The sequence below is a fragment of the Streptomyces sp. NPDC053542 genome (assembly GCF_044544685.1).
GTDB lineage: Bacteria > Actinomycetota > Actinomycetes > Streptomycetales > Streptomycetaceae > Streptomyces.
The window spans coordinates 267,271-316,923 of record NZ_JBITXL010000003.1 but is presented as its reverse complement, the minus strand read 5'-3'; the positions used below and the strand labels follow the sequence as shown (position 1 = coordinate 316,923).

Sequence of the window (49,653 nt, the reverse complement as noted above, 5' to 3'; positions counted from 1 at the left end):
CTAAAAACAACCTCACCCGTGGTGGGGTCTTGGTGGGGGGTGTAGGTGGGCGCCCCGGCCTCGGTGGGCCTGCGGGCGGGGGGGGGGGGCGCGTCGGGGGGGGGGGGGGGGGGCCCCGTGGGGGGCCCCCCCGCGGCACCGGCCCGGAAATCCGGCCGGTGCCCGGAACGTCGTGCCGGCTAAGCCACCGCGTCCTTCCGCAGCCGGAACCAGTAGAAGCCGTGACCCGCCAGCGTCAGCAGGTACGGCAGCTGGCCGATGGCCGGGAACCGCACGCCGCCGATCAGCTCGACCGGGTGCCGCCCGTCGAACGTCTGCAGGTCCAGCTCGGTGGGCTGGGCGAAGCGCGAGAAGTTGTGCACGCACAGGACGAGGTCGTCCTGGTACTCGCGCAGGAATGCCAGCACCGCCGGGTTCGACGAGGGCAGTTCGGTGTACGTGCCCAGGCCGAAGGCGGGGTTCTGCTTGCGGATCTCGATCATGCGCCGGGTCCAGTGCAGCAGGGACGACGGCGAGGACATCGCGGCCTCGACGTTGGTCACCTGGTAGCCGTAGACCGGGTCCATGATCGTGGGCAGGAAGAGCCGCCCCGGATCGCAGGAGGAGAAGCCGGCGTTGCGGTCCGGCGTCCACTGCATGGGGGTGCGCACCGCGTCCCGGTCGCCCAGCCAGATGTTGTCGCCCATGCCGATCTCGTCGCCGTAGTACAGGATCGGCGTGCCGGGCAGGGAGAGCAGCAGGGCGGTGAACAGCTCGATCTGGTTGCGGTCGTTGTCGAGCAGGGGCGCGAGGCGGCGGCGGATGCCGATGTTGGCGCGCATCCGCGGGTCCTTGGCGTACTCCGCGTACATGTAGTCGCGCTCTTCGTCCGTGACCATTTCGAGCGTCAGCTCGTCGTGGTTGCGCAGGAAGATGCCCCACTGGCAGCCGGACGGGATCGCCGGTGTCTTGGCGAGGATTTCCGAGACCGGGTAGCGGGACTCGCGGCGCACCGCCATGAAGATGCGCGGCATCACCGGGAAGTGGAACGCCATGTGGCACTCGTCGCCGCCGGTCGCCGGGTCGCCGAAGTAGTCGACCACGTCCTCCGGCCACTGGTTGGCCTCGGCCAGCAGCACCGTGTCCGGGTAGTTCGCGTCGATCACGGAACGGACCCGCTTGAGGAAGGCGTGCGACTGCGGGAGGTTCTCGCAGTTGGTGCCCTCCTCGGCGTAGAGGTAGGGCACGGCGTCCAGCCGGAAGCCGTCGATGCCCAGGTCCAGCCAGAAGCGCAGCGCGGAGATCATCTCCTCCTGGACCGCCGGGTTCTCGTAGTTGAGGTCCGGCTGGTGGGAGAAGAAGCGGTGCCAGTAGTACTGCTTGCGCACCGGGTCGAAGGTCCAGTTGGACGCCTCGGTGTCGACGAAGATGATCCGGGCGTCCTGGTACTGCTTGTCGTCGTCCGCCCAGACGTAGTAGTCGCCGTACGGCCCGTCGGGGTCGGTGCGGGACTCCTGGAACCACGGGTGCTGGTCGCTGGTGTGGTTCATCACCATGTCGATGATCACCCGCATGCCGCGCTGGTGCGCGGCGTCCACGAACTCCACGAAGTCGGCGAGGTCACCGAACTCCGGCAGCACCGAGGTGTAGTCGCTGACGTCGTAACCGCCGTCCCGCAGGGGGGACTTGAAGAACGGCGGCAGCCAGAGGCAGTCGACGCCCAGCCACTGCAGATGATCCAGCTTGGCCGTCAGGCCCTTCAGGTCACCGATGCCGTCCCCGTTGCTGTCCTGGAACGAACGCACCAGGACTTCGTAGAAGACGGCCCGTTTGAACCAGTCGGGATCGCGGTCCTTGGCCGGAGTGTCCTCGAACGTGTCGGGGACGGGCTCGTTGACGATCAATTGGGTGACCCTCCGATCGGTGAGGACGGTCGCAGGGAGAACACGTGCGCGGGCGCAATGCCACTGCCCGGCTCCAGGCGCACATAGTTGTCCCTGCCCCAGTGGTAGGTCTCGCCGGTGAGCTCGTCGCGCACCGGTACGGACTCGTGCCGGTCGAGGCCGAGCTCCGGCATGTCCAACGACACCGTTGCCTCGTGGGTGTGGTGCGGGTCGAGGTTCACGACCGTAAGGACCACGTCGGCACCCTCGCGCTTGGAGTAGGCGAGGACCGCGTCGTTGTCGACATGATGGAAGTGCAGGGCACGCAACTGCTGGAGTGCCGGATGACGGCGGCGCAGCCGGTTGAGTGCCGTGATGAGGGGAGCGATGCTACGGCCCTCGCGGCCCGCTGTCTGCCAATCCCGGGGACGCAGCTGATACTTCTCCGAATCCAGGTACTCCTCGCTCCCGTCTCGTACGGGAGTCCCCTCGCAGAGCTCGTATCCGGCGTACACACCCCACGTCGGGGACAGGGTCGCGGCGAGCACCGCGCGTACCTCGAAGGCCGCCCGGCCGCCGTGCTGGAGGTAGGCGTGCAGGATGTCCGGCGTGTTCACGAACAGGTTCGGCCGCATCCAGTCGGCCGATTCCCGCGACAGCTCGGTGAGGTACTCGGTCAGCTCCTGCTTGGAGTTGCGCCAGGTGAAGTACGTGTAGGACTGCTGGAAACCGATCTGCGCGAGGGTGCGCATCATGGCGGGGCGGGTGAACGCCTCGGCCAGGAAGATGACGTCCGGATCGGTGCGGTTGATGTCCGAGATCACCTTCTCCCAGAACACCACCGGCTTGGTGTGCGGATTGTCGACCCGGAAGATGCGCACCCCCTTCTCCATCCAGAAGCGCAGCAGCCGCTCCGTCTCCTTCACCAGGCCGCGGAAGTCCGCGTCGAAGGCGATGGGGTGGATGTCCTGGTACTTCTTCGGCGGGTTCTCCGCGTACGCGATGGTGCCGTCGGCGCGATGGTGGAACCACTCCGGATGCTTGTCCAGCCACGGATGGTCCGGCGAACACTGCAGCGCGAAGTCCAGCGCGATCTCCATGCGCAGGTCCCGCGCGGTGCGCACGAAGTGCGCGAAGTCCTCGAAGGTGCCCAGGTCCGGGTGGATGGCGTCGTGGCCGCCCTCGGCCGAGCCGATCGCCCACGGCGAGCCGACGTCGTGCGGGCCCGCGGAGAGCGCGTTGTTCGGGCCCTTGCGGTGGGTGGTGCCGATCGGGTGGATCGGCGGCAGGTACACCACGTCGAAGCCCATCGCGGCGACCTCCGGCAGCCGCTCGGCGGCGGTCCGGAAATTTCCGCTGACCAGGGTCCCGTCGGGTGCCTCGTACGCGCCCTCCGAGCGCGGGAACATCTCGTACCAGGAGCCGTACAGCGCCCGGCGCCGCTCGACCAGCAGCGGCATCGGCCGGGAGGCGCTGACCAGTTCGCGCAGCGGGTGCCGGCCGAGGGTGTCCAGGACCTCGGGGGTGAGCGCGGCGGCCAGCCGGGTGGCGGCCGGCAGGCTCTCGTCGCGCAGCGTGTCGGCCACCCGGAGAATCGATTCGCGCCCCGCGTTCTTCGGCACCTCCGCCGCCGCCCGCTCGTGCAGCGCCGCACCCTCGGCGAGCACCAGGCCGGTGTCCTGGCCGGCCGGGATCTTGACCTGTGCCGTGTGCCGCCAGGTCGTCACCGGGTCCGACCACGCCTCCACGGTGTACGTCCAGCGGCCCTCCGCGTCCGGGGTGACCAGCGCGCCCCAGCGGTCCGTGCCCGGCGCCAGCTCCCGCATCGGCGTCCACGGACCGCTCCGGCCGTTCGGGTCGCGCAGCACGACATTGGCGGCGACCGCGTCATGGCCTTCCCGGAAGACCGTGGCGGACACTTCGAAGGTTTCGCCGGTCACCGCCTTGGCCGGGCGGCGCCCGCAGTCGATCTGGGGACGGACGTCCAGGACGGGAATGCGACCGATCATGGGATCACCTGAGACTTGGGACACTTTGCGGGGTGTTGTCCTTTGTATCTCCGCGGCGGGCTTACGGGTTGCGGGCATGAACGGTCCTGTCGCCTTTCACTCGGTTGGAGGTGCGCTCGGTTGGAGGTGCGCAGGGCGGGACACGCGGGGGGAGGCACGCAACGTACGTATCCGCCAGAGCCTTCCCACGCCCCGTGGCCGGGCAATCCGGCCGCGGGTGAACTACTCGTACGTAACACCGCACCGCGATCAAGCCGGGCGAACCGGCCGCCGCGTGCCGCGCGGACAGCAGCGGACCGGCCCCGCCGACGGGCGGAGCCGGCCCTCACGGCCCTGTCCGGGGCGGTACTAGCCGACCCGGAGCAGCCGGTTCGGCGAGCCCAGCCCCTCGCTCTTGACCTGGCCCTCCGAAGCGCCGGCGGCCAGCGCCTTCCCGACCTCCGCCGGTGTCGCCTTCGGATGCCGCGCCAGGTACAGCGCGGCCGCGCCCGCGGCGTGCGGCGCGGCCATGGACGTACCGGAGAGCGCCTTCTCCGCCGTGTCGCCCGAATTCCACGCCGAGGTGATCCCCGCACCCGGCGCGAACAGGTCCACCCCGGGCCCCCAGTTGGAGAACTCGGCGCGGGAATCGTCGCTGTCCGTGGCGCCGACCGTGATGGCCTCCTCGACCCGGCCGGGCGAGTAGAGGGCGGCCGGCGCACTGTTGTTCCCGGCCGCGACGGTGAACGTCACCCCGGCCTTGATCGCGGTCTTCACCGCCTGGTCCAGCTGCGGCGACACCATGGTGCCCAGGCTCAGATTCGCCACCGCGGGCCCGTCGGTGTGCCGGGTCACCCAGTCGATGCCCGCGATGACGTTGTCGGTGGTGCCGGCGCCCTCGGCGTCCAGCACCCGCACCGAGACGATGTCGGCCTTCTTGGCGACGCCGTACTTCTCACCCGCAATGGTGGCGGCCACATGGGTGCCGTGGCCGTTCGCGTCGAGCGCGTTCTCGTCGTTGTCGACGAAGTCGTGCCCGCTTCTGACCCGCCCCCCGAAGTCCTTGTGAGTGGCCCGCACGCCCGTGTCCAGGACGTAGACGCTGACGCCCGCGCCGCCGCCGGGCGGCATGACGTAGGACTTGTTGAGCGGCAGGGTCTTCTGGTCGATCCGGTCCAGCCCCCAGGACGGCGGGTCCTTCTGGAGGGCCCCCGGCGCCCGCGTGGTGTCCGTCAGCCGTACCGTGCGGTTCTGGCTCACCGCCGCCACCGCGGGGTCCGCCGCGAGACGCCGGGCCTGGGTCGCGTTCGCCCGTATCGCGTAGCCGTTGATGGCCGTGCGGTACGTCCGGCGTATCGTCGCGCCGTACTTCGCCGCCAGCCGCTTCCCCGCCGCCGACCGCGCGTCGACCCCCCGCGCGCCCTTCTTGAAGGTGACGATGTAGCTGCTGTTCACCGCGCCGGACGCCCCCGCCCCCAGTACCCGGCCTTCGGGCGGCGCAGCGTGGGCCGGCAGCGTGGCGGCGCAGAGCAGGGCCGCCGACGCGGCGGCCGTACTCCCCGCGGCCAGCCGTCGCCGGGCTGTTCGTGTCCAGGCCATGTACGGAGTTCCCCTCTTCAACTCGACATGCGGGCAAGGGTGTTGCGGTCCGTGGCGCCGGCTGCCGCGCCGCGCTCCACCGACGCCATCCTGCAGCCTTCCGTGGGCCCGCAGTCCGTACAAGAGAGGACGACGGGGCGGAATCGGCCATATCGGGTGGGTGAGGCATGGCGAAGGTTGCGGCGATTTCTGGCCGGATCCCGCGCCCGGCCCGGCCGCGGCCGCCCGGCGGGGCGCACCCGGACGGGCCCACGGGCCCGCTCCGGCCCGGGCCCCTCCGCCAAGAGACGTACGGGCCGGTCGGCAAGGGGCGTACGGGAGTGCGGCTGGCGCGTGGGGCGGGCCTTTCGAGCGGTTGTCCGCTGCGCCGGGCGCGCGCTGTGGTTGCTGCGGGCCGCCCGCCGCTACGGTCGGAGCGTGAAGGCCATTCGTCGATTCACCGTGCGCCCTGTCCTTCCCCCGTCCCTACGACCGCTCAGCGAACTGGCGCGGAACCTGCGCTGGTCCTGGCACACCGAAACCCGCGAGCTCTTCCACGCACTGGACCCCGAGGGCCGGCAGCGGCCCGGCACCGACCCGGTCCAGCTCCTCGGCACCGTCACCGCCGAACGCCTGGCCGAGCTGGCCGCCGACCGCCGCTTCCTGCGCCGGCTCACCGCCTGCGCCGACGACCTGCAGGACTACCTCGCCGGCCGCCGCTGGTACCAGTCCGTCGACGGTGCCCTGCCCGAGGCCGTCGCCTACTTCTCACCCGAATTCGGCATCACCGCAGCCCTCCCGCAGTACTCCGGCGGCCTCGGCATCCTCGCCGGCGACCACCTCAAGGCCGCGTCCGACCTCGGCGTCCCGCTGATCGGCGTCGGCCTGCTCTACCGCCACGGCTACTTCCGCCAGACCCTCTCCCGCGAGGGCTGGCAGCAGGAGCACTACCCGGTCCTCGACCCCAACGAGCTGCCCCTCGAACTGCTCCGCGAGGACGACGGCAGCCCCGCGCAGGTCTCCCTCGCGCTCCCCGGCGGCCGCCGGCTGCGCTCGTACATCTGGCAGGCCCGCGTCGGCCGCGTGCCGCTCCTCCTCCTCGACTCCGACGTCGAGGAGAACGGCCCCGGCGAACGCCAGGTCACCGACCGCCTCTACGGCGGCGGCAGCGAACACCGCCTGCTCCAGGAAATGCTGCTGGGCATCGGCGGCGTCCGCGCCGTCCGTACGTACTGCCGGCTCACCGGCCACCCGGCCCCCGAGGTCTTCCACACCAACGAGGGCCACGCCGGCTTCCTCGGCCTGGAACGCATCCGCGAACTGTCCGAAGAGGACGCCGGCGGGCTGGACTTCGACAGCGCCCTGGAAGCCGTACGGGCCGGTACCGTCTTCACCACCCACACCCCCGTACCCGCCGGCATCGACCGCTTCGACCGCGAACTGGTCGCCCGGCACTTCGGCCCCGACGGCGAACTCCCCGGCATCGACGCGGCCCGCGTCCTCGGCCTCGGCATGGAAAGCTACCCGGGCGGTGAGCCCAACGTCTTCAACATGGCCGTGATGGGCCTGCGCCTGGCCCAGCGCGCCAACGGGGTCTCGACCCTGCACGGCGGCGTCAGCCGCGAAATGTTCGCCGGACTCTGGCCGGGCTTCGACCCCGACGAGGTACCGATCACCTCCGTCACCAACGGCGTGCACGCGCCCACCTGGGTCGCCCCCGAGGTCTTCCGCCTCGGCGCCCGCCAGATCGGCGCCCAGCGCACCGAGGACGCCTTCACCGTGGGCGGCTCCGAACGCTGGGACCGGGTCGCCGACATCGCCGACCCCGCCATCTGGGACCTCCGCCGCACCCTGCGCGAACAGCTCGTCACCGAAGTACGGATGCGGCTGCGCGCCTCCTGGCGGCAGCGCGGCGCCGCCACCGCCGAACTGGCCTGGATCGACGGCGTCCTCGACCCCGACGTCCTCACCATCGGTTTCGCCCGCCGGGTGCCGTCCTACAAACGCCTCACCCTCATGCTCCGCGACCGCGACCGCCTCATGGAACTGCTGCTCCACTCCGAGCGGCCGATCCAGATCGTGGTGGCCGGCAAGGCGCACCCCGCCGACGACAGCGGCAAGCGCCTCGTCCAGGAGCTGGTCCGCTTCGCCGACGACCCGCGGGTCCGCCACCGCATCGTCTTCCTGCCGGACTACGGCATGGCCATGGCGCAGAAGCTCTACCCCGGCTGCGACATCTGGCTGAACAACCCGCTGCGCCCGCTCGAAGCCTGCGGCACCTCCGGCATGAAGGCCGCCCTGAACGGCGCCCTGAACCTCTCCGTCCTCGACGGCTGGTGGGACGAGTGGTACGAGCCGGACTTCGGCTGGTCCATCCCCACCGCCGACGGCACCGCCACCGACGAGGAACGCCGCGACGACCTCGAAGCCGCGGCCCTGTACGAACTCCTCGAACAACGCGTCGCGCCGCGCTTCTACGAGCGCGACGAGGCGGGCGTACCGCACCGCTGGGTCGAGATGGTCCGCCGCACGCTGGTCACCCTCGGCCCGAAGGTGCTCGCCGGCCGGATGGTCCGCGAGTACGTCGAGCGGCTCTACGCCCCCGCGGCGCACGCGCACCGCGCCCTCACCCCGGATGCCGCGCGCGGCCTCGCGGAGTGGAAGACCAGGGTGCGGGCGGCGTGGCCGCGGGTCGCGGTGGACCACGTCGAGACCGGCAGCCCCGCCACGCCCGCCAACGGCCAGGCCGAACTGGGCGGCACCCTGGCGCTCCGCGTCCGGGTCACGCTGGACGAGCTGGCCCCCGAGGACGTCGAGGTACAGCTGGTCTCCGGCCGCGTCGACGAGTCCGACCGGATCGCCGACCCGCTGGCGGTCCCCCTGAAACCGGCCGGCGGCCCGGACCTGGAGGGCCGCTGGCTGTACGAGGGCCCCCTCGTCCTGGACCGCACCGGCCCCTTCGGCTACACGGTCCGCATCCTCCCCGCCCACCCCCTCCTCTCGACCCACGCCGAGATGGGCCTGATCGCCGTCCCGTCGGAGGCCACGGGCGAGGCGGCGGGGGTGCTGCTGCGGTGATACCGGGCGGCGCTGTGCACACGACCGTATGGGACGACGCGGGCGCCGGCGGGCCGCCCGCCGTCCTCGTCCACGGGATCCTCACCTGGGGCGACGACGACCAGTACGGCTTCGCGGCACAGCGCCCGCTGGCGGCCCGGCACCGGCTGCTCCTGATGGACCGCCGGGGCTACGGGCGGAGTCCGGACATCGACCACAGCGACTGGGCCGTCGACGCCGAGGACATCACCGGGCTGCTGGTGTCCTGCGGCGGCGCCCACCTGGTCGGGCACGCGTACGGCGGGGTCGGCGTCATGGCCGCCGCCGTACGCCGCCCGGGCCTGGTGCGCTCCCTCACCCTGATCCAGCCCGGCGCGCTGCGGCCCGCCGAGGCCGATCCGGTGGTGGCCGCGGCCCTGGCAAGGGCCCGGGCGGCCACCGCCGCCCGTCCCGCAGACCTCACGCCGGAGGAGTACCTGCGCGCCGCGACCGAGTCCGTCGGCATGGAGACCCCGGAGCCGACCCCGGCCCGGCTGCGCGCCGCGGCCACCACCATGGCCGAACGCCCCTGCTGGGAGGCGGACATCCCGCTCGCCCCACTGGCCGAGGCACCCTTCCCGAAGCTGATGATCTCCGGCGACTGGGCGGGTGCGCCCGAGGCGTACCGGAAGTACGCGGGCGAGCCGCTGATCGCCGCCGCCCGCCACATCGCCACCGCCGTGGGCGCCGCCCACCTGGTCGTTCCGGGCTACTACCCGCACACCCAGCAGCCGGAGCGGGTCAACGCGGCACTGGCCGACCTGTGGACGGCCGCCCGCACAGCATGAAGGGCGGTGTCCGGAGGGATATCGGGAGCCTCCGGACACCGCCCTGGCCATGACTGCCGCAGCCGGCCCGGCCCTGCGGCTCGGGGCAGCCGGTCCGGCCCTGCGGCTCGGGGCGGATCACCCTGTGGACAACGCCCACGCGGCTCCCCGCCCCTCTAAGCTCCCCGGACTGTAAGGGGGGCCTGGTGGCGAAGCGTTACTTCACGAGCCAACGCTTCGCGGGCGTTACTTCACCGCCACGCCCGTCCACGCCGCCTCGACGCCCTTGACCTCGGCGCCGTCCGCGCCGTACAGGTCGGTGGCGGCCTTGACGGTCGCCTCGCGTGCAGCCTTGTAGTCGGTCGTGGAGGTCATGTACTCGGTCAGCGCCTTGTACCAGATCTTCTCGGCCTTGTCCCGGCCGATGCCCTCGACCTTGGAGTCGTCGGCGGTCGGGCTGTCGTACTTCACGCCGTCGATCTCCTTCGGCCCGCTGCCCTCGGACAGCAGGTAGAAGAAGTGGTTGGCGATGCCGGAGGAGTAGTGCACGTCGACGTCGCCGGCGCCCTCCTTCCAGAAGTCCAGCGAGTTGCCGTCCTTGCTGGGCTTGTCCATGTACCGCAGCGGCGAGCCGTCACCGTTGATGTCGATCTTCTCGCCGATGAGGTAGTCGCCCGGGTCCTCGGCGTTCTTGGCGCTGAACTCCGCCGAGGTGCCGAAGATGTCGGAGGTGGCCTCGTTCAGGCCGCCGGACTCACCGCTGTACTCCAGGTTCGCGGTGGCCGAGGTGACGCCGTGCGACATCTCGTGCGCCGCCACGTCCAGCGCGGTCAGCGGGTGGGTGTTGCCCTCGCCGTCGCCGTACGTCATGCAGAAGCAGCTGTCGTCCCAGAACGCGTTGACGTAGTCCTTGCCGTAGTGCACGCGGGAGGTCGCGCCCTTGCCGTCGCCGTTGATGCCGCTGCGGCCGTGCACGTTCTTGTAGTAGTCCCAGGTGACCTGCGCGCCGTACGCCGCGTCGACGGCCGCGGTCTGCGGGTCGTCGCCCTTGCCGGTGCCCCAGGTGTCGTCGTCGTCCGTGAGCAGCTTGCCGTCGCCGCTCTCCTTGCCGCCCAGGTCGAACGTGGAGTGGCCGCCGCGGCTGTCGTCGGTCAGCTCGTAACCGCTGCCGCCCTTCTTGGTGGCCAGCTCGACCTTGCCGCTGTACATGCTGGTGCCGGCGCCGGTCTCGATGGCCTGGTGCTGGAACAGCTTCTTGCCGGTGCTCGCGTCGGTGATGACGTGCAGCTCGCTGGGGGTGCCGTCCTTCTGGACGCCCTTGACGACGGTCTCGTACGCGAGGACCGGCTTGCCGGAGGCGGCCCAGATCACCTTGTTCGGCGTCGCCGCGTCGGACTTCTTGATGCCCTCGGTCCTGCCGGACACCGACTCGGCGGACGTCGCGGCGGACTTCGGGGCGATCTTCGGGGTGGTGGAGGCGACCTTGATGGTGGCCTTCGTGGCCTTGGTGGTCGACTTGATGGCGCCGCCCTTGGCCTGGTGGACGACGAGGTCGCCGCCGAGCACGGGCAGGCCGTCGTAGGTGCGCTCGTAGCGGGTGTGCGTGGTGCCGTCCGCGTCCTTGATGACGTCCTTGACGACCAGCTTCTCCTTGGACCCGAGGCCCAGTTCCTCGGCGGTCTTCGCCTTCGTGGCCTGCGCGTCGCGCAGCAGCTCGGCGCGGTGCGAGGCGGTCATCTTGACCGGGGAGGCGGCCGCCTCGTGGGCGGTCGGGGCCGCGCCCGCCGTTCCGGTGGCGATGCCGGCCGCGAGCAGTGCGGCGGCGGCCACGGAGGCGCCGGCGATACGGGTGGTACGCGATATGTGGGGGGTCACGCGTGCTCCTTCAACTTTGCCTGTGGTGGGGGGTGCAAAGCGATGCGGGTGGTACGTGCGGGGTTAGCGTGCCACCCGAACGGGCGGCTGTCACCGGGTAATTGGCGCCGCTTCGCAATTTGTTCGCAAAGAGCGAGCCGACGTCCGCATAACGGAGGAGGGCCACCCCCGCCGCTCGGCGGGGGTGGCCCTCAGAAGGTCGTGCTCGGGTCAGAAGGTCAGCTTCCAGCTGTTCACGTAGCCCGTGTCACCGGAGTACACGTCCCGCACCCGCAGCTTCCAGGTGCCGGCCGCGTCCTCCGCCGAGGCGTTGACGGTGTACGTGGTGTTCACGTTCGCCGCCGAGTCATAGGCGCTGGAGTTCTTCAGGCGGTACGCGGTGCCGTCCGGCGCGACCAGGTCGATGACCAGGTCACCGCGGTAGGTGTGCACGATGTCCACGCCGACCTTGAGGGTGCTGGGCGCCTTGCCGGTCCGGTTGACGCTGATCGACGAGGTGACCGCGGAACCCGCGTCCGGGATGGCCACGTCGTTGGTGTTCTCGAAGACGTTGCCGCCCGGGTCGGGGTCGCCGCCGTCGCCGACGCGGCTGCCGACGTTCACCGCGGCCCAGGTGTTGGCGACCGTGTTGTACGTCGCGGTGTCCTTGCCGAAAAGGTCGGCGGCGGCCTGGAGGGTGGCGGTGCGGGCGCCCGCGTAGTTGGTGTTGGAGCTCATGTACTGGGTGAGCGCCTTGAACCAGACCTTCTCGGCGTTGGCCCGGCCGATGCCCGGGACGGGCAGGCCGTCGGAGGTCGGGCTGTCGTAGTGCACGCCGTTCACGTCCTTCGCGCCGCTGCCCTCGGACAGCAGGTAGAAGAAGTGGTTGGCGACGCCGGAGGAGTAGTGCACGTCGACGTTGCCGACGCCGGAGTACCAGTAGTCCTTGGACGCGCCGTCCTTGCTGGGCTTGTCCATGTAGCGCAGCGGGGTGCCGTCGCCGTTGATGTCGATCTTCTCGCCGACGAAGTAGTCGCCCGGGTCCTTGGCGTTGTTGGCGTTGAACTCCACGGCCGCCGCGAAGATGTCGGAGGTCGCCTCGTTCAGGCCGCCGGACTCGCCGCTGTAGGTGAGGTCGGCGGTCGCGGAGGTGACGCCGTGCGTCATCTCGTGCGCGGCCACGTCGATCGAGGTGAGCGGCGCCGCGTTGCCGGACCCGTCGCCGTAGGTCATGCAGAAGCAGCTGTCGTCCCAGAAGGCGTTGACGTAGTTGTTGCCGTAGTGCACGCGGCTGTACGCGCCGACGCCGTCGCCCTTGATGCCGCTGCGGCCGTGCACGTTCTTGTAGTAGTCCCAGGTGAGCTGGGCGCCGTACGCGGCGTCCACCCCCGCCGTCTGCACGTTCTGCGGGGTGCCGTCGCCCCACACGTCGTCCGGGTCGGAGAAGAGCGTGCCGGTGCCGGACGAGCCGTGGTTGAGGTTGTAGGTCTTGTGGTTGCCCCGCGTGGTGTCGGTCATCGTGTACGAGGGCGCCGTGCCGATCGTCACCTGGCCGCTGTACTGGCTGTTGCCGGTGCCCTGCTCGATGCCCTGGTACTGGAAGAGCTGCTTGCCGGTGGTGGCGTCGGTGATGACGTGCAGCTGGTTGGGCGTCTGGCCGTCGTCCTGCACGCCGCCGACGACGGTCTCGTACGCCAGGACCGGCTTGCCGTCCGCCGCCCAGACCACCTTGCGCGGCTCCTTGGCGTCGGACTTCTCCGCGCCCTCCGCCTTCGACGCCTTCACGGCCTTCGCCTCGGCGGTCGCGGGCGTCACGGCGGCCTTCGTACTGGCCACGGCTATCCGGGCCTTGACGCCCTTGGTGACCCGGTCGACCTTGCCGGTCCGGGTCTCGTGCACGACGAGGTCGCCGCCGAGGACGGGCAGCCCTTCGTAGGTGCGCTCGTACCGGGTGTGCGTCGTGCCGTCCCGGTCCTGCTGGACGTCCCGGACGACGAGCTTCTCCTTGGCGCCGAGCTGGAGCTTCTTCGCCGTCTGCGCGGTGGTGGCGGCGGCGTCCTTCAGCAGCTCCGCACGCTGCGAGGGGGAGAGCTTGGCGGGCAGGGCGCCCGCCCGGGGCTGTGCGTGTGTGCTGCCGGGGTTGGGCGCGGCGTTGCCCGCGCCGGTCTGCACGCCGACGGCGAGGAGGGCCGTCACGGCGACGAGCGTGCCGGTGGCCATCACACGTCTGCGGCCCGTCGCGGCACGTCCATGGGGGGTGCGTCTCACGCTGGCTCCTTCTGCGGGGCCGCGGCGGGTTGGGCCACGGCCGGGGGGACCGGACGACGGGGTGGCCGTCCGGGCAGAACAAGTGCGTGTGGGGGGAGTGGTGCGTACGTGACCGGCGCGGGCGGTGTTGCTGTGGGGACCCGCTCCGACTGCCGCGCAGCTTCCCACCCGCCGCGCCCGGTTGTCAGGATCCGTTCACCAACATGGCCGGAAACCGTCCGTTGAGCGGCGGTTGGCGTTCGTATAACGGTCAAGTAGTGTCGGCCGCGCCCTGTCAGCCGGCCGGCAGCCGTGGTGCCGCCGAAGGCAGTTCGGTCTGCTCCTGGCACTGAGCCGCCCGCTGGGAGTAGCGAGCCGCCTGAACAGCGAAGTCGGACAGCTGCTGGCGAAGCTCATTGCCGGAGACGCGGCTGTCGCCGGCAACAGTCGCCTCGACGTCCAGCGCGAATGCCGTCTCGGCTTCCTTGCTCTTCTTTCCCGGTGGTGTGCACGGCAGATAAATCGTCGTCTTGTTCGGCCCTGAAAGGAGGTGCAACTTCCCGGGCGGTTCGACATAACTGTCGCCCAGCTCATTTCGCCAGTATTTTCGCCATGCCGCGACGCTCGCATCATGCTGCTTCACGATGGCAGAGATCATCGAATCACTCGTATCGAGCGAGCAGGAAAAGTAGAAACTGTCTGTCGGTGACTCGTGCGACTCCATGTTCACTTCGTGTGCGGGGGGCAGGATATTTGCCGCAGTAGCTCGTTGAACGGCACCTCCACATGGTCGCTCAGGAAGTTCTTCGATTCCTTGCAGGAAAATTTCCCGGTAGCCGAATATTGCACCGGTGAGCACCACCGCACAGCCGACCCCGCCGATGAGCCAGTTACGCCTCAGTTTTTGCTTCACTGTATTTTCCTTCAGAGGGTTCTCAAGAAGTGGCGCTCTTGCTGACTTCCTTCAGTCGGGTGTGACTCTCCAGCCAGCCGGCCCTGACGGATTCGCGGATCATATTGTCCAAGGCGTCCTGGCTGGGGCCGGAGTCGTAGGACTCCCGCGCTTCGCGGCCCGCTCCGATGACGGTGCCAAGAGTGTCATCCTCGGAGATGTAGAGGCGACGGCCGCTTTGGTACATCGCCTTGTCCATGCCATCGAGCTCCCTGCCGTCCATAATGCGGTCAACGCCCATCGTCGCGGCGCCCGCGAAGAATGCGCCCCCTGCGCCGACGGCCGCCTCGGCTGCTGCGCCTACCGGAGCGAGAGCCACCGCACCGACCGCGAAACCGGTGGACAGCATCGTCTTGAAGAACTCTCCTTGGCGCTTGATCGCCTCGTTCTCCTCCTTCTCTCCTTCCTGTTGGTTTCCGACCTCCATATCCTGCCGGGAGTGCGCCAGAATCCCTTCGATCAGCCCGGAGTTGTGGGAAATCGCCGTGATCGCGGCATTGGTGCTTCCACCGAAAAGGTGTGGATCTGCGATGTGAGCTTCCATCGTGCTGCTCGTGTAGATGCTGCGCCCGTAGACAACGGCAGCACTGGCATCGTCGTCCCTGCCCAAGGCGCTCAGGAACCTGTAGGTGTCGGCCCGGTCGAGGCCGCCGGGGGCATCGCTGTTCGTCAGGAAGATGTGTTCTGCGCCCTGTCCGGCGATGGTCCGGTTGATCTCAGGCATGTAGGCCGCGGCCATGTGGCCCAGGCTGGCTCCCGTTTTCTTGTCGACCAGGTCGGCTCCGCCCTCCGGGTTCGCCACCGCGTGCATGACGTTGCTCATGATCTCGACCTGGGTCCGGTTGTGCGGGACGGGGGCGGACGGTTTGGTGTCGCCATGTGCGACGCCTGTGACGGCGGCTTCGAGTGCGTGGCCCACGGAGGTGCCGCGGTCGGTGTTCTTCGTGCTCTCCAGGAGGTGATTCAGGTCGGATTTCCCGGCGAAGGTGTGCTCGGCGGACTCCGGGTTGTGGGAGAGCGCGTTCATGAAGCCGATCACCGGGTCGTGTCCGTCCTGCCTGCCGAATACCAGGTCGACCCCGTCGGTGTTCTCCCAGATCTCTTCCGTGTGGGTCGCTCCCATGGCGTGGCTCTTGTCCTTGCGGAGGAGGGCGCTGCCGTAAGAGTCCAGGAATTCCGTGTCGTACCGGCCGTGGCCCATCAGGCTGCTCATGACCTGGAAGCCGAGCGCGCTGTTGGAGCTCCGCACCGGATCCGGCTGGAAGCTCGTGTTGCCCGCCTTGATGATCGACTTTTCCCATTCCTGCATCGCGGGGCTATCGGAGTGGGTCGCGGTGGCCAGTGTCATGCTGAGGTTCGTCTGCAGGTCCTTCAGCATGGCCGCATGCTCCCGGTCCCCCTGGTGCGCGCCCGCTGTTCTCGTCCAGAACTCCAGCGTCCCCTCGGCGCCGAGTGTGGTGGCGAAGGTCTCGGCGAAGAGGTCGTCGTTGCGGTATTTCCGCAAATCCCGGTTGAACGCGGCGAGCTGGTCCGGCGACATGGCCTTCGGATTCCTTGCCGCCCTGGCCAATTCCGCTGCCCGTCGCAGCGCCCGGGCTGCGGAGTCACGGTCCTTGTACGAGGCGTGCGAAAACCCGTACTTGCTCTGATCCGCCAGTGCGCGCAGCGCCTTCGCCGCACTGGTGTCGGATTCCGTGGCTTTTCCGAGGATCTCCGCGATCTCGTCCCTGACGGCGTTGAGTTCGGCCTCGGTGGGCTCGTCCTCTTCCGTTGTGCACAGGGAGCTGACGATGAACTTGCCGCCGCCGGTGGGCACCACGCTGATCTTCTTGTCCCGCGCGCGGCTCAGTGCGTCATTGAGTGTCTCGCGGTAGCTGATGAGCTCGCCGCGGGTGTCCCGGAGGATGTTGCGGATGGAAGTGGCCTGAGTGACCGCGTCACCGAACTCCGCTGCCGTCTTCGTAACGAATTCCCGGGTGACGGTGGCGTTGAGCCCGGCCCAGTCCGCCTTCTTGGCCTTGGAGTCGAGCTCTCGCTCCGCCCGTTCCCGGAGTCTGTTGAGCTTGTCCACCATGTCCGACCAGTCCGTGACCGCCTCGCCGAGCTTGGCGAAGTTGCCGTGCTGCAGAGCTTCCAGGTCCATCAGTGTCCGTCCCGCCCGTCGAACGCCTTGTCGAGGTCGGAAATGCGACTGAAGACGGTGGCGAGATAGGTCTCCTGACCCCGGTGCGCCTTCTTGGTGTAGTCGAGGTGGTTCGAGATGTGAGCGCACGCGTCGAGAAGGGACCACTGTTGCTCGGTCCACCTGCTCGTGACGTGCTCCAGTGCGCTCCCCAGCGCGAAGTCCGCCTTGAGGGAGGAAGCGGCCTCGAAACTGCTCAAGCGTGCGTGGTTGCCGTCGCGGCTGAGGTCCTCGTGAAGTCTGAAGGCGGCGTCGCCGATGGCAGCCAGGTCCCGTTGGCTGACCCTTAGATCCCCCTGCGGGTTGCCACCGCCTCCGCCTTCCGGGGCCAGCTGGTTGAGGCGTACATGGGTCTGCCGGGCATCGGACGAGTCCGTCTTGAGCTGCTTCCACTCGGCTTCGAAGGACATGTGTCCGTTTCCTTGGCGTGGTCCGACGCGGTGAAGTGGTGCGAGGGCTGATCCCCTGTATGTGAGGGCAAGGGAGGTCTGGCGCGGCTGAGCACAATGTGCTCAGCGCGCCGTGTGGGGCAGTGGAGATTTTACGGAAGTGGCGTCGGTCTGGCAGCACTTGGCAGTGTTCAGTAGTTGGTCGTATCGCCGGAAGCGCCGCGTCGGCGCCTCACTGCACCAGGCTGTCCCGCCACGCCTCGTGGAGGGAGGCGAACTCCCCCTTGTCGCTGATGAGTTCGGCCGGCGTGCCGTCCTCGATGATGCGGCCGTGGGACATCACCAGGACCCGGTCGGCGATTTCCACCGTGGAGAGGCGGTGGGCGATGACGACGGCGGTGCGGTTGCGCAGGACGGTGTGCATGGCGCGCTGGACGGCGCGTTCGCCGGGGATGTCGAGGGAGGACGTCGCCTCGTCGAGGATCAGTACCGCGGGGTCGGCGAGGAGGGCGCGGGCGAAGGCGACGAGCTGGCGCTGGCCTGCGGAGATGCGGCCGCCGCGCTTGCGGACGTCGGTGTCGTAGCCGTCGGGGAGCGCGGCGATGAAGTCGTGGGCGCCGATGGCACGCGCGGCCCGCTCGATCTCCGTGCGAGGGGCCTCCGGGCGGCCGATGGCGATGTTCTCCGCGACCGTGCCGGAGAAGAGGAACGCCTCCTGGGTGACCATGACGACCCCGCGCCGCAGTTCGGTCGTGGACAGGTCGCGCAGGTCGACGCCGTCCAGCAGCACCCGGCCGCCCGTGGGGTCGTAGAAGCGGGCGAGCAGCTTGGCGAGGGTGGACTTGCCCGCGCCCGTGCTGCCGACCACCGCGACCGTGCTCCCCGCGGCCAGCGTGAGGTCGAAGCGGGGGAGCACCTCGCCGCCGGTGCGGTACGCGAAGTGGACGCCCGAGAAGGTCACTTCGCGGCCGGGGCGGCCGTCGGCGGGCGGCGGGAGGGGGACCGGCCTGGCCGGTTCCGGGACGGCGGGGCGCTGGGCGAGGAGGCCCGCGATCTTCTCCAGGGAGGCGGCCGCCGACTGGTAGGCGTTCAGGAACATGCCGAGGCGGTCGATCGGGTCGTAGAGGCGCCGCAGGTACAGGACGGCGGCGGCCAGCACGCCGAGGGCGAGGGAGCCGGTGGCGACGCGGGAGGCGCCCCACAGGACGATGGCGGCGACGGCGATGTTTGCGGCCGTGCGGGAGAGCAGGACGTAGCGGGCCATTTCCAGGGTGGCGCTGCCGTTGACCCGCTCGTGGACGCGGTTGAGGCGGGCGAACGCCGCGTCGTTGGGCCGCTCGCGGCGGAACGCCTGCACCGGGCGGATGCCGTTGAGCGTCTCGGCGAACTTCACGATGACCGCGGCGATCGCCGTCGAGCGGCGTGCGTAGACCTTCTTGGAGCGGCGCCGGTAGGAGCGGATGAAGAGCAGTAACGGTCCCGCGGAGAGCACGGCCGCCGTGCCCAGGCCCCAGTCCAGGTACAGCAGCATCGCCGTGACGTAGACGATGGACAGCACGACGCCGACCAGCTCCTGGAGGCCGTCGTTGAGCAGCTCGCGCAGCGATTCCACGTCGGTGGTCGAGCGGGAGATCAGCCGTCCCGAGGTGTAGCGCTCGTGGAAGTCCAGGCTGAGCGCCTGGGCGTGCCGGAAGATCCGGCCGCGCAGGTCGCGCAGTACGTCCTGGCTGACGCGGGCGCAGGAGCGGGTGAAGGCGTACTGCAGGACGCCGGCGGCCAGCGCGCACGTCAGGTATCCGGCGCCGACGGCGAGCAGCGGGCCGTGGTCGTGCGCCCGCAGCGCGGGGACGGCGTGGTCGATGGCGTACGCGACCAGCAGCGGCCCGGCCTGCACGGCGGCCTGCTGGAGGAGGAGCAGCACGACGGTGAGCCGGCCGCGGGCCGCGTACGGGCGCAGCAGCGAACGGAGCAGGGCGAGCGAGGCGCCCTTGGGGGTGGGCAGGACGTCCCGGTCGAAAGGGTCTCCGGGGGAGGCTGGGCCGGGCGGCGCGGCCGCGTCGGCGTCGCTGTCCTCGGGGGGCCGGTCGGCGGCGGTCGTGGTCGTGGTCATCGCTCCGTCTCCTCTGCGGTGCGGGCCGGTCGGGCGGGGCCCGGGGCGCGGGCCGGGTCCGGAGCGCCGGCCGGGTCCGCACTGGTCAAGCCCGCGCCGGCCGGGTCCGCGCCGGACATCAGATGGGCGTACTCCGCGCTCTCGCGCAGCAGCTGCTGGTGCGTGCCGACGGCGGTGACCCGGCCGCCGGAGAGCAGCGCGACCCGGTCGGCGAGCAGCACCGTGGAGGGGCGGTGCGCGACGATCAGCGCGGTCGTGGTCGCCAGTACCTCGCGCAGCGCGGCCTCCACCCGTGCCTCGGTGTGCACGTCCAGCGCGGAGAGCGGGTCGTCCAGGACGAGGAAGCGCGGGGAGCCGACCACCGCGCGGGCCAGCGCGAGCCGCTGCCGCTGCCCGCCGGACAGGCTCAGCCCCTGCTCGCCGACCTGGGTGTGCTCGGCCTCGGGCAGCGCGGCGACGAACTCGTGCGCCTGGGCGACCCGCAGGGCCCGCCGCACGCCGTCCGCGTCCGCGTGCTCGCCGCCCATCAGGACGTTCTCCGCCGCGGTCGCCGAGAAGAGCGTCGGCTCCTCGAAGGCCACCGCGACCAGGGAGCGCAGCTCGTCGCGCGGCAGGGTCATGATGTCCCGGCCGTCCAGGGTGATCCGGCCGCCGGTGACGTCGTACAGCCGCGGGACCAGCGCGGTGAGCGTGGTCTTGCCGCTGCCCGTGGCGCCCACCAGGGCCATCGTCTCGCCGGGCCGGACGTGCAGGTCGACGCCGCGCAGCGTGGGCGGTGCGCCGGCGGGCGCGTCGGGGTAGCGGAACTCCACGCCGGTGAGGGCGAGGCCGTCGGGCGCCGGTCCCCCCGAAGCGGCGGCGCGCACGGCCGCGTCGGCCGCGTCCGCCTCCGGTACGTCCATGACCTCGAAGTACCGGTCCGCCGCGGTCGCCGATTCGTTGCTGATCGCCAGCAGGAAGCCGATGGACTCCACCGGCCAGCGCAGCGCCAGCGCGGTGGACAGGAACGCCACGAGCGTGCCCGCCGACAGGTCACCGTCGGCGACCTGGACCGTACCGAGGACCAGCGCGGCCCCGATGGCGGTCTCCGGCAGCACCGTGATGACGCCCCAGATCGCGGCGAGCAGCCGTGCCTTGTGCAGCTCGGTGGCGCGCAGCTCGTGGGTGAGGGCGGTGTAGGCCCGGGCCTGGGCGCGGTGCCGGCCGAAGCCCTTGATGATGCGGATGCCCAGTACCGACTCCTCGACCAGCGTGGTCAGGTCGCCGACCTGGTCCTGCGAACGGCGCGCCGCGACGGAGTACTTCGCCTCGAACACCGAGCACAGCACCACCAGCGGCACGATCGGCGCGAGCAGGACCAGCCCCAGCGTCCAGCGCTGGGCGAGCAGGATGGCGCAGCCGGCGAGGATCGTGACGCCGTTGACGAACAGGAACGTCAGCGGGAACGCCAGGAACATCCGCAGCAGCTGCAGGTCGGTCGTGCCGCGGGAGAGCAGCTGCCCGGTGGGCCAGCGGTCGTGGAAGGCCACCGGGAGCCGCTGGAGGTGGCGGTAGAGCGCGGCGCGCATGGCCGCCTCGACGCCCGCCAGCGGCCGCGCGACCAGCCACCGGCGCAGCCCGAAGAGCCCGGCCTCGGCCAGCCCGAGGAGCAGCAGGAGCCCGCCGCCCAGCCAGATGCCGCCCGGGTCCCGCGCCGCGACCGGCCCGTCCACCAGCCACTTCAGTACGAGCGGGATCAGCAGGCCGGTGCCGGACGCCAGGACGGCGACGCCCGCGGCGCCGGCCAGCCGGGCCCGCACGGGGCGGACGTACGGCCACAGGCGCAGCAGCGAGCGGACGGGGGAGCGGGGAGTGGGGACGGCGGACTCGGGGCGGTGCGCGTCATCGCTCATCAGTAGCGAGCGTAGAAGTCACCACTGACAATCCTCACGCGGTTTTTTCCCGCCGCGGGCCGTCCGAGGCCAGCTGCGGGCCGTCGGAGACAGCGGTCAGCGCCCGGCCCGCAGCAGCCACACCGCCCGCCCCGGCATCTCCACCTCGGCCCCCGCCTCGTACGCCGTGCCCGGTGCCGCCTCCTGGTCCTCCCGCGCGGTGTCCACGAGGAGTTCATACGTACGGGCCCACGGCGCGCCCGGAAGGGTGAAGCGGCCCGGCGCCTCCCCGGCGTGCAGCACGACGAGGAAGCTGTCGTCGGTGACCGGCAGCCCGCGCTCGTCCCGTTGCGGGATGTCCGTGCCGGACAGGAACATGCCCAGGCCCGCGGCGTGCGCGTACCAGTCCGCGTCCGTCATCTCCGTCCCCGCGGGCGTGAACCACGCCAGGTCCCGCAGCCCGTTCGGCCCCTGCGGCCGCCCTGAGAAGAAGGCGCGGCGGCGCAGCACAGGGTGCGCCCGGCGCAGTGTGATCAGCCGGGCCACCAGCTCGGTCAGCGGCCGCCACTCCGGGGCGTCCGCCAGCGACCAGTCCAGCCAGCCCAGCTCGTTGTCCTGGCAGTAGGCGTTGTTGTTGCCGTGCTGGGTGCGGCCCAGCTCGTCGCCCGCGACCAGCATCGGCACGCCGGTGGAGAGCAGCAGCGTGGTGAGGAGGTTGCGCAGCTGGCGGCGGCGGAGCGCCTTGATGTCCGGGTCGTCCGTCTCGCCCTCGGCGCCGCAGTTCCACGAGCGGTTGTCGTCCGTGCCGTCGCGGTTGTCCTCGCCGTTGGCCTCGTTGTGCTTGTGCTCGTAGGAGACCAGGTCGCGCAGGGTGAAGCCGTCGTGCGCCGTGATGAAGTTGACCGACGCCTGCGGGCGGCGGCCGCCCCACGCGTACAGGTCGCTGGAGCCGGACAGCCGGTACCCCAGGTCGCGGACGTCCGGGTACGCGCCGCGCCAGAAGTCGCGCACGGCGTCGCGGTACCGGTCGTTCCACTCCGTCCACAGCGGCGGGAAGGCCCCGACCTGGTACCCGCCCATCCCCACGTCCCACGGCTCGGCGATCAGCTTCACCCGGCGCAGCACCGGGTCCTGCGCGATCACCGCGAGGAACGGCGAGAGCATGTCCACGTCGTGCATCGAGCGGGCGAGCGCCGCGGCCAGGTCGAAGCGGAAGCCGTCCACGCCCATCTCGGTGACCCAGTAGCGCAGCGAGTCGGTGATCAGACGCAGCACGTTGGGCTGGACGACGTGCAGGGTGTTGCCGCAGCCGGTGTAGTCGGCGTACCGGCGCGGGTCCTGCTGGAGGCGGTAGTAACCGCGGTTGTCTATGCCGCGCAGGGACAGCATCGGTCCCATCTCGTTCGCCTCGGCCGTGTGGTTGTAGACCACGTCGAGGATGACCTCGATGCCCGCGTCGTGCAGCGCGCGCACCATCCGGCGGAACTCGCCCACCTGCTGGCCGCGCGTCCCCGAGGCGGCGTACGCGGCGTGCGGCGCGAAGTACCCGATGGAGTTGTAACCCCAGTAGTTGCTCAGGCCCCGCCGCAGCAGATGGTCCTCGTGCGCGAACTGGTGCACGGGCAGCAGTTCCACGGCCGTGACGCCGAGCCGGGTCAGATGCCCGATCGCGGCCGGGTGCGCGAGCCCGGCGTACGTACCGCGCAGGTGCTCAGGGATGTCCGGATGGCTCTTGGTGAAGCCGCGCACGTGCAGCTCGTAGATCACCGAATCGGCCCACGGCGTCTTCGGGCGGCGGTCGTCCTCCCACTCGTCGCCGGGCGCGTCGTCGTGCACCACCACGCCCTTCGGGACGTGCGGCGCGGAGTCCCGGTCGTCGCGCACCGTGTCCGCTATGTGCTGCTCGGGCCAGTCCCGTACATGGCCGTACACCTCCGGCGGCAGCCGGAAGTCCCCGTCGACCGCGCGCGCGTACGGGTCGAGCAGCAGCTTCGCCGGATTCCAGCGCGCCCCGGTCCACGGGTCCCAGCGGCCGTGCACGCGGTAGCCGTACCGCGTCCCCGGCAGCACGCCGGGGACGAAGCCGTGCCAGATCTCGTGCGTCAGCTCGGTGAGGGCATACCGCGTCTCGGCACCCGCGGCGTCGAAGAGGCAGACCTCCACCGCCTCGGCACCCGCCGCCCACAGCGCGAAGTTCGTCCCCGCGACGCCGTCCGGACCGCTGCGGAAGCGCGCCCCGAGGGGCTGCGGGCTCCCGGGCCGCACCGTGACCGTGTCCGGGGCCGTTCTCGCCCGGCCGTCGTCCGGCAGTGCCTCCTGCTCCAGCGTGCTCGACACGTGGCAGCCTCCCGCCGCTCGGCGACTCGATCGGGCGGTGCCGCGCGCGGCGTCCCGGCCGCGCGCGTGGACGTGCCCTCCCGGCGATCCATCCCTGCCCCCTTCCTTCCCCGAACTGGGCAGGACCTCACGTTTCCCCACGAAGCGAACGCTCGTTGAGACCACCGTGAGCTACCGAACCCTCAGAAACCGAGCGGCCGGGCGGCCCTGGACGGCCGCCGTACCGCTGCTCACCGGCGCCGTCCTGCTCTCCGCCTGCCAGGGCCCCGGCGGGTGGACCTCCGACGCGCCGCGCCCCACGCACGAGGCCGTACGGGTGGTACCGGACGACGGCGCGCGCGGCGTGCGCGCGGGCAGCCGCATCGAGGTACGCGTACCGGACGGACGCCTGGAGCGGGTCGAGGTCACCCGGGCGGGGGACACCGGCAGCGCACCCGTGCCCGGCCGGCTCTCCCGCGACGGGCTCGGCTGGCGCTCGGCCGGCCCCCCGCTCGCGCTCGCCTCCCGCTACACCGTCGAGGCCGTCGCGCTGGACGGGCAGGGCCGGCGCACCGCCCGGCACACCTCCTTCTTCACCTACGTGCCCCGGCACCGCGTCGTCGGCTTCTTCCGGCCCGAGCACCGCTCCACCGTCGGCACCGGAATGATCGTCTCCTTCGACTTCAACCGCCCGGTGCGCGACCGCGCCGCCGTCGAGCGGGCCGTCTCCGTCACCGCGCGCCCCGCCGTGCGCGTCGCGCCCCACTGGTTCGGCGCGCGCCGGCTGGACTTCCGGCCCCGGGAGCGCTGGCGGCCGGGCACGGAGGTGACGATGGCGCTGCGGCTGCGGGACGTGCGTGCGGCGCCCGGGGTGTACGGGATCCAGCACAAGACCGTCCGTTTCCGGATCGGCCGGGATCAGACCAGCGTGGTTGACGCCGCCGCGCACACCATGACCGTACGGCGCGCGGGAGCGCCGCCGGTGACCCTGCCGGTCACCGCGGGCGACCAGGACAACCCGACGTACAACGGCCGGATGGTCATCCTGGAACGGCATCCGATGACCCGGATGGACGGCGGAACGGTCGGCTTCGGTGGCGAGTACGACATCCCCGATGTGCCGCACGCACTGCGCCTGACCACGTCGGGGACGTTCCTGCACGGGAATTACTGGGCGTCGCGGGGGACGTTCGGCGGCGCCAACACCAGCCATGGATGCGTCGGGCTCCGCGACGAGCAGGGCGGCAGCCCGGACACGCCGGCGGGCTGGTTCTACGGCAACTCGCTGATCGGCGACATCGTCGAGGTGATCCGCTCGCGGGATGCGACGGTGGCGCCGGACAACGGGCTCGGTGGCTGGAACATGCCGTGGGAGGAATGGCTGCGGGGCTCCGCGCTCCGCTGATCCCGGGGGCCGCGCGGGCACCGGCCGCACCGTTATCCGGCCGACTTGACCGCCCGCGCGGCCCTCTTGCGTACGTCCCGTACCACCCTTACCAGTTGGGACGAAACGGTGACATGTCCGGGGAGTCCGCCCTCGTCCCCGGTGTGGTTATCTGGCGGCAGGCGCGCGCGTGGCCCGTGCCGCGCGCCGCTGGATGCGGGCCGTGCGAGGGGAAAAGAGGCCAAGTCTTGGACGTGCAGCCGATATGGGGGGCGCCGCGAGGGCGGTTTCGGCGGCGGCAGGGGGGAAAGGTCCTGCTCGCTCCGGTCCTCGGGGCGCTGATGGTGCTGGTGGCCGCGTGCGGCGGCAGCGGGGAGGACAAGGACGGGAACAAGGACGCCGCGTCACAGGCCGCGGTGAAGATCTCGCCCAAGGACGGCGCCGAGGACGTCGCCACGAGCGGCGCCCTGAAGGTGACGGTGGACAAGGGCACGCTGAAGTCCGTGACGGTCAAGGACGCCAAGGGCAACACCGTCGACGGCCGGCTCTCCAAGGGCGGCAGCGTCTGGCAGCCGGTCGGGCACCTCGGCGCGTCGACGGAGTACTCGGTCGACGCGGTCGCGAAGGACTCCGAGGGCCGGGAGGCCGCCGAGCACGCCGACTTCACCACCCTGGTGCCCAAGAACACCTTCATCGGGCGCCACGTCCCGGAGAACGGGCAGACGGTCGGCGTGGGGATGCCGATCGACCTGCGCTTCACGCGCGGCATCACGCACCCGAAGGCCGTGGAGAACGCGATCAAGGTGACCGCCGAGCCGTCGGTGCCCATCGAGGGCCACTGGTTCGGCAACGACCGCCTGGAGTACCGCCCGGAGAAGTACTGGAAGCCGGGCACGAAGGTCACCTTCACCATGAACCTCAACGGCGTCGAGGGCCGCCCCGGGGTGTACGGGACGCAGAACAAGAAGGTCACCTTCACCATCGGCCGCAGCCAGATCAGCACGGTGGACGCGGCCTCGCACCAGATGACGGTCGTCCGCGACGGCAAGAAGATCAAGACGCTGCCGATCACCTCGGGCGCGCCGGGCACCGAGACGTACAACGGCAAGATGGTCATCAGCGAGAAGCACCCGGTGACGCGGATGAACGGCGACACCGTGGGCTTCGGCGGCGAGTACGACATCAAGGACGTGCCGCACGCGATGCGGCTCAGCGACTCCGGCACGTTCATCCACGGGAACTACTGGTCCGGGCAGTGGACCTTCGGCAACCGCAACGCCAGCCACGGCTGCGTGGGCCTCTTCGACTACCGCGGCGGCTCCACCTCCACGCCCGCCGGGTGGTTCTACCAGAACTCCATGATCGGCGACCTGGTCGTCGTCAAGAACTCCCACGACCGCACCATCCAGCCGGAGAACGGGCTGAACGTGTGGAACATGCCGTGGGAGGAGTGGAAGGCGCCGCAGTAAGCCCGTCGGCAGGGCGGTGACGGGGCGTCCGGTGCACTGTGACCAAGTGCACCGGCGCCGTTCCCGTGAACGGCTATTAACCTGCCCTCATGACTGTGAACTTCGAGGTGGCCGACGGCGTCGGCACCGTCCGCCTGGACCGTCCGCCCATGAACGCGCTGGACACCGCGACCCAGGACCGGCTGCGCGAGCTGGCCGAGGAGGCCACCCGCCGCGACGACGTCCGCGCCGTGGTGATCTGGGGCGGCGAGAAGGTGTTCGCGGCCGGCGCGGACATCAAGGAGATGCAGGTGATGGACCACGCGGCGATGGTCGCCCGGTCCAAGGCGCTGCAGGACTCCTTCACCGCCGTCGCCCGCATCCCCAAGCCCGTGGTGGCCGCGGTCACCGGGTACGCGCTCGGTGGCGGCTGCGAGCTCGCGCTCTGCGCCGACTTCCGCATCGCCGCGGAGAACGCCAAGCTCGGCCAGCCCGAGATCCTGCTCGGCCTGATCCCGGGCGCGGGCGGCACCCAGCGCCTCGCCCGCCTCATCGGCCCCTCCAAGGCCAAGGACCTGATCTTCACCGGCCGCCAGGTGAAGGCCGACGAGGCGCTCGCCCTCGGGCTGGTGGACCGGGTGGTTCCCGCCGAAGAGGTGTACGCGCAGGCGCACGCCTGGGCGGCCCGGCTCGCCGTGGGCCCGGCGATGGCACTGCGCGCCGCGAAGGAGTCGGTGGACGCCGGTCTGGAGACCGACATCGACACCGGACTGACGATCGAACGGAACTGGTTCGCAGGCTTGTTCGCCACCGAGGACCGCGCGACGGGCATGCGCAGCTTCGTCGAGGAGGGCCCCGGCAAGGCCAAGTTCCGCTGACGCGAGCGGTGTTGGTGGTACGGAAGGGGGCGGGCGTTGATGGCCCGTGCTCCTTGCGGGCGAATGCTGCCCGGCCCGGGGGAAGCCTCGCGCAGTCCTCGCGGAACGGCCCCGTCAACCACCTGCGGGCGGATTGCGTCGCAGGTCAGGAGGGCTGTACGGGGGTGTTGACTGCCCATGGCATATGTCGGCAGGGGGCAGTGGAGCCGCGGATTCCGGGCGACCGATTCCAGCGGTTCCGCCCCCGTACCGGGCCCGATGCGTCCATGATGGTGGCATGGCGGGCCTCGAAGGTACGGAGCAGCCGCGGCCGGGTACCGGCACGGCTGCCGCGCGATGGGTGCTGCCCGCCCAGGACGCGGAGGGGGAGAGGGCCAGGGTGACGGCTGCCGCTCAGGGCGACGGAGCATCCCGGACGCTCGATCTCATCGGCGACCCCGCCCACGAAGAGGTACGGCTGCCCTCGCGCCCCGAATCGGCCGCCACGGCCCGGAGATTGACGCAGTCCGTCCTGCTGAAACAGTGGTCGCTGACGCCCCAGCTCGCCGAGCACGCCGTCCTGCTCGTCTCGGAGCTGGTCGGCAACGCCGTCCGGCACACCGGCGCCCGCACGTTCGGCCTGCGGATGCTGCGCCGCCGCGGCTGGATCCGCGTCGAGGTGCGCGACCCGTCCCGCGGGCTGCCCTGTCTGATGCCGGTCCATGAGCTGGACGTGAGCGGCCGCGGGCTCTTCCTCGTGGACAAGCTCTCCGACCGCTGGGGCGTCGACCTGCTGCCGCGCGGCAAGACGACGTGGTTCGAGATGCGGGTCACGGACCGCGCGTGAAACGTGACTGGGGCCCTTCCCGCGTAGTCGCGGAACGGGCCCCAGTAGTCGCGCGCCGAGGGCGGAAGGGGTGTGCCCGCGGCGCCGGTACGACCTGGCCCGGGTCAATGGGGGGTCGTTGCCCCGACTATCGCAGGCGGGGCAGGCGGCGGCCAAAGAGACATAACGGTCAGTGTTGGATGTATGGGGAGTAAGTCGCGGTTGATCGAAGGTGAGTTGTGCCACCGACCTTGTAATTACCGATCCCGGTCGGGGATCGCTGACTAATTACCGGAATTCGCCGAGGGGGACACGGGGCGCCGGACCGGCGCCCCGGCGGTCCGTAGGATGGGCGCCGAGCCGCTCGCCCGTGGGCGGCCCGGACACCGGGGAGGGAGCGGCCGCATGGGAGCGACGGGACGTGCGCACCGCTCGGCGGCCTGGACGCTGCTCCTCCTTCTGACGGTGGTCTTCGCACCGCTGCTGTGCGGCACGTCCGGCGGACCGGCCGCGGCGGTGTCCGTATCGACGTCGGCCTTCGAAGCCGTGTCCGCGGTGGCGCCGGTCTCCGAGACCGCGCCCGTCCCCGTTGCCGCCTCCGCGCCCAAGAAGTGCGCGCCGCACGACGCGCCCGGGCAGGGCGAGACCGTGCCCGCGCCCGCGACGCACCGCGGCGAACCGCTCGCGGCGCCCGCGGCCACCCCGGTCCCGTACCTCTCGCACGATCCCGCGAGCTGCGCGCTCGCCCGGCCGCCCACCGGCCCGGCACCCGCCACCGATCCCTGCGCCCTCCTGCCCGTACTGCGGATATAGCGCCACCACGCGCGACTCGTCCCGCGCGCACGTGACCCTTTTTTCCGCATCCGTACGTCAGGAGCACACCCATGTCCGCAACCGCTTCACCGGGCCGCCGCCTCGCGGCCGTCGGCGCGATCCTCGCCCTGATCGTCGGCCTCGTCGCCCTCGGCGTCGCCGTCGGCACGGCCGTCGAGGACAGCGGCGGCAACAAGGCCGCCGAGCCGGAGCCCGCCGCCTCCGTCTCGGAGGGGGACACGGACGGCCGCCGGAAGATGTACGACGACCTCGCGAAGCAGACCTCCCGCCGGGAGAAGGGCGACGCGCTGGCCGTCGGCCGTGCCGACGCGCCGGTCGTGCTCGTCGAGTACGCCGACTACCAGTGCGGCTTCTGCGGCCGCTTCGCCCGCGAGACCCAGCCCGAACTGATCGAGAAGTACGTGGACAAGGGCGTCCTGCGCATCGAGTTCCGCAACTTCACCATCTACGGCGAGGACTCCGAGCGGGCCGCCCGCGCCTCGTGGGCCGCCGGTCAGCAGGGCAGGTTCTGGGAGCTGCACGACGCGCTCTACGCCAAGAACCGCAAGGGCCCCGCGCTCGCCGAGGACAAGCTCGTCGAGCTGGCGCGCGACAGCGGCGTCAAGGACATCGACCGCTTCCGGCGCGACATGAAGAGCGACGCGGCGGCGAAGGCGCTGGACCGGGACCAGCAGGAGGGGTATCAGCTCGGCGTGCAGTCCACGCCGTCCTTCCTGGTCAACGGGGAGCCGATCGCCGGGGCCCAGCCCACCGCCACCTTCGCGCAGGCCGTCGACGAGGCCGCCGGCCGGGCGCGGAAGAGCGGGGGCGGCAAGTGACCGACATCGGCTACCTCGCCGCCTTCCTGGGCGGCGCCCTCGCTCTGCTCAGCCCGTGCAGCGCGCTGCTGCTGCCGGCCTTCTTCGCGTACTCGCTCGCCACTCCCGGCCGGCTGCTGGCCCGTACCGGCGTGTTCTACCTGGGCCTGGCCACCACGCTCGTACCGCTCGGCGCCGCCAGCACCGCCGCGAGCCGGCTCTTCAACGGCCACCGCGACCTGCTCATCGCCGTCGGCGGCTGGGTGGTGATCGCGATGGGCGTGCTGCAGATCCTGGGGCTGGGCTTCGCGTCCCGCCGCGCCCAGTCCGCCGCCGCCCGGATCACCCCGCGCTCGGCCGTCTCCACCTTTCTGCTGGGCTGCGTCTACGGCCTCGCGGGCTTCTGCGCCGGGCCGATCCTGGGCGCGGTGCTGACGGTCACGGCGGTCAGCGGCTCGCCGGTGTACGGCGCGTCGATGCTCGCGGTGTACGCGCTGGGGATGGCGCTGCCGCTCTTCGTCCTGGCCCTGCTCTGGGACCGCTTCCAGCTGGGACGGCGCGGTTGGCTGCGCGGCCGGGAATTCGGCCTCGGGCCGCTGCGCCTGCACACCACGTCGCTCCTTTCCGGACTGTTCTTCATCGGCATCGGAATTCTTTTCCTGGTGTTCAACGGCACGAGTGCGCTGCCCGGGATTCTGGATACCGACTCGGAATTCCGGCTGGAGGAATGGGTGTCCGGTGTCGGCGCCGCCGTGCCGGATTCCGTACTGATCGCGGCGGCCGCGCTGGTGGTCGCCGCGGTGCTCGGCCGGGTCGCGCTGCGTCCGGAAAAGAAGACGAAGGACTGATCCCACCCATGGGGGACACGTAGGGCCATTCGGCTCATATCCGGGGTGGCGGCCGGTGACCTTCCGTGGCGTACGCGGTACGGCGCCGGTCGGCCACTACGTTGCCGTGGCATGGACGCCCTCCTCTTCGCCGGTCTCTTCGCCACGCTCCTGTGCATCGTGGGCCGGCGGAGCCGGGTGGTGGTGGTCGCGGTGTGGTCGGCGATGTTCGCCGCCGTCGTGTGGCTGATGGCGCATCACGTGCCGGGAATTCTCGCGCTCGGTCTCACGCGGTGAACCGCGCCGCGCCCCGTCGGCGTTTTCCCGCCGGCGGACCGGAAACGACTCGACCGGAGTTTTCTTTGTCATGAGTGCACTGCTGACCGGGCGGATGACGACGCCGATGAGTACGCCCGCGATTCCCGCACTGGAATCCGGGCCGCCGGGAATCATCGCCCGCGCGCAGTACTGGTTCGCCTGCCTCTTCGTGACCGGCTGGACCGGTGTCCTGTGCGCCGGGCTGTATCTCCAGTTCGCCGACGGGGAAGCACCGTGCCCGCTCTGCGTCGTGCAGCGGATGTTCATGGTGCTGGCGCTGCTGGGCGCCGCGCACATCGTCCGGGAGGGGTTGCGCGGCGCGGTGCCGCGCCGGGACTACCTCATGGGGTGGGGGCTCGCGCTCGTCGGCTGCACGGCCGGTTCGCTGGCGGCCGGGTGGCAGGCGCTGCCGTACCTCCTGCTCGGCGGCCGGGCGTCCGGCGGCGCGGCGTCCATCAGCGGTGCGTACGGCACCGGGGGGTACGGCACCGGGGCGTACGGACACCTGGTCCAGGGGCTGCCGGCCGGCGTCTGGGCGTGGCTGTTCTTCCAGGCGTCCGTGCTCGCGATCGGCGCCGTGCTGGTCACCTCGCACCTGACCACGGCGCGGCGGATTCCCACGCAGGGCCTGCACCGCGCGGCGGGCCAGGCCGCGCTGCTCCTCGCCGGAGCGGTCATCGGCGCGAGCGCCCTGGCCGTCTTCCTCCAGGCGGGGCTGCACGCCTTCCTGCCCGTGGCCCCCGGCCGCTACGAGCTGCTGTACGACCTGGGACTGTCTGACTGAGTCCATTGGGGAACGAGGCATCAGCCATCAATTGAGGAAGCCCTACGGCGAGCAATCGGGTCCGCGAAAGCGGCGGCGGTTTAGCCGCAAAGGCTGCCGAGCGTCGGCCCGGCGGCGGCGGTCGTTGCACAGCAGGCATTTGCCGTACCCCGGCGGCAGCGGGTCCTCGGGGTCGCCGTACAGCGGGTCGACCGCGCCGTGCGGATGCGCGGCGCAGCCGGTCGGGCTGCCGCCCGGCCCGGTCTCGGTGCCGAGCGATCCGGCGGCGGTCAGGGCGCGCCGCAGGACGTCGACCAGCTGGTCGGCGTCCTGCCGGCTGGGGGCCGTCTGCAGGCCCGAGGCGAGGTCGGCGGCGAGGGTCAGCGCGGTCTGGAGTTCGCGCAGGTCTGCGTGACTCATGCTCCGGAGCGTAGAGGCACCCACTGACAGTTGATCTTCCGATCGCACTTGGTGGCATCCCATGGCCCGATGCATGCCCGTGGGATGCCACGGATTCACGCCGTGTGGGGGAAGCCCCTCTTGCGGGGGGATGACGGCCCGGTGACCCCGGCGCTCAGGGCGCGATCGGCAGTTCGCGCTTGTGGGCCGTGAGGCGGTAGCGGCGCACGATCGTCTCGTACGTCTGCTCGCTGACCGGCTTGCCCTCCAGGAAGTCGTCGATGTTGTCGTACGTGACGCCGAGCGCGTCCTCGTCCGCCTTGCCCGGGTCCAGCGTCTCCAGGTCGGCGGTCGGGGTCTTCCAGACCAGCTCGGCGGGGGCGCCGAGGGCCTCGGCGACCGCGCGCACCCGGCGCTTGGTCAGGCCGGTCAGCGGCACCAGGTCGGCGGCGCCGTCACCGAACTTGGTGAAGAAGCCGGAGACCGCCTCGGCGGCGTGGTCGGTGCCCACGACCAGGCCCTCCTGCGCGCCGGCCACCGCATACTGCGCGATCATGCGCTGCCGGGCCTTGATGTTGCCCTGCACGAAGTCCTGGTGATGGGCGTCGCGGAAGGCCGCCCCGCCCGCCAGCACGGCCGCCAGCGCCGCGTCGCTGGCCGGCTTCACGTCCACGGTGAGCACCTGGTCGGCCTTGATGAAGGAGAGCGCGAGCTGCGCGTCGTGCTCGTCGGCCTGGACGCCGTAGGGCAGCCGCATCGCGTAGAACGTCGCGTCGTGCCCCGCCTCCCGGGCCCGCTCCACCGCGAGCTGGCAGAGCCGGCCCGCGGTGGTGGAGTCCACGCCGCCGCTGATGCCGAGCACCAGGGAGCGCAGCCCCGTGGAGGTCAGCCGTTCGGTGAGGAAGGCCACCCGGCGCTCGATCTCCTCGTGCGCGTCGAAGGACGCGGACACCTGGAGATCCCGGGCGATCTCCTGCTGCAGGCTCATGGACGCCGGGTCGGTCACGGTGGCTCCTCGTGGTCTCGCTGTGCCGCCGGGGCCCGCGGAGAGGCGCGCGGCACCGGTACACAGACGCGTACGTACGAGGAAACTCTATTCTTCGTTGGCCCACGCCTTGAGAGCGGCCTTGCTGGAGAACTGGCCGACGTTCTTGTCGATCGGGTCGTCGGTGTACTGGTGGAAGCGCCACTTGGCCTTGATCCGCGGGTGGCCCGCGGAGACGTAGTCCGCGATCCACAGGCCGTCGCCGGCGTAGGACGTGGTGTCGTGGTTGAGCCAGAAGTCGCGGTTGCAGTACAGGAGTACCTGGTGGCGGTGCGGCCGCAGGGCCTTCACCTCGCGGATGAACTGGTCCTTCTGCGCGTTGCTCGCGTACGTCCCGGCGCTGGTGCGCTCCCAGTCGACTATCAGGATGTCGCCCAGTCTCGACGCGCACTTGTCGACGAAGTACCGGGCCTGCGCCGCGATGTTTCCCGGCCACAGGAAGTGGTAGAAGCCGACCACGCACCCTGCCTCACGGGCCCGCGACGCCTGGGAGCTCTGGTGGGGATTGATGTACGAGCGGCCTTCAGTGGCCTTGATGAACACGAAGTCCAGCCCCTTGGTGGAGTACGTGGGCTGGTACGAGCTGACATCGACGCCGTGCAGCATTGCAATCCTCCCGCAACCGTGCGATTACCAAGCGTCACTGCGGTCCATCATGGACATGCCCGCTGACGCGAGGTCTCAAAGGTGGAGTCGCCCTCCGGCCGTGCTTCGTCGCTCCCCTCGACGTCCCCCGTGCACGACGGCTGTGCACGCTGTGTGAAAAGCGCCGTCGACAACCAAACGCCATCCGGCGTACGGGAGTTCCCCGTGTGTCATACGGATACGGGGTGTGGGCCCGGGGCGCAAGGGAAAAACGACAACGGGCCCGAACCGGGGGAGGTCCGGACCCGTCGCGGGGTGAAGAGGTCAGGCCGGGGGGCGGGGCGCGTAGCGCGCCACCAGCAGGCCCAGCGTTGCCAGGGCGATCAGCATCACGAGAATCACGAACGGGCGCCTGCCCCCAACCCCCAGGGGTATTCCGTGATCTGGATCACGTGCCGTCAGCACTCGATGATGTTGACCGCCAGCCCGCCGCGCGCGGTCTCCTTGTACTTCACGGACATGTCGGCGCCGGTGTCCTTCATGGTCTTGATGACCTTGTCGAGGGAGACGTGGTGCCGGCCGTCGCCGCGCAGCGCCATGCGCGCCGCGGTGACCGCCTTCGCCGAAGCCATGCCATTGCGCTCGATGCACGGGATCTGCACCAGGCCGCCGACCGGGTCGCAGGTCAGGCCGAGGTTGTGCTCCATGCCGATCTCGGCGGCGTTCTCCACCTGCTCCGGGGAGCCGCCCAGCACCTCCGCCAGGCCGCCGGCCGCCATCGAGCAGGCCGAGCCGACCTCGCCCTGGCAGCCGACCTCGGCGCCGGAGATGGAGGCGTTCTCCTTGAAGAGCATGCCGATCGCGCCCGCGGCCAGCAGGAAGCGGACCACGCCCTCCTCGTCCGCGCCGGGCACGAAGTTCATGTAGTAGTGCAGGACGGCGGGGATGATGCCGGCCGCGCCGTTGGTGGGCGCGGTCACGACCCGGCCGCCGGCCGCGTTCTCCTCGTTGACGGCCATCGCGTAGAGGGTCACCCACTCCATCGCGTGGGCCAGCGGGTCGCCCTCGGAGCGCAGCGCGCGGGCCGCGTTCGCCGCCCGGCGGCGCACCTTCAGGCCGCCCGGCAGGATGCCCTCGCGGGACAGGCCGCGGTTCACGCAGCCCTGCATGACCTGCCAGATCTCCAGCAGCCCGGCGCGGATCTCCTCCTCCGTGCGCCACGCCTTCTCGTTCTCCAGCATCAGCGCGGAGATCGACAGGCCGGTCTCCTGGGCGAGCCGCAGCAGCTCGTCGCCGGTGCGGAAGGGGTACTTCAGCACGGTGTCGTCGAGCACGATGCGGTCGGCGCCGACCGCGTCCTCGTCCACGACGAAGCCGCCGCCCACCGAGTAGTACGTCTTCTCCAGCAGCGGGGCGCCGTGCTCGTCGTACGCGAAGAGGGTCATGCCGTTGGCGTGGTACGGCAGCGAGCGGCGGCGGTGCAGGATCAGTTCGGTCGACTCGTCGAAGTCGATCTCGTGCACATCGCCTATTTCGGCGTCCAGCAGCCGCAGCCGCTTGGTGGTGCGGATGCGCTCGACCATCTCGTCGGCGTTCTCGACGTCGACGGTGCGCGGCGAGTGGCCCTCCAGACCCAGCAGGACGGCCTTGGGGGTGCCGTGGCCGTGGCCGGTGGCGCCGAGCGAGCCGAAGAGTTCGGCCCGTACGGAGGTGGTCTGCGCGAGGAGGCCGTCCTTCTTGAGGCGGCCCACGAACATCCGTGCCGCGCGCATCGGGCCGACCGTGTGGGAGGAGGACGGGCCGATGCCGATGGAGAAAAGGTCGAAGACGGAGATGGCCACGGTGGCGGACTCCTTTGTCTGCTCAGGGTGGGCGAGTGGGCGGGATGCGTGCCGGGCACGCTCCGCCGGAGCAGGCCGTGAACGGCGTAGGTGGGACGTTTCTTCGCCGACTGTCGAGCCTAACGCGACAGAAGGGGCCTACCGGGCGGTTACCGGACGTCCTGTGGGAAGGCGCACATGGCGCACACGTCACGGTGCGTATGAGGGCGCGCACGCCACGGGCCCGGGGACGGAATGCCCCGGGCCCGTGAAGCCCGTACGACCGCCGGGTGTCTTACTTGCCCAGCTCGGGGTAGAGCGGGTGCTTGTCGGCGAGCGCGGTGACGCGGGCCTTGAGGGAGGCCGCGTCGTACTCCGGCATGAGTGCCAGCGCGATGATGTCGGCGACCTCGCGGAAGTCCTCGGTGGTGAAGCCGCGGGTGGCGAGCGCCGGGGTGCCGATCCGCAGGCCCGAGGTGACCATCGGGGGCCGCGGGTCGTTCGGGACGGCGTTGCGGTTGACCGTGATGCCGACCTCGTGGAGGCGGTCCTCGGCCTGCTGGCCGTCCAGCTCGGAGTCGCGCAGGTCGACCAGGACCAGGTGCACGTCGGTGCCGCCGGAGAGCACGTTGACGCCCGACGCGCGCGCGTCGGGGGAGGTCAGACGCTCGGCGAGGAGCTTGGCGCCCTCGACGGTGCGCTGCTGGCGCTCCTTGAAGTCCTCCGAGGCGGCGACCTTGAAGGAGACCGCCTTGGCCGCGATCACGTGCTCCAGGGGGCCGCCCTGGAAGCCCGGGAAGACCGAGGAGTTCAGCTTCTTCGCGAAGTCCTTCTTGGCCAGGATGATGCCGCCGCGCGGACCGCCGAGCGTCTTGTGCGTGGTGGAGGTCACGATGTCGGCGTGCTCGACCGGGTTCGGGTGCAGACCCGCGGCGACCAGGCCGGCGAAGTGCGCCATGTCGACCCACAGGTACGCGCCGACCTCGTCGGCGATGCGCCGGAAGGCGGCGAAGTCGAGCTGGCGCGGGTACGCCGACCAGCCCGCGATGATCACCTTGGGGCGGTGCTCCTTGGCGAGCTGCTCGACCTCGGCCATGTCGACCAGGCCGTTGCCGTCGACGTGGTAGGGGACCACGTTGAACTGCTTGCCGGAGAAGTTCAGGCGCATGCCGTGGGTGAGGTGCCCGCCGTGCGCCAGGTCGAGGCCCAGGATCGTGTCGCCCGGCTTGGCCATGGCGAACAGCGCTGCCTGGTTCGCGGAGGCGCCGGAGTGCGGCTGCACGTTGGCGTACTCGGCGCCGAACAGCTCCTTGACCCGGTCGATCGCGATCTGCTCGGTGACGTCGACGTGCTCGCAGCCGCCGTAGTAGCGGCGGCCGGGGTAGCCCTCGGCGTACTTGTTGGTGAGGACCGAGCCCTGGGCCTCCATGACGGCGACCGGAGCGAAGTTCTCCGACGCGATCATCTCGAGGGTGGACTGCTGACGGTGGAGTTCGGCGTCGACAGCGGCGGCGACGTCGGGGTCGAGCTCATGGAGGGAGCTGTTGAGAAGCGACATGAGTCTTCCTGGGTGGGAGCCTCCGAGGGGCTTGTGGCCCCTCGGCACGGCGGGCGGGCGTAGGTCAGCCGGCGGTGAAAGCGGTGTACTCGTCGGCGGAGAGCAGGTCCTCCGGCTCGCCGCTCAGCTTCACCTTGAACAGCCAGCCGCCCTCGAAGGGGGCGGAATTCACCAGCGACGGGTCGTTCGCCACGTCCTCGTTGACCTCCGTGACCTCACCGTCGACCGGGGAGTAGAGATCGCTGACGGACTTGGTCGACTCCAGCTCGCCGCAGGACTCACCCGCGGTGACGGTGTCGCCGACCTCGGGGAGCTGGGCGTAGACGACATCGCCGAGCGCGTTGGCCGCGTGCTCGGTGATGCCGACCGTCGAGACGCCGTCCACGGCGGCCGACAGCCACTCGTGCTCCTTGCTGTACCGGAGCTGCTGGGGGTTGCTCATGGTTCGATTCTCCTGGATGCGCGGGAATGATCGTGCAGAGGGTCTTGACAGGTGAGACGCGAACGCGTCACTTCTACCGTCCGCAGGCACTTCTACCGTCCGTACGGAGCGGCCGTGGCGGGTTGCGCCACGCCGGGCGGCTACTTCTCCCGCTTGTAGAAGGGCAGCGCGACGACCTCGTACGGCTCGTGCTTGCCGCGGATGTCCACGGCGACGCCCTTCGTGCCCGGCTCGGCGTGCGCCGCGTCCACGTAAGCCATCGCGATGGGCTTGCCGAGGGTGGGGGAGGGGGCGCCGGAGGTGACGGTGCCGATGGCGGTGCCCTCGGCGTCCACGACCGGGTAGCCCGCGCGCGGCACGCGGCGGCCCTCGGCGATCAGCCCGACCAGCTTGCGCGGCGGGTTCTGCTCGGCGCGCTCGGCGGCCGCCGCCAGCGCGTCCCGGCCCACGAAGCGGCCCTCGTTCCCGGGCTTCTCGAACTTCACGACCCGGCCCAGGCCCGCGTCGAACGGCGTCAGGGAGGTGGACAGCTCGTTCCCGTACAGCGGCATGCCCGCCTCCAGGCGCAGCGTGTCGCGGCAGGACAGGCCGCAGGGGACCAGTCCGGCGTCCTTGCCCGCCTCGGTCAGCGCCTCCCAGAGGGCGACCGCGTCGGCGGGCCGGGCGAACAGCTCGAAGCCGTCCTCGCCGGTGTAGCCGGTCCGCGCGATCAGCGCCTCGACGCCCGCGACGGTGCCGGGCAGGCCCGCGTAGTACTTCAGGCCGTCCAGGTCGGCGTCGGTGAGACTCTTCAGGATGCCCGCGGACTCCGGGCCCTGGACGGCGAGCAGCGCGTACGCGTCGCGGTCGTCCCGCACGGCGGCGTCGAAGCCGGCCTGCCGGTCGCGCAGCGCGTCCAGCACGGTCTGCGCGTTGGAGGCGTTGGCCACGACCATGTACTCCTGGTCGGCCAGCCGGTAGACGATCAGGTCGTCCAGGATGCCGCCGTCCTCCTGGCAGATCATCGTGTACCGGGCGCGGCCCGGCTTGACCGAGCCGATGTTGCCGACCAGCGCGTAGTCGAGGAGGTCGGCCGCCTGCGGCCCGGTGACGGTGATCTCGCCCATGTGGGAGAGGTCGAAGAGGCCGGCGCGGGTGCGGACGGCGACGTGCTCGTCGCGCTCGCTGCCGTAGCGCAGCGGCATGTCCCAGCCGGCGAAGTCGGTCATGGTCGCGCCGAGCGCGCGATGCGTGGCATCGAGCGCGGTACGACGGGGTTCACTCATGGCAGCGGGCTCCCGGGGGATGGACGACAGGGACGTATCGGACGTCTCCCCATCTGTCATCGGAACCTGAGAGGTTCACCGACAGCCCCGATCGGGGCTTCGGCTTGCACCTTGGGTGGGGCCGCACCCGGGCGGCCCGCTTTTCAGATCTGCCTCGTCCGCGCAGTACAGGGGCCTGAGAGATTCAAGGGAGTACTTGCTCCTTCGGCGCCCCGCCGTGGCCTGGCGGGAACTCTCCCGCGCGGATTCAAGCGGCCGGTATGCAGTTGAGCGCCGGTGTGCGGTCGCGGTGCACGTGGCGCGCACATCATTGCACGGCGGCGCCGGATAGAGGAGTCCCGGCCCGCACACCCCGTGTGCCCCGCCCGACCTGACCCGCGCTTGAAGCTCATTACCTTTTCTTGACACTCTGCGGGTAGGGGGACATCCAGTGAACCAACGGGGAGGGCGATCACGGTGCAGAGGCAAGCCGTATGCGCGACGACAGCGGGGGTCGCGCCCGGCGCGGTGCCGCGCCGCGCCCGCGCGCCCAAGGCGGTGGCGCGTCCCGGCCGCGGCGCGCCGGTGATGGACCTGCGCGGCACGGAAGGCGAGGCGGCCGTGAGGGAGCTGGGCTTCCCCGCGGGCGGCCTGGTCGTCGTCTCGGGCCTGCCCGGCAGCGGCAAGAGCACGCTGATGCACCGCGTGGTGCCCGCGCTCGACCGGGCCGGCGTGCCCGTGCACCGCATCGACTCCCAGGACGTACGGGAGCGCTGGGAGTCGGGCCGGCTCGGCAGGCTGCCGTACGGCCTGGTCCGCCCGCTGGTGCGGGCCGCGCACTACCACGGCCTGCGGCAGGCGCTGCGCTCCGGCGGCAGCGTGGTCGTGCACGACTGCGGCACGCTCGCCTGGGTGCGCCGCTGGATCGCGCGCACCGCCCGGCGGGAGGGCCGTGAGCTGCATCTCGTCCTGCTCGACGTGCCGCCGGCGGTGGCGCTCTCCGGGCAGCGGGCCAGGGGCCGCGGGGTGTCCGGTTACGCCTTCGGGCGGCACCGCCGCGCGGTCCGGCGGCTGCTGGCCAGGGCCCGGTCGGCGCGGCTGCCGAAGGGGTTCACGGCGTCGGTGCTGCTGGACCGGCGGGCGGCGGACGCGCTGGAGCGGACGACGTTCGGCTGACATCCGGCTGACGGGACCGCGCGCTTCGGTTCCCGGGTGTGACGCGTGGTCTTGGTCCGGGTGTGAGACGGGCCATGAAGAACCGGCCGGTCGGACGCTAGGGTTTTCGACCAGGCAGCGCGGTACGAAGCGGGTGGGTGACCATGGACATTCCGGAGCAGAGCATCCCTGGGCAGGGCATTTCCGAGCAGGGCATTCCGCAGTTGGCCTGGCCGGCCAACGAGCTGGAAGAGGTGCTCGCCGCGTCCGTCGGCCACCCGCACGCCGGCGCCCGGATCGTCGAGGTGCTCGGCCGCAGTCGGATCTGGGTGCCGCTGCCCAAGGGCGGCGGCCCCGAGAGCGCGGGCCTCGGGCAACCGGGCCTGGACCTGCCCACGGTCGAGCTGCCCGACGGCATGGCGTACGTCCCCGTCTTCAGCTCCGAGCAGGAGTTCATGAAGGTCGTCGGGGAGCACATGTCGTTCACCGTCGCCCCGGCCCGCGAGTTCGCCCGCGGCCTGCCGCCGAAGATCGGCATCGCGGTGAACCCGGACGGCACCGTCGGCGCACCGCTGCCGCCGCCCGCCGTGGCCGAGCTGTGCCGCGGTGACATGCCGCGCGACGGCCTGCCCTCGGGCGGCCGGGTGCGGCTGTACGAGCCGGACTGGCAGGACGAGCCGGTGGACTTCCTCGCCGCGGCGGGGCTGGAGTTCTCCGGCGTGCCGTACGTCATGACCGCCCGCCGCTGCCTCGCGAACATCGAGGGCGACGCGCCCACGCTCTTCGTCGGCGTGCAGGTCGCCGACCCGGCGGCGGCGCTCCAGGACCAGGGGCAGCGGGACGGCGCGCTGGCCGCCCTGGGCCGGGCGCTCGGCGCCGTACCGGTGCCCTGGCCCGTCCAGCTGGTCATGCTGGACATCGCCCAGGACCCCGTCGTGGACTGGATGCGGGAGCGGGTCCGGCCCTTCTACGCGCAGGACCTGATGTAACGCGAACGCGGCCGCGAACCCGCCCGTACCGGGGCGGATCACTCGCGCCCGGCCCGCGCCCGGCCCCGGCCGCGCGCCGGACCCGCCCTTAAGCTGGTGCAATGACCGGGCGGGCGCCCTTGCGCGCCTGCCGAGAGAAGGGACGGGGACACGTGAGCGCGGGTGCGCATCAGGGAGCGGCGGCCGGCCAGGTCGAGCAGGTGCTGCAGCAGGTCTCGCCCGGCCGGTACGACGCCTATGAGGCGCTGCTGCAGGCGCTGGCCGGGGGCCAGGTGTGGATGCTGCTGTGGCAGGGCAGCGCCGGGGCCCCCGATGCGCAGTACGGCAACATGGAGGTCGACGGGCTCGGCTACGCGCCGTGCGTGACCTCCCCGGCGGAGCTCGCGGCCAGCGGCTGGACCCGCGCCCACGAAGTGGTCTCCGGGCCCGAGATCGCCGCCGCGCTCTACCCCGACCGCTGGGGCCTGTGGCTGAACCCGCACGCGCCGGGCGGCGGCGTCGGCGTCCCCTGGCTGGACCTGCGCCGGATCGCCGGCGGCCTGGACCGGCTGCCCGCGGGACCCTTGCGGATCACCGAACCGGCCGTGGAGATCCCGCAGTTCTACGCCCTCCTCGGGCAGAACGCGCACCGCACCCCGGCGGTGCGCTCGCTGCGCCGCGCCTGGGTGCAGCCCGCGCTCGGCGTCCCGTACCTGGCGATCGGTCTGGAGCTGTACGACACCGGTCCGGCCGCCGTGGAGTCGGTACGGCTGATGATGCAGCAGTCCATCGGCGCGGTTCCGGAGGGACTGCCTGTCTCGACGGTGGCGCTGGAGGACGAATACGACCCGGTGGGCATGTGGATGCGGGCCTACGCCCGCCCCTTCTTCGACCGCGGTGCGCAGGACCCGACCGCCGCCCCCACCGCCCCCCACGGCTACGGCTACCCCCGTCCCTACTGAGGTCACGCGCGCCCCCATCACGGCGTGAAAGTGTTGTCGCCCCGCACGCCGACGTGTGCCGAATTGCCCTCCTGTGTACCGTCGTTGAGGTCGCCGTCGGGCGGGGGTGCGAACCGCTGAGCCGTCCCGGATGTCCGTATAACGGAATGCCGTGGAGCACATCACAGTTGCGCATCCTTTCCCCGGCAGGGCTGGTGACTGATCGCGACTCGGATGAAGACTCCCGCAGCAGGGTCTGGACCCTGTGTGCGACGGGCAACTCGACCGCTGTCGCGCGGACATCCGAAAAACGCTGAGCTGCAAGACCTCCGGACGTCCGCCGGCGCGCACACCAGTGATGTGAACCGAGCCGCCGACGCGGCGGACATGGGCCGGCCAAGCGCGGCCGAGAGGGGTCTAAGGCACGTGACCGCACCGATCGAGACCACCGGGGCGGCTGCCGAGGCGCAGCCGGAAGCGGTGCTGGAAGGCGTGTCGAGCAAGCGGATCGAGGGCCGCTCGCTCGGTCAGATCGCCTGGCTGCGCTTCAAACGCGACAAGGTCGCGGTGGCCGGTGCCATCGTTGTCATCCTCCTCATCGTGATCGCGGCGCTCTCCCGGCCCCTGCAGTCACTCCTCGGCCTGGACCCGAACGAGCCGAACCAGTCGCTGATCGACCCCAACACCACCCTGCCGCTCGGCGACTTCGGCGGCATGAGCGCGGACCACCCGCTCGGCGTGGACCCCAAGTTCGGCCGCGACCTGCTCGCGCGGGTCCTGGAGGGCTCCTGGGTCTCGCTGATCGTGGCGTTCGGCGCGACGCTGCTGTCGGTGGCGATCGGCACGGTCCTCGGCGTGGTGGCGGGCTTCTACCGCGGCCGGGTGGACGCGGTGATCAGCCGGATGATGGACGTCTTCCTGGCGTTCCCGCTGCTGCTCTTCGCCATCGCCATCTCCGCCTCGCTGCAGGGCGGCGCCTTCGGCCTGGAGGGTCTGCCGCTGCACATCTCGGTCCTGATCTTCGTGATCGGCTTCTTCAACTGGCCGTACATGGGCCGCATCGTGCGGGCCCAGACGCTGTCGCTGCGGGAGCGCGAATTCGTCGACGCCGCCCGCGGGATGGGCGCCCGCGGACCGTTCATCCTCTTCCGGGAGCTGCTGCCGAACCTGGTGGGGCCCATCGTCGTGTACTCCACGCTGCTGATCCCCTCGAACATCCTCTTCGAGGCGGCGCTCAGCTTCCTCGGTGTCGGCATCCAGCCCCCGCAGTCCTCCTGGGGCGGAATGCTGAACCAGGCGGTCAAGTACTACGAGGTCGACCCCCAGTACATGCTCGTCCCCGGCCTCGCGATCTTCGTCACCGTACTCGCGTTCAACCTGCTCGGTGACGGCCTGCGGGACGCGCTGGACCCGCGCAGCCGCTGACGCCGTTCCGGCAGCGCCCGGGCGGTCCCGGCTAGTTCCACCGAAGTTTCCGACGAACGAAGGGGAAACCGAGCATCATGCGAAGGTCAGTTCCGGTCGCGGCGATCGCGGCCATATCCAGTGCGGGCCTTTTGCTGGCCGGCTGCAGTGGCGGCAAGGACGCGAACGGAGGCGAGTCCGCGGCGAACGCCGCGACGAAGGGCATCGTCAACGCCTCGGACGCGAAGGGCGGGACGGTCAACTACGCGATCAGCGACGCCCCCGAGTCCTTCGACCCGGGCAACACCTACTACGCCTTCATCTACAACTTCAGCCGTCTCTACGCGCGTCCGCTCACCACCTTCAAGCCGGCCCCCGGCGAGAAGGGCAACGAGCTGGTACCCGACCTCGCCGAGTCGATGGGCAAGCCCACCGACGGCGGCAGGACCTGGACGTACAAGCTCCGCAAGGGCGTGAAGTACGAGGACGGCAAGCCCGTCACCTCGCAGGACGTGAAGTACGCGGTGGAGCGCTCCAACTTCGCGCGCGACACCCTCTCGCTCGGCCCGAACTACTTCCAGCAGTTCCTGAAGGACGAGGACAAGTACAAGGGCCCGTACAAGGACAAGTCCAAGGCCGGGCTGAAGTCCATCGAGACGCCGGACGACCACACGATCGTCTTCCACCTGAAGAAGCCGTTCGCGGAGTTCGACTACCTGGTGTCCGCGCCGCAGACCGCGCCGGTCCCGCAGGCCAAGGACAAGGGCGCCGACTACACCAAGAGCGTCGTCTCCAGCGGCTCGTACAAGTTCCAGAGCTACCAGGAGGGCAAGCAGCTCACCCTGGTGCGCAACCCGCAGTGGTCCGCCAAGACCGACCCGCTGCGCAAGCAGCTCCCGGACAAGATCGTCCTGAAGATGAAGGTCGCCCAGTCGACCATCGACAAGGACCTGCAGTCCGGCAACACCCACATCGACCTCGCCGGGCGCGGCGTCGACGGCCAGACCCAGGCCCAGCTGCTGACCGACTCCAAGCTCAAGGCCAACACGGACAACGCGCTCGGCCAGCGGCTGGTCTACACGGCGATCAACTCCAAGGTGAAGCCGTTCGACAAGCTGGAGTGCCGCCAGGCCGTCCAGTACGCGATCGACAAGAAGGCCGTGCAGACCTCGCTCGGCGGCCCGATCCGCGGTGACATCGCCTCCACCGTCCTGCCGACCGACATCGCCGGGTACCAGAAGTTCGACATGTACCCGCAGAAGTACGACGCCAAGGACCAGCTCGACCTGACCGAGGCGAAGAAGAAGTGGAAGGAGTGCGGCGCCGGCAAGGTGGACACCACCATCCTCGCCCGCTCCGACCGCCAGGACGAGGTCGACGCGGCCACCACCGTCATCGACTCGCTGAAGAAGATCGGCATCAACGCCAAGATCCAGCAGTACCCGACGAGCAAGTACTTCTCGGACTACGCGGGCGTGCCGAAGTTCAACAAGAAGAACAACGTCGGCCTGATCATGATGCAGTGGGGCTCGGACTTCCCGACCGGCTACGGCTACCTGCAGCAGATCCTGAACGGCAAGGCGATCAGCCAGTCCGGCAACACCAACCTCTCCGAGCTGGACAACCCGGAGATCAACAAGCTGCTCGACACCGCCATCGCCAACACCGACCAGGCCGCGCGCGAGAAGGCGTACGCCGAGATCGACAAGAAGACGATGGAGCAGGCGGTGATCGTGCCGCTGACCTACTTCAAGGTGCTGATGTACCGCTCGCCGGAGGCCACGAACCTGGTGTCCACCTCGGCCTTCAGCGGTCAGTACGACTACCTCAACGTCGGCATCAAGAAGTAGCAGCCCCGGAAGGCAGGTGAAGGCATTGGTGCCCGCCGGCGGCGGCCGGCGGGCACCGACGCCGCAGTCCCGTGTTCTCGTACATCATCCGCAGGTTGATCAGCGCAGTGATCCTGCTGCTGATCGTCAGCGCGGTCACCTTCGGCATCTTCTTCGTGCTGCCGAAGCTGGCCGGGCAGTCCTCCGACCAGCTCGCGCAGCAGTACATCGGCAAGGCCCCCACGCCCGCGGACATCGCCGCGGTGAAGAAGAACCTCGGCTTGGACAAGCCGGTGTACGAGCAGTTCTGGGACTTCCTCAAGGGCATCTTCGTCGGCGTCGACTACAAGTTCGGGCCCGAAGCGGTCCGCTGCAACTTCCCGTGCTTCGGGTACTCCTTCAAGACCCACATCGAGGTCTGGCCCGAGATCCAGTCCCGGCTCCCGGTGACCCTCTCGCTGGCCGCGGGTGCCGCCGTGGTCTGGGTCGTCTCCGGCGTCGCCACCGGCGTGCTCTCCGCGCTCCGTCCCGGTTCGCTCTTCGACCGGGCGGCGATGGGCGTGGCGCTGGCCGGCGTCTCGCTCCCCATGTTCTTCACCGGCGCCCTGGCGCTGGCCCTCTTCACCTACCAATGGCCGATCTTCGAGCGCAGTGATTACGTACCGCTGCTGGAGGACCCGTTCGGCTGGGCGCGCACGCTCGTCCTGCCCTGGGTCACCCTGGCGTTCCTCTACTCGGCGCTGTACGCCCGGCTCACCCGCGCCGGCATGCTGGAAACGCTGAACGAGGACTACATCCGTACCGCACGGGCCAAGGGCCTGCACGAGCGCAAGGTCGTCGTCCGGCACGGCCTGCGCGCCGCGCTCACCCCGATCATCACCGTCTTCGGCATGGACCTCGGCCTGCTGCTCGGCGGCGCGCTCATCACCGAGCAGGTCTTCTCCCTCCAGGGCGTGGGCGCCTTCGCCGTCCAGGCGATCACCGCCAACGACCTGCCCAACATCCTCGGCGTCACCCTGCTCGCCGCCTTCTTCATCGTCCTGTGCAACCTGGTGGTGGACGTCCTGTACGCCGCCGTCGACCCGCGGGTGAGGCTCTCGTGACCGACTCCGACGACCTGACCAAGACCACCGCGACGGCGGATGCGGCAGCGGCCCCGGCGGCGATCGCCGAGCCGGTCGCGGAGGGCGGCGCGGCACCCACCGCGTTCCTCGAAGTGCGCGACCTGAAGGTGCACTTCCCGACCGACGACGGGGTCGTGAAGTCCGTCGACGGCCTCTCCTTCACGCTGGAGAAGGGGAAGACGCTCGGCATCGTCGGCGAGTCGGGGTCCGGCAAGTCCGTGACCTCGCTCGCCGTGATGGGCCTGCACCGGGCCTCCCGGCAGCAGCGCAGCAAGGTGCGGATGTCCGGCGAGATCTGGCTGGACGGCCAGGAGCTGATCGGCGCCGACCCCGACGACGTACGGCGGCTGCGCGGCCGCCGGATGGCGATGATCTTCCAGGACCCGCTGTCCGCGCTGCACCCCTTCTACTCGGTCGGCCAGCAGATCGTGGAGGCGTACCGCGTCCACCACGACGTGGACAAGAAGACCGCACGCAAGCGCGCGATCGAGATGCTGGACCGGGTCGGTATCCCGCAGCCCGACAAGCGGGTGGACGACCATCCGCACCAGTTCTCCGGCGGCATGCGGCAGCGCGCGATGATCGCGATGGCGCTGGTCAACAACCCCGAGCTGCTCATCGCCGACGAGCCGACCACCGCACTGGACGTGACCGTCCAGGCGCAGATCCTGGACCTCATCCGGGACCTGCAGAAGGAGTTCGGCTCGGCGGTCGTCATCATCACCCACGACCTGGGCGTGGTCGCCGAGCTCGCGGACGACCTGCTGGTGATGTACGGCGGGCGGTGCGTCGAGCGCGGCCCGGCCGAGAAGGTCTTCTACGAGCCGCAGCACCCCTACACCTGGGGCCTGCTGGGCTCGATGCCGCGCATCGACCGCGAGCAGACCGACCGCCTGATCCCGGTCAAGGGCTCCCCGCCCAGCCTGATCAACGTCCCCTCCGGCTGTGCCTTCAACCCGCGCTGCCCGTACGCGGACATCCCGAAGGACAACCTCACCCGTACGGTCCGCCCCGAGCTGCGCCAGGTCGACGGGGGCCACTTCTCCGCCTGCCACATGTCGCAGGAGGAGCGGGAGCGGATCTGGACCGAAGAGATTGCGCCGAAGCTGTGACCGAGACGACTGACGAGAAGACGACAGGGACCGCGGAGGCCGCCCCCGCGGCCGCGCCCCTGCTGAAGGTGCGCGGCCTGGTCCGGCACTTCCCGATCACCAAGGGCCTGCTCAAGCGCCAGGTCGGCGCCGTACAGGCGGTCGACGGCATCGACTTCGACGTGTACCCGGGCGAGACGCTGGGCGTGGTCGGCGAGTCCGGCTGCGGCAAGTCCACGATGGGCCGGCTGATCACCCGGCTCGACGAGCCGACCGGCGGCACCATCGAGTTCGAGGGCCGGGACATCACGCATCTGTCGACCGGCGGGATGCGCCCGATGCGCCGCGACGTCCAGATGATCTTCCAGGACCCGTACGGCTCGCTGAACCCGCGGCACACCATCGGCGGCATCGTCGGCACCCCCTTCCGCCTCCAGAACGTCGAGCCCGAGGGCGGCGTGAAGAAGGAGGTGCAGCGGCTGCTGGAGCTGGTGGGCCTGAGCCCGGAGCACTACAACCGGTATCCGCACGAGTTCTCCGGCGGCCAGCGGCAGCGCATCGGCATCGCCCGCGCGCTCGCCCTCAAGCCCAAGCTGGTCGTCGCCGATGAGCCGGTCTCCGCGCTGGACGTCTCCATCCAGGCCCAGGTCGTGAACCTGATGGACGACCTCCAGGAGGAGCTGGGCCTCACCTACGTGATCATCGCGCACGACCTGTCCGTCATCCGGCACGTCTCGGACCGGATCGCGGTGATGTACCTCGGCAAGATCGTGGAGCTGGCGGACCGGACCTCGCTGTACGAGGCGCCGATGCACCCGTACACCAAGGCGCTGCTCTCCGCGGTCCCGGTGCCGGACCCCAAGCGGCGCACCGAGCGGGACCGCATCCTGCTCAAGGGCGACGTGCCCTCGCCGATCAACCCGCCGTCCGGCTGCCGCTTCCGCACCCGCTGCTGGAAGGCGACCGAGGTCTGCACGACCACCGAGCCGCCGCTGGTGGCGCTGCGCACGGGGCACCAGGTGGCGTGCCATCACCCGGAGAACGCCCCCGATCAGGCCCCCGAGCCGGTCGGTAAGGAGCCAACGGCAAAGTAATTCCTGATGAGTTGGCAAAGTGACGGGTGTGACGGAACGGGAGAGTGCAGAGTCGGCGCGGTTGTTCAACAAACATCCGTGTGTTCGAAGGGATCGGCTCACCCATGGCACTCTCTCGTTCCGCACGTCCTCGCTCGGCGCGTCCTCGTGTGCGTCACAGAACCCGCCTGCTCGCGCTGGCCACCGCTGCCGCCGCGGCGTTCACCGTCGCCGCGGCGCCCGGCGGTTCACCCGGTGACCCGGGCGCCGGCGACACCTACTTCCCGAACCTGGGCAACGGCGGCTTCGACGCCCTCCACTACGACCTCGGCGTCCGCTACGACCCGGACACCGACCGCCTCGACGGCCGTACGACGATCACCGCACGCGCCACCAAGAACCTCAGCGCCTTCGACCTGGACCTCCAGAAGCTGGACGTCACCTCGGTACGGGTGAACGGCGAGCGGGCCCGCTTCGGCCGCTCCGGCGACGAGCTGACCGTCACCCCGGCCACCGTCCTCCGCGGGGGCAAGCGCTTCACGGTGCGCATCGACTACGGCGGTGTCCCCGAGCCGCTCGGCGGCCCCATCGTCTTCGGCTCCCAGTACGGCTGGATGAAGACCGCGGACGGCGTCTTCGTCGCCTGCGAACCCAACGCCGCCTCCACGTGGTTCCCCTCCAGCGACCACCCCGGCGACAAGGCCACGTACGACATCCGCATCGACGCGCCCAAGGGCCTGACCGGCGTCTCCAACGGCCGGCTGGTCGCCGCGTACGAGAAGCACGGCCGCTCCTACGCGCACTGGCGCGAGACCCGGCCGATGGCGACCTACCTCGCGACCGCCACCATCGGGAAGTTCGACGTCCGGACCGGCACCACGCCCGGCGGCATCCCCGTCTACACGGCGATCGACCCGACCCTGCCCACCGGCGGCGTCGACGTCTACGGCATCACCGCCGAGGCCACCGACTACTGGTCCAAGGTCTTCGGCCCGTACCCCTTCGAGGAGACCGGGGCGATCGTCGACGACATGCCGGAGGCGGGCTTCTCGCTGGAGACCCAGACCAAGCCCGTCTATTCGGCGGTACGCAACGAGACGACGATCGTCCACGAACTGGCCCACCAGTGGTTCGGCGACTCCGTCTCGGTGGCCAAGTGGCAGCACATCTGGCTGAACGAGGGCTTCGCCACGTACGCGCAGTGGCTGTGGAGCGAGCACAAGGGACAGCTGAGCGCGCACGACTCCTTCCTGAAGGCGTACCGGGCGCGGCCCGCCGAATCGGACTTCTGGAAGGTGCGGGTCGGTGATCCGCAGCGGGACACGATGTTCTCCTCGGCGGTGTACCAGCGGGGCGCGATGACCCTCCAGGCGCTGCGCGAGCGCATCGGGGACAAGGCGTTCTTCGCGCTGCTGCCGGCCTGGACGCGGGCGCACCAGTACGGCAACGCCACCACCGCGCAGTTCATCGCGCTGGCGGAGCGGATATCCGGGCAGCAGCTGGACGACCTCTTCGACACCTGGCTCTTCACGGACAGCCGGCCGGCGCTGCCGTAACGGACCCGGGCACGGGCCCAGGCACGCGGGAAAACCGCAGGTGGTGGGGGGGGGGGGGGGGGGGGCGCCCCCCCCCCCCCCCCCCCCCCCCCCCCCCCCGCCGTGCTGTCAGCCCGTCCGCAGCTCCGCCGCCACCTCGCGCAGCGTCTCCAT

38 protein-coding genes and 1 riboswitch are annotated in these 49,653 nt (G+C 70.7%); of the genes, 20 read left to right on the top strand and 18 right to left on the bottom strand.

What is annotated here, in order from left to right:
• Positions 1-179 precede the first annotated feature (179 nt).
• The 3 genes from treS to ACIGXO_RS09290 all read right to left on the bottom strand — a co-directional run bounded on the left by treS (position 180) and on the right by ACIGXO_RS09290 (position 5,449).
• A complete protein-coding gene (gene treS / locus ACIGXO_RS09300) occupies positions 180-1,883 on the bottom strand; it encodes a maltose alpha-D-glucosyltransferase (protein ID WP_399782621.1) in 1,704 nt (567 codons plus the stop codon).
• A complete protein-coding gene (locus ACIGXO_RS09295) occupies positions 1,880-3,871 on the bottom strand; it encodes an alpha-1,4-glucan--maltose-1-phosphate maltosyltransferase (RefSeq protein WP_399782618.1) in 1,992 nt (663 codons plus the stop codon). Before ACIGXO_RS09295 ends, treS begins: the two co-directional genes overlap by 4 nt.
• 348 nt (positions 3,872-4,219) lie before the next feature.
• The gene (locus ACIGXO_RS09290; RefSeq protein ID WP_399782615.1) at positions 4,220-5,449 is read right to left on the bottom strand and encodes a S8 family peptidase; all 1,230 of its coding nucleotides are present in this window, start codon (positions 5,447-5,449) and stop codon (positions 4,220-4,222) included.
• Positions 5,450-5,866: 417 nt separating this feature from the next.
• Here ACIGXO_RS09290 and glgP point away from each other — a divergent pair, with 417 nt between their 5' ends.
• Positions 5,867-8,506 carry an alpha-glucan family phosphorylase gene (glgP, locus tag ACIGXO_RS09285; RefSeq protein ID WP_399782612.1) on the top strand — a complete coding sequence of 880 codons (2,640 nt, stop codon included), beginning with the start codon at positions 5,867-5,869 and terminating at the stop codon, positions 8,504-8,506.
• A gap of 14 nt (positions 8,507-8,520) precedes the next feature.
• Positions 8,521-9,312 (top strand): alpha/beta fold hydrolase, encoded by a 792-nt coding sequence (locus ACIGXO_RS09280; protein ID WP_399782609.1) that lies wholly within the window; start codon positions 8,521-8,523, stop codon positions 9,310-9,312.
• Between the two features lie 225 nt (positions 9,313-9,537).
• On the opposite strand, the gene ACIGXO_RS09275 is transcribed toward ACIGXO_RS09280, so the two are convergent.
• The 8 genes from ACIGXO_RS09275 to glgX all read right to left on the bottom strand — a co-directional run bounded on the left by ACIGXO_RS09275 (position 9,538) and on the right by glgX (position 23,233).
• Positions 9,538-11,166, bottom strand: coding sequence for a M4 family metallopeptidase (locus ACIGXO_RS09275; protein ID WP_399782606.1), 1,629 nt, complete (start codon positions 11,164-11,166; stop codon positions 9,538-9,540).
• Positions 11,167-11,376: 210 nt separating this feature from the next.
• Entirely contained in the window at positions 11,377-13,365 is a 1,989-nt protein-coding gene (locus ACIGXO_RS09270) for a M4 family metallopeptidase (RefSeq protein ID WP_399783815.1), read from the bottom strand.
• A 322-nt stretch (positions 13,366-13,687) separates the two neighbouring features.
• A complete protein-coding gene (locus ACIGXO_RS09265) occupies positions 13,688-14,305 on the bottom strand; it encodes a hypothetical protein (protein ID WP_399782603.1) in 618 nt (205 codons plus the stop codon).
• Between the two features lie 22 nt (positions 14,306-14,327).
• Complete coding sequence (locus tag ACIGXO_RS09260) at positions 14,328-16,487, bottom strand: hypothetical protein (protein WP_399782600.1); 2,160 nt, start codon at positions 16,485-16,487, stop codon at positions 14,328-14,330.
• The gene (locus tag ACIGXO_RS09255; protein WP_399782597.1) at positions 16,487-16,936 is read right to left on the bottom strand and encodes a hypothetical protein; all 450 of its coding nucleotides are present in this window, start codon (positions 16,934-16,936) and stop codon (positions 16,487-16,489) included. The genes ACIGXO_RS09260 and ACIGXO_RS09255 overlap by 1 nt, the downstream gene beginning before the upstream one ends.
• Before the next feature lie 211 nt (positions 16,937-17,147).
• Positions 17,148-19,025, bottom strand: a complete 1,878-nt coding sequence (locus tag ACIGXO_RS09250) for an ABC transporter ATP-binding protein (protein WP_399782594.1) — start codon at positions 19,023-19,025, stop codon at positions 17,148-17,150.
• Positions 19,022-20,917 (bottom strand): ABC transporter ATP-binding protein, encoded by a 1,896-nt coding sequence (locus ACIGXO_RS09245; RefSeq protein WP_399782591.1) that lies wholly within the window; start codon positions 20,915-20,917, stop codon positions 19,022-19,024. Before ACIGXO_RS09245 ends, ACIGXO_RS09250 begins: the two co-directional genes overlap by 4 nt.
• 96 nt (positions 20,918-21,013) lie before the next feature.
• On the bottom strand, positions 21,014-23,233 hold the full coding sequence (gene glgX, locus ACIGXO_RS09240; protein WP_399782588.1) for a glycogen debranching protein GlgX: 2,220 nt from the start codon (positions 23,231-23,233) through the stop codon (positions 21,014-21,016).
• A 166-nt stretch (positions 23,234-23,399) separates the two neighbouring features.
• On the opposite strand from glgX, the gene ACIGXO_RS09235 reads away from it, so the two are divergent.
• The 9 genes from ACIGXO_RS09235 (at position 23,400) to ACIGXO_RS09195 (ending at position 31,287) form a co-directional block, all read left to right on the top strand.
• Positions 23,400-24,617 carry an Ig-like domain-containing protein gene (locus ACIGXO_RS09235; protein ID WP_399782584.1) on the top strand — a complete coding sequence of 406 codons (1,218 nt, stop codon included), beginning with the start codon at positions 23,400-23,402 and terminating at the stop codon, positions 24,615-24,617.
• A gap of 320 nt (positions 24,618-24,937) precedes the next feature.
• Entirely contained in the window at positions 24,938-26,065 is a 1,128-nt protein-coding gene (locus tag ACIGXO_RS09230) for an Ig-like domain-containing protein (RefSeq protein ID WP_399782581.1), read from the top strand.
• 89 nt (positions 26,066-26,154) lie between these two features.
• Entirely contained in the window at positions 26,155-26,922 is a 768-nt protein-coding gene (locus tag ACIGXO_RS09225) for an enoyl-CoA hydratase/isomerase family protein (protein WP_030258286.1), read from the top strand.
• 277 nt (positions 26,923-27,199) lie between these two features.
• On the top strand, positions 27,200-27,748 hold the full coding sequence (locus ACIGXO_RS09220; protein ID WP_399782578.1) for an ATP-binding protein: 549 nt from the start codon (positions 27,200-27,202) through the stop codon (positions 27,746-27,748).
• A 384-nt stretch (positions 27,749-28,132) separates the two neighbouring features.
• Positions 28,133-28,540, top strand: coding sequence for a hypothetical protein (locus tag ACIGXO_RS09215; protein ID WP_399782575.1), 408 nt, complete (start codon positions 28,133-28,135; stop codon positions 28,538-28,540).
• Between the two features lie 71 nt (positions 28,541-28,611).
• Positions 28,612-29,379, top strand: coding sequence for a DsbA family protein (locus tag ACIGXO_RS09210; RefSeq protein ID WP_399782572.1), 768 nt, complete (start codon positions 28,612-28,614; stop codon positions 29,377-29,379).
• Positions 29,376-30,206, top strand: a complete 831-nt coding sequence (locus ACIGXO_RS09205) for a cytochrome c biogenesis CcdA family protein (RefSeq protein ID WP_399782569.1) — start codon at positions 29,376-29,378, stop codon at positions 30,204-30,206. The genes ACIGXO_RS09210 and ACIGXO_RS09205 overlap by 4 nt, the downstream gene beginning before the upstream one ends.
• Before the next feature lie 111 nt (positions 30,207-30,317).
• Positions 30,318-30,482 (top strand): DUF5993 family protein, encoded by a 165-nt coding sequence (locus ACIGXO_RS09200; protein WP_399782566.1) that lies wholly within the window; start codon positions 30,318-30,320, stop codon positions 30,480-30,482.
• Positions 30,483-30,552: 70 nt separating this feature from the next.
• Positions 30,553-31,287 (top strand): disulfide bond formation protein B, encoded by a 735-nt coding sequence (locus ACIGXO_RS09195; RefSeq protein ID WP_399782563.1) that lies wholly within the window; start codon positions 30,553-30,555, stop codon positions 31,285-31,287.
• A gap of 42 nt (positions 31,288-31,329) precedes the next feature.
• Here the strand turns inward: ACIGXO_RS09195 and ACIGXO_RS09190 are convergent, their stop codons facing one another.
• From ACIGXO_RS09190 to gcvT, 7 genes are all read right to left on the bottom strand, one after another.
• Complete coding sequence (locus ACIGXO_RS09190; RefSeq protein ID WP_399782561.1) at positions 31,330-31,686, bottom strand: hypothetical protein; 357 nt, start codon at positions 31,684-31,686, stop codon at positions 31,330-31,332.
• Positions 31,687-31,840: 154 nt separating this feature from the next.
• The gene (gene nadE, locus ACIGXO_RS09185; RefSeq protein WP_399782558.1) at positions 31,841-32,671 is read right to left on the bottom strand and encodes an ammonia-dependent NAD(+) synthetase; all 831 of its coding nucleotides are present in this window, start codon (positions 32,669-32,671) and stop codon (positions 31,841-31,843) included.
• Between the two features lie 87 nt (positions 32,672-32,758).
• Positions 32,759-33,316, bottom strand: coding sequence for a GH25 family lysozyme (locus tag ACIGXO_RS09180; RefSeq protein WP_399782554.1), 558 nt, complete (start codon positions 33,314-33,316; stop codon positions 32,759-32,761).
• 437 nt (positions 33,317-33,753) lie between these two features.
• Positions 33,754-35,136, bottom strand: coding sequence for an L-serine ammonia-lyase (locus ACIGXO_RS09175; protein WP_399782551.1), 1,383 nt, complete (start codon positions 35,134-35,136; stop codon positions 33,754-33,756).
• Between the two features lie 274 nt (positions 35,137-35,410).
• Positions 35,411-36,673 (bottom strand): serine hydroxymethyltransferase, encoded by a 1,263-nt coding sequence (gene glyA / locus ACIGXO_RS09170; RefSeq protein WP_399782549.1) that lies wholly within the window; start codon positions 36,671-36,673, stop codon positions 35,411-35,413.
• 64 nt (positions 36,674-36,737) lie between these two features.
• Positions 36,738-37,115: a glycine cleavage system protein GcvH gene (gene gcvH / locus ACIGXO_RS09165; RefSeq protein WP_399782547.1), complete on the bottom strand. Its 378-nt coding sequence runs from the start codon at positions 37,113-37,115 to the stop codon at positions 36,738-36,740.
• A gap of 140 nt (positions 37,116-37,255) precedes the next feature.
• A complete protein-coding gene (gene gcvT, locus ACIGXO_RS09160; RefSeq protein ID WP_399782545.1) occupies positions 37,256-38,380 on the bottom strand; it encodes a glycine cleavage system aminomethyltransferase GcvT in 1,125 nt (374 codons plus the stop codon).
• 153 nt (positions 38,381-38,533) lie between these two features.
• A riboswitch (glycine riboswitch) is annotated at positions 38,534-38,630 on the bottom strand.
• Between the two features lie 206 nt (positions 38,631-38,836).
• Between gcvT and ACIGXO_RS09155 the strand changes: the two genes are divergently transcribed.
• The 9 genes from ACIGXO_RS09155 (at position 38,837) to ACIGXO_RS09115 (ending at position 49,500) form a co-directional block, all read left to right on the top strand.
• Positions 38,837-39,535, top strand: coding sequence for an AAA family ATPase (locus tag ACIGXO_RS09155; protein WP_399782539.1), 699 nt, complete (start codon positions 38,837-38,839; stop codon positions 39,533-39,535).
• A 143-nt stretch (positions 39,536-39,678) separates the two neighbouring features.
• Positions 39,679-40,503 (top strand): enhanced serine sensitivity protein SseB, encoded by an 825-nt coding sequence (locus tag ACIGXO_RS09150; protein WP_399783813.1) that lies wholly within the window; start codon positions 39,679-39,681, stop codon positions 40,501-40,503.
• 152 nt (positions 40,504-40,655) lie between these two features.
• Positions 40,656-41,444 carry an enhanced serine sensitivity protein SseB C-terminal domain-containing protein gene (locus ACIGXO_RS09145; protein ID WP_399782537.1) on the top strand — a complete coding sequence of 263 codons (789 nt, stop codon included), beginning with the start codon at positions 40,656-40,658 and terminating at the stop codon, positions 41,442-41,444.
• 405 nt (positions 41,445-41,849) lie between these two features.
• A complete protein-coding gene (locus tag ACIGXO_RS09140) occupies positions 41,850-42,848 on the top strand; it encodes an ABC transporter permease (protein ID WP_399782534.1) in 999 nt (332 codons plus the stop codon).
• A 77-nt stretch (positions 42,849-42,925) separates the two neighbouring features.
• Positions 42,926-44,677 carry an ABC transporter substrate-binding protein gene (locus ACIGXO_RS09135; protein ID WP_399782531.1) on the top strand — a complete coding sequence of 584 codons (1,752 nt, stop codon included), beginning with the start codon at positions 42,926-42,928 and terminating at the stop codon, positions 44,675-44,677.
• A gap of 71 nt (positions 44,678-44,748) precedes the next feature.
• On the top strand, positions 44,749-45,759 hold the full coding sequence (locus ACIGXO_RS09130) for an ABC transporter permease (protein ID WP_399782528.1): 1,011 nt from the start codon (positions 44,749-44,751) through the stop codon (positions 45,757-45,759).
• The gene (locus ACIGXO_RS09125; protein WP_399782524.1) at positions 45,756-46,892 is read left to right on the top strand and encodes an ABC transporter ATP-binding protein; all 1,137 of its coding nucleotides are present in this window, start codon (positions 45,756-45,758) and stop codon (positions 46,890-46,892) included. The genes ACIGXO_RS09130 and ACIGXO_RS09125 overlap by 4 nt, the downstream gene beginning before the upstream one ends.
• Entirely contained in the window at positions 46,889-47,965 is a 1,077-nt protein-coding gene (locus ACIGXO_RS09120; protein WP_399782521.1) for an ABC transporter ATP-binding protein, read from the top strand. Before ACIGXO_RS09125 ends, ACIGXO_RS09120 begins: the two co-directional genes overlap by 4 nt.
• Before the next feature lie 104 nt (positions 47,966-48,069).
• Positions 48,070-49,500, top strand: a complete 1,431-nt coding sequence (locus ACIGXO_RS09115; protein WP_399782519.1) for a M1 family metallopeptidase — start codon at positions 48,070-48,072, stop codon at positions 49,498-49,500.
• Positions 49,501-49,653 lie beyond the last annotated feature (153 nt).

Coding starts and splice junctions, on each gene's coding strand:
- ACIGXO_RS09295 (WP_399782618.1), bottom strand. CDS start 3,871: ATGATCGGTCGCATTCCCGTCCTGGACGTCCGTCCCCAGATCGACTGC.
- ACIGXO_RS09290 (WP_399782615.1), bottom strand. CDS start 5,449: ATGGCCTGGACACGAACAGCCCGGCGACGGCTGGCCGCGGGGAGTACG.
- ACIGXO_RS09270 (WP_399783815.1), bottom strand. CDS start 13,365: ATGGCCACCGGCACGCTCGTCGCCGTGACGGCCCTCCTCGCCGTCGGC.
- ACIGXO_RS09260 (WP_399782600.1), bottom strand. CDS start 16,487: ATGGACCTGGAAGCTCTGCAGCACGGCAACTTCGCCAAGCTCGGCGAG.
- ACIGXO_RS09255 (WP_399782597.1), bottom strand. CDS start 16,936: ATGTCCTTCGAAGCCGAGTGGAAGCAGCTCAAGACGGACTCGTCCGAT.
- ACIGXO_RS09250 (WP_399782594.1), bottom strand. CDS start 19,025: ATGACCACGACCACGACCGCCGCCGACCGGCCCCCCGAGGACAGCGAC.
- ACIGXO_RS09245 (WP_399782591.1), bottom strand. CDS start 20,917: ATGAGCGATGACGCGCACCGCCCCGAGTCCGCCGTCCCCACTCCCCGC.
- ACIGXO_RS09230 (WP_399782581.1), top strand. CDS start 24,938: ATGGTGCTGGTGGCCGCGTGCGGCGGCAGCGGGGAGGACAAGGACGGG.
- ACIGXO_RS09225 (WP_030258286.1), top strand. CDS start 26,155: ATGACTGTGAACTTCGAGGTGGCCGACGGCGTCGGCACCGTCCGCCTG.
- ACIGXO_RS09220 (WP_399782578.1), top strand. CDS start 27,200: ATGGCGGGCCTCGAAGGTACGGAGCAGCCGCGGCCGGGTACCGGCACG.
- ACIGXO_RS09215 (WP_399782575.1), top strand. CDS start 28,133: ATGGGAGCGACGGGACGTGCGCACCGCTCGGCGGCCTGGACGCTGCTC.
- ACIGXO_RS09210 (WP_399782572.1), top strand. CDS start 28,612: ATGTCCGCAACCGCTTCACCGGGCCGCCGCCTCGCGGCCGTCGGCGCG.
- ACIGXO_RS09200 (WP_399782566.1), top strand. CDS start 30,318: ATGGACGCCCTCCTCTTCGCCGGTCTCTTCGCCACGCTCCTGTGCATC.
- ACIGXO_RS09195 (WP_399782563.1), top strand. CDS start 30,553: ATGAGTGCACTGCTGACCGGGCGGATGACGACGCCGATGAGTACGCCC.
- ACIGXO_RS09190 (WP_399782561.1), bottom strand. CDS start 31,686: ATGAGTCACGCAGACCTGCGCGAACTCCAGACCGCGCTGACCCTCGCC.
- ACIGXO_RS09180 (WP_399782554.1), bottom strand. CDS start 33,316: ATGCTGCACGGCGTCGATGTCAGCTCGTACCAGCCCACGTACTCCACC.
- glyA (WP_399782549.1), bottom strand. CDS start 36,673: ATGTCGCTTCTCAACAGCTCCCTCCATGAGCTCGACCCCGACGTCGCC.
- gcvH (WP_399782547.1), bottom strand. CDS start 37,115: ATGAGCAACCCCCAGCAGCTCCGGTACAGCAAGGAGCACGAGTGGCTG.
- gcvT (WP_399782545.1), bottom strand. CDS start 38,380: ATGAGTGAACCCCGTCGTACCGCGCTCGATGCCACGCATCGCGCGCTC.
- ACIGXO_RS09150 (WP_399783813.1), top strand. CDS start 39,679: ATGGACATTCCGGAGCAGAGCATCCCTGGGCAGGGCATTTCCGAGCAG.
- ACIGXO_RS09135 (WP_399782531.1), top strand. CDS start 42,926: ATGCGAAGGTCAGTTCCGGTCGCGGCGATCGCGGCCATATCCAGTGCG.
- ACIGXO_RS09115 (WP_399782519.1), top strand. CDS start 48,070: ATGGCACTCTCTCGTTCCGCACGTCCTCGCTCGGCGCGTCCTCGTGTG.